The 50,772-nt window shown below is 37.9% G+C and carries 46 protein-coding genes and 1 pseudogene; 5 read left to right on the top strand and 42 right to left on the bottom strand.

The features are described from left to right. Positions 1 to 97: 97 nt before the first annotated feature. A complete protein-coding gene (locus ABDZ53_RS08585) occupies positions 98 to 292 on the top strand; it encodes a hypothetical protein (protein ID WP_343755554.1) in 195 nt (64 codons plus the stop codon). Positions 293 to 378: 86 nt separating this feature from the next. On the opposite strand, the gene ABDZ53_RS08580 is transcribed toward ABDZ53_RS08585, so the two are convergent. The 7 genes from ABDZ53_RS08580 to ABDZ53_RS08550 form a co-directional block, all read right to left on the bottom strand. Next, positions 379 to 753 (bottom strand): NUDIX hydrolase, encoded by a 375-nt coding sequence (locus ABDZ53_RS08580; protein ID WP_343755553.1) that lies wholly within the window; start codon positions 751 to 753, stop codon positions 379 to 381. A 309-nt stretch (positions 754 to 1,062) separates the two neighbouring features. After that, a complete protein-coding gene (locus tag ABDZ53_RS08575) occupies positions 1,063 to 1,596 on the bottom strand; it encodes a helix-turn-helix domain-containing protein (RefSeq protein ID WP_343755551.1) in 534 nt (177 codons plus the stop codon). A 399-nt stretch (positions 1,597 to 1,995) separates the two neighbouring features. Next, positions 1,996 to 2,361 carry a hypothetical protein gene (locus tag ABDZ53_RS08570; protein WP_343755549.1) on the bottom strand — a complete coding sequence of 122 codons (366 nt, stop codon included), beginning with the start codon at positions 2,359 to 2,361 and terminating at the stop codon, positions 1,996 to 1,998. A gap of 39 nt (positions 2,362 to 2,400) precedes the next feature. Further along, positions 2,401 to 2,685 (bottom strand): hypothetical protein, encoded by a 285-nt coding sequence (locus ABDZ53_RS08565; protein WP_343755548.1) that lies wholly within the window; start codon positions 2,683 to 2,685, stop codon positions 2,401 to 2,403. A gap of 148 nt (positions 2,686 to 2,833) precedes the next feature. Beyond that, positions 2,834 to 3,586, bottom strand: a complete 753-nt coding sequence (locus tag ABDZ53_RS08560) for a hypothetical protein (RefSeq protein WP_343755547.1) — start codon at positions 3,584 to 3,586, stop codon at positions 2,834 to 2,836. Between the two features lie 26 nt (positions 3,587 to 3,612). Beyond that, positions 3,613 to 5,076: a restriction endonuclease subunit S gene (locus ABDZ53_RS08555; protein WP_343755545.1), complete on the bottom strand. Its 1,464-nt coding sequence runs from the start codon at positions 5,074 to 5,076 to the stop codon at positions 3,613 to 3,615. Further along, a complete protein-coding gene (locus ABDZ53_RS08550) occupies positions 5,077 to 5,346 on the bottom strand; it encodes a hypothetical protein (protein ID WP_343755543.1) in 270 nt (89 codons plus the stop codon). Positions 5,347 to 5,472: 126 nt separating this feature from the next. Here ABDZ53_RS08550 and ABDZ53_RS08545 point away from each other — a divergent pair, with 126 nt between their 5' ends. Then, positions 5,473 to 5,733 carry a transposase gene (locus ABDZ53_RS08545; protein WP_343755541.1) on the top strand — a complete coding sequence of 87 codons (261 nt, stop codon included), beginning with the start codon at positions 5,473 to 5,475 and terminating at the stop codon, positions 5,731 to 5,733. Further along, the gene (locus ABDZ53_RS08540) at positions 5,730 to 6,617 is read left to right on the top strand and encodes an IS3 family transposase (RefSeq protein ID WP_343755559.1); all 888 of its coding nucleotides are present in this window, start codon (positions 5,730 to 5,732) and stop codon (positions 6,615 to 6,617) included. Before ABDZ53_RS08545 ends, ABDZ53_RS08540 begins: the two co-directional genes overlap by 4 nt. Positions 6,618 to 6,762: 145 nt before the next feature. On the opposite strand, the gene ABDZ53_RS08535 is transcribed toward ABDZ53_RS08540, so the two are convergent. From ABDZ53_RS08535 to ABDZ53_RS08500, 8 genes are all read right to left on the bottom strand, one after another. Continuing rightward, a complete protein-coding gene (locus ABDZ53_RS08535; RefSeq protein ID WP_343755539.1) occupies positions 6,763 to 6,894 on the bottom strand; it encodes a hypothetical protein in 132 nt (43 codons plus the stop codon). A gap of 80 nt (positions 6,895 to 6,974) precedes the next feature. Then, the gene (locus ABDZ53_RS08530) at positions 6,975 to 7,850 is read right to left on the bottom strand and encodes a DUF6671 family protein (protein ID WP_343755537.1); all 876 of its coding nucleotides are present in this window, start codon (positions 7,848 to 7,850) and stop codon (positions 6,975 to 6,977) included. Positions 7,851 to 7,895: 45 nt separating this feature from the next. Then, positions 7,896 to 8,201: a P-II family nitrogen regulator gene (locus tag ABDZ53_RS08525; RefSeq protein ID WP_343755535.1), complete on the bottom strand. Its 306-nt coding sequence runs from the start codon at positions 8,199 to 8,201 to the stop codon at positions 7,896 to 7,898. A gap of 12 nt (positions 8,202 to 8,213) precedes the next feature. Next, on the bottom strand, positions 8,214 to 9,209 hold the full coding sequence (locus tag ABDZ53_RS08520) for a sodium-dependent bicarbonate transport family permease (RefSeq protein WP_343755533.1): 996 nt from the start codon (positions 9,207 to 9,209) through the stop codon (positions 8,214 to 8,216). A 297-nt stretch (positions 9,210 to 9,506) separates the two neighbouring features. Then, a complete protein-coding gene (locus tag ABDZ53_RS08515; protein ID WP_343755557.1) occupies positions 9,507 to 9,869 on the bottom strand; it encodes a Na-translocating system protein MpsC family protein in 363 nt (120 codons plus the stop codon). A gap of 1,060 nt (positions 9,870 to 10,929) precedes the next feature. Beyond that, on the bottom strand, positions 10,930 to 12,312 hold the full coding sequence (gene rlmD / locus ABDZ53_RS08510) for a 23S rRNA (uracil(1939)-C(5))-methyltransferase RlmD (protein ID WP_343755531.1): 1,383 nt from the start codon (positions 12,310 to 12,312) through the stop codon (positions 10,930 to 10,932). A 94-nt stretch (positions 12,313 to 12,406) separates the two neighbouring features. Beyond that, on the bottom strand, positions 12,407 to 14,188 hold the full coding sequence (locus ABDZ53_RS08505) for an ABC transporter ATP-binding protein (protein WP_343755529.1): 1,782 nt from the start codon (positions 14,186 to 14,188) through the stop codon (positions 12,407 to 12,409). Beyond that, the gene (locus tag ABDZ53_RS08500) at positions 14,172 to 15,932 is read right to left on the bottom strand and encodes an ABC transporter ATP-binding protein (protein WP_343755527.1); all 1,761 of its coding nucleotides are present in this window, start codon (positions 15,930 to 15,932) and stop codon (positions 14,172 to 14,174) included. The genes ABDZ53_RS08505 and ABDZ53_RS08500 overlap by 17 nt, the downstream gene beginning before the upstream one ends. Positions 15,933 to 16,132: 200 nt before the next feature. On the opposite strand from ABDZ53_RS08500, the gene ABDZ53_RS08495 reads away from it, so the two are divergent. Beyond that, positions 16,133 to 16,981 (top strand): helix-turn-helix domain-containing protein, encoded by an 849-nt coding sequence (locus tag ABDZ53_RS08495; RefSeq protein WP_343755525.1) that lies wholly within the window; start codon positions 16,133 to 16,135, stop codon positions 16,979 to 16,981. 77 nt (positions 16,982 to 17,058) lie between these two features. Here ABDZ53_RS08495 and ABDZ53_RS08490 read toward each other — a convergent pair whose 3' ends face one another. The 14 genes from ABDZ53_RS08490 to ABDZ53_RS08425 all read right to left on the bottom strand — a co-directional run bounded on the left by ABDZ53_RS08490 (position 17,059) and on the right by ABDZ53_RS08425 (position 34,327). Next, positions 17,059 to 18,078, bottom strand: a complete 1,020-nt coding sequence (locus ABDZ53_RS08490; RefSeq protein WP_343755523.1) for a diacylglycerol kinase family lipid kinase — start codon at positions 18,076 to 18,078, stop codon at positions 17,059 to 17,061. A gap of 26 nt (positions 18,079 to 18,104) precedes the next feature. Then, entirely contained in the window at positions 18,105 to 19,538 is a 1,434-nt protein-coding gene (gatB, locus tag ABDZ53_RS08485) for an Asp-tRNA(Asn)/Glu-tRNA(Gln) amidotransferase subunit GatB (protein ID WP_343755521.1), read from the bottom strand. A 3-nt stretch (positions 19,539 to 19,541) separates the two neighbouring features. Continuing rightward, on the bottom strand, positions 19,542 to 21,008 hold the full coding sequence (gene gatA, locus ABDZ53_RS08480; RefSeq protein ID WP_343755518.1) for an Asp-tRNA(Asn)/Glu-tRNA(Gln) amidotransferase subunit GatA: 1,467 nt from the start codon (positions 21,006 to 21,008) through the stop codon (positions 19,542 to 19,544). Then, on the bottom strand, positions 21,008 to 21,313 hold the full coding sequence (gene gatC, locus ABDZ53_RS08475) for an Asp-tRNA(Asn)/Glu-tRNA(Gln) amidotransferase subunit GatC (protein WP_343755516.1): 306 nt from the start codon (positions 21,311 to 21,313) through the stop codon (positions 21,008 to 21,010). Before gatC ends, gatA begins: the two co-directional genes overlap by 1 nt. Before the next feature lie 32 nt (positions 21,314 to 21,345). Then, a complete protein-coding gene (locus ABDZ53_RS08470; protein ID WP_343755514.1) occupies positions 21,346 to 22,560 on the bottom strand; it encodes a CamS family sex pheromone protein in 1,215 nt (404 codons plus the stop codon). A gap of 22 nt (positions 22,561 to 22,582) precedes the next feature. Further along, positions 22,583 to 24,601, bottom strand: coding sequence for an NAD-dependent DNA ligase LigA (gene ligA, locus ABDZ53_RS08465; RefSeq protein ID WP_343755512.1), 2,019 nt, complete (start codon positions 24,599 to 24,601; stop codon positions 22,583 to 22,585). Between the two features lie 29 nt (positions 24,602 to 24,630). Next, positions 24,631 to 26,883, bottom strand: coding sequence for a DNA helicase PcrA (gene pcrA / locus ABDZ53_RS08460; RefSeq protein ID WP_425541695.1), 2,253 nt, complete (start codon positions 26,881 to 26,883; stop codon positions 24,631 to 24,633). Positions 26,884 to 27,072: 189 nt separating this feature from the next. After that, positions 27,073 to 27,720, bottom strand: coding sequence for a GntR family transcriptional regulator (locus tag ABDZ53_RS08455; RefSeq protein WP_343755508.1), 648 nt, complete (start codon positions 27,718 to 27,720; stop codon positions 27,073 to 27,075). A 15-nt stretch (positions 27,721 to 27,735) separates the two neighbouring features. Further along, complete coding sequence (locus ABDZ53_RS08450) at positions 27,736 to 28,854, bottom strand: ATP-grasp domain-containing protein (protein WP_343755506.1); 1,119 nt, start codon at positions 28,852 to 28,854, stop codon at positions 27,736 to 27,738. 1 nt (position 28,855) lies between these two features. After that, positions 28,856 to 29,452: a DUF2179 domain-containing protein gene (locus ABDZ53_RS08445; protein ID WP_343755504.1), complete on the bottom strand. Its 597-nt coding sequence runs from the start codon at positions 29,450 to 29,452 to the stop codon at positions 28,856 to 28,858. A gap of 84 nt (positions 29,453 to 29,536) precedes the next feature. Next, positions 29,537 to 30,904 (bottom strand): hemolysin family protein, encoded by a 1,368-nt coding sequence (locus ABDZ53_RS08440; protein ID WP_343755502.1) that lies wholly within the window; start codon positions 30,902 to 30,904, stop codon positions 29,537 to 29,539. Between the two features lie 120 nt (positions 30,905 to 31,024). Further along, complete coding sequence (pbp4, locus tag ABDZ53_RS08435) at positions 31,025 to 33,076, bottom strand: penicillin-binding protein PBP4(5) (RefSeq protein WP_343755501.1); 2,052 nt, start codon at positions 33,074 to 33,076, stop codon at positions 31,025 to 31,027. A 27-nt stretch (positions 33,077 to 33,103) separates the two neighbouring features. Continuing rightward, positions 33,104 to 33,790 carry a beta/alpha barrel domain-containing protein gene (locus tag ABDZ53_RS08430; protein ID WP_343755499.1) on the bottom strand — a complete coding sequence of 229 codons (687 nt, stop codon included), beginning with the start codon at positions 33,788 to 33,790 and terminating at the stop codon, positions 33,104 to 33,106. Between the two features lie 15 nt (positions 33,791 to 33,805). Next, entirely contained in the window at positions 33,806 to 34,327 is a 522-nt protein-coding gene (locus ABDZ53_RS08425; RefSeq protein ID WP_343755497.1) for a glycoside hydrolase family 73 protein, read from the bottom strand. A gap of 239 nt (positions 34,328 to 34,566) precedes the next feature. Between ABDZ53_RS08425 and ABDZ53_RS08420 the strand changes: the two genes are divergently transcribed. Next, positions 34,567 to 35,535, top strand: coding sequence for a Gfo/Idh/MocA family protein (locus ABDZ53_RS08420; RefSeq protein WP_343755495.1), 969 nt, complete (start codon positions 34,567 to 34,569; stop codon positions 35,533 to 35,535). Between the two features lie 92 nt (positions 35,536 to 35,627). On the opposite strand, the gene ABDZ53_RS08415 is transcribed toward ABDZ53_RS08420, so the two are convergent. The 13 genes and pseudogenes from ABDZ53_RS08415 to ABDZ53_RS08355 all read right to left on the bottom strand — a co-directional run bounded on the left by ABDZ53_RS08415 (position 35,628) and on the right by ABDZ53_RS08355 (position 50,535). Further along, positions 35,628 to 36,518 (bottom strand): DUF7916 family protein, encoded by an 891-nt coding sequence (locus ABDZ53_RS08415; protein ID WP_343755493.1) that lies wholly within the window; start codon positions 36,516 to 36,518, stop codon positions 35,628 to 35,630. After that, entirely contained in the window at positions 36,519 to 36,869 is a 351-nt protein-coding gene (locus tag ABDZ53_RS08410; protein ID WP_343755491.1) for a thioredoxin family protein, read from the bottom strand. Between the two features lie 278 nt (positions 36,870 to 37,147). Beyond that, positions 37,148 to 39,943: an FtsX-like permease family protein gene (locus ABDZ53_RS08405; protein WP_343755489.1), complete on the bottom strand. Its 2,796-nt coding sequence runs from the start codon at positions 39,941 to 39,943 to the stop codon at positions 37,148 to 37,150. Positions 39,944 to 39,970: 27 nt separating this feature from the next. Then, positions 39,971 to 40,099: a hypothetical protein gene (locus ABDZ53_RS08400; RefSeq protein ID WP_425541694.1), complete on the bottom strand. Its 129-nt coding sequence runs from the start codon at positions 40,097 to 40,099 to the stop codon at positions 39,971 to 39,973. 39 nt (positions 40,100 to 40,138) lie between these two features. Continuing rightward, positions 40,139 to 40,765, bottom strand: a complete 627-nt coding sequence (locus tag ABDZ53_RS08395; protein WP_343755486.1) for a transposase — start codon at positions 40,763 to 40,765, stop codon at positions 40,139 to 40,141. A 13-nt stretch (positions 40,766 to 40,778) separates the two neighbouring features. Further along, positions 40,779 to 41,639, bottom strand: a complete 861-nt coding sequence (locus tag ABDZ53_RS08390) for a transposase (RefSeq protein ID WP_343755484.1) — start codon at positions 41,637 to 41,639, stop codon at positions 40,779 to 40,781. Between the two features lie 130 nt (positions 41,640 to 41,769). Further along, positions 41,770 to 42,315, bottom strand: a pseudogene (locus tag ABDZ53_RS08385) (ABC transporter ATP-binding protein); the annotation flags it as partial. A 172-nt stretch (positions 42,316 to 42,487) separates the two neighbouring features. Next, on the bottom strand, positions 42,488 to 43,672 hold the full coding sequence (locus tag ABDZ53_RS08380; RefSeq protein ID WP_343755483.1) for a class I SAM-dependent rRNA methyltransferase: 1,185 nt from the start codon (positions 43,670 to 43,672) through the stop codon (positions 42,488 to 42,490). 158 nt (positions 43,673 to 43,830) lie between these two features. Next, a complete protein-coding gene (locus ABDZ53_RS08375; RefSeq protein WP_343755482.1) occupies positions 43,831 to 45,984 on the bottom strand; it encodes an LTA synthase family protein in 2,154 nt (717 codons plus the stop codon). Positions 45,985 to 46,081: 97 nt separating this feature from the next. Next, a complete protein-coding gene (locus ABDZ53_RS08370) occupies positions 46,082 to 47,668 on the bottom strand; it encodes an IS1634 family transposase (protein ID WP_343755480.1) in 1,587 nt (528 codons plus the stop codon). A 220-nt stretch (positions 47,669 to 47,888) separates the two neighbouring features. Then, on the bottom strand, positions 47,889 to 49,337 hold the full coding sequence (locus ABDZ53_RS08365; RefSeq protein WP_343755479.1) for an ATP-binding protein: 1,449 nt from the start codon (positions 49,335 to 49,337) through the stop codon (positions 47,889 to 47,891). Beyond that, the gene (locus tag ABDZ53_RS08360) at positions 49,315 to 50,022 is read right to left on the bottom strand and encodes a response regulator transcription factor (RefSeq protein ID WP_343755555.1); all 708 of its coding nucleotides are present in this window, start codon (positions 50,020 to 50,022) and stop codon (positions 49,315 to 49,317) included. The genes ABDZ53_RS08365 and ABDZ53_RS08360 overlap by 23 nt, the downstream gene beginning before the upstream one ends. Positions 50,023 to 50,190: 168 nt before the next feature. Then, complete coding sequence (locus ABDZ53_RS08355) at positions 50,191 to 50,535, bottom strand: single-stranded DNA-binding protein (protein ID WP_343755478.1); 345 nt, start codon at positions 50,533 to 50,535, stop codon at positions 50,191 to 50,193. Between the last annotated feature and the right edge of the window lie 237 nt (positions 50,536 to 50,772).

Genomic DNA, 50,772 nt, shown 5'->3' with positions numbered 1-50,772 from the left:
CAAGTGTTTTTTTGTTTTTTCTTGATATAACAACCATTGTAAGCAATTATTAAAAGAAAGTATTGACACTAACATTTAATCATTAGGAGGGGTTAGAATGAAGTTGAAAAAACATGTGGCATATTTATTTACATTTGTAGTGATCTGGTTGCTCGTTGTCATCATAATCTTAAATCTATCTGAGGAAACATCTTTAATCTTATTTGTTATTCTATGTAATGTTTTTTCATGGGTATTCATGTCCTACCTTGATGAAATTAAAGAAACTCGAAAAAAATCATTTAAGAAATAGTTAAATGTGTGCTTTTCAACTAAAATGTAACCTCTTCATAACCATTTCTATCGTCTTGTATATCATTACTTTTTTAAAGACTTATTCTATTTGATTTTTTTCTGTATTATACTTTGATGAGTAAACACGCCACGAATACAAGTGGATAATTCAGCTGGGAAGTTTACTTCCTCAGAATTTTGTATGTATTTTAAGCCTTTAATCTTATCAGGCTCATTTATGAAAGCTTTTCCGCTAACAGATTCAGCAAAGTAGAAGTATCCTTTCCATTCTATACTATTAAATATAAAATGCCCCTGATAGATACCAGATAGGTTTTCAATTTTTAGTCCAATTTCTTCCATCGTTTCACGTTTTGCACAGGCTTCGGGTGTTTCTCCTTCTTCTAACTTTCCACCTGGAAAATTCCAGCTCTTTTCTCTGTCTTGTATTACTAGAACAGCCCCTGCTTCATCTTTCACTATAACTCGAGTGAATATGTTCATCTCTAACCCATCTCCATCTACGTTTTGTATTTGTTAATTTGGAAATATTACTATTTAATTTAAATAAAAAGAGACTCTAGAAATGATATCCGCTCAATTTCTAGAGTTATTTTATTTATAGTCTATCGAAGAGAACGACGGTCTCAATATGACTCGGTTCTTTAAGGAATAACCTGTTCAAGTCCACTGCGGAAGTAGTTTTTCCCTAGAATGGGTATGTCGAGCCGACTAATGTGTTGAGTTGTTCTATTGCTCGCGCAAATAAATAGGACTTTCCCAGAGTTCCTATTCACATATCAAACTGGAGTTATATCTTTTTTTATATGTCATAATTATTCCTACAACAGAAGACAGAAAGGCAATAGGTGCAACCCTGACAAAAACAAATTCAAATCCATGCAGGATTGTTCCAGCAACGGCTAATTCGGGATTATTGTAATTCCAACCTAAATAAGATCCATTTATAACTGCAAGAGCAACGAAAACCATTACAATCAGTACACATACTAAGATGAGTACCCAGCGAGTAGTTTTAACTTTTGTCATACTTCTCTTTGCAAGCTGTAGGTTAATAACCTCCAGTTTTTCAGAAATTGTTTTTAAGTCATCTGTAGCTGGAGCCGTTACTGGTTCTCCAAGTAATTCACTTACAAAAGTATCCAATTCTTCCGCTAATGAAATAAGCATACTCGAATCCGGAACGGATAAACCGTTCTCCCATTTTGATACAGTCTGCCTTACCACATTCAATTTAATTGATAGCTCTTCCTGAGATAGTCCTTTCGACTTTCTCAGTTTTTTTATGTTTTCACCCAGCATAATCTTATACCTCCTTGTTTTTGATGGCTCTATTTTATAGTCAAAAGAGGTGTTGCCACAAGCAACGCATAGTAACATTCGCATGTTTAAAGGGTATTTACACTAAAAACAAAATTTCATCTCTGTGGATTAAGATATATAATCGGATTTTGAGCAGATTGATTTAATTTTATTCCTGCAATCGATATTCTAATGTAGGATGCTTCATTTTCATCATACAGAAACCCTCGATCACATCTTTCATCCACGAAAAATAATTTACTAGTACTATACTTTAGTCAACAGAACTACGGTCTCAATATGTGTGGAGATGATAGTACGTACAAGACAATTATATTGAAGCAGTACTTGCCATACTACATATTCTTCTACAGATATTATCAAATATTTCTTACAAATTTATTCACTGTCATCTCCAGGTGTATTTTCCTCTTTCTCTATTAGCTCTATAAGCTTCCTTTTCAATGACTTTGATACAGGATATTTAGCGATTTTAGCTAGAATGGTTTCTTTGGTTTCTCCACGTTTGTACAATTCTTTCACTACTGCAGAAAAGATGTGGTTAAATCCAAATTCAGCAATAGCATCTGACATAAAAGCAAGTACTCCTAAGCTAATTAAGCCTCCAATCATTCCACCCGGTCCTAGAGTAGCCAGAGATGCAGTGAAAGCAGCTGCTCCTGTTAGTCCGGTTGCTCCCATTGCCGTAAGTAATAATAAACCTGGCACTCCAAAACCAACTATCTTTGAAACTACTTTTTCCATCTCTTCATCTCCTGATAATTTTCTAAGTTGATACATTCTTTATAATGCATCTTCTAATTCTGATTCAGTATATCCAAAAGTATAATCCTCGTCCTTACCATTTGATGCCCATATTTCAGCAGCATCGTAGACACTTAATGTCTCTTCGTCTTCTACAGCATCTTCGTAATCATCTAATCCATACCGACAGTTAGTACAATACATTTCACTGTATACATATCTCTTAATCAACGGTGTTCCACAATTGGGACAAGGTGATGTTTCACCAGTGTATACATCTTTATCTTCTGAGTCCTTACTCTTGAAAATATCAAATATTCCCATTTGTCTTCCTCCTTTTATCTATACGTATTTCAACTTTATTATTGCTATTGTATGAACTAGAAACGTTACTTACTGTCTTAAAAGTCTTTTCAAAGTTTTTTATAGTAGTATTTATAATGCTAGGGGTCTACTATCTTAATGTATTTACCTAGCCTTCATCTAATGTTTTAATCATTGAGGCAATTGAACTAACTGAAATCAAACATAAAGTTGCTTTCTTTTTAGATGCTCCTCTGTCATGAGTTAGCTGATTCCCGAGGTCTACAGAAGCTCTTGCATACTTTCGAGCTTTCTCTGAACTATCTCTTAATTCATATCTTAGAAAAGCTTCCAACATACGTTTTGCATCTGTTGTACTTGTCTCTACACCATCTAAAGTAGTGTGTTTTTCAGGATCAAAAACTTGTTGAGCAATTGTTATTAGCGTCTCTCGTCCTATCATTCCTATGGCTTGAAATTGCTCCTCTGTAGAAGCGAATTCTAGTCTACTTCTCATCTCATCTATAGATCGATCAACCCTTTCCCAGCCAGTGGGTTGATACTCTTCCGTATAGTTACCGCGAACTGCAAATTTACTAAACCGCCTGTAAAGATTTGATTTTAATTTTGCTACTTCTTCATTATCTTTAAACATCGTCAACTCACAGAGTTCTTTAATTATTACAAATTGCTGTTTACCATCGAACTCTGCTAAGTTTTTATATAGTGCTGTTCGTTTATTCGGTACTACACTTCCAAATTTTCCAAAGTCTGAGCTTATTATAGGGATTCTTACATCAAAATCAACTGCATATGTGTTGCAATATTTCACTATTTGAGATCCACTCAATCCATGACTTGTATCTCCCAGAATATCAGCAGCATGGGCTATAAACGAGTTATCAATTTCATCAGTCTCCATTACAACCTCCTCAGCATTTACTTATACTACTTAACTAATCGTTGGGTATAGAACAATAGTTCTTCAATCTTTGCTACGATTCGTTTTTGTTCTGCGCTCGGGGGGAGAGGTACTACGTAACTCTTAAGCACATCTGTTGGAACCCTTTTTTGTCCTGCAGTACCTGTCATATTTTTTTCACATGTAGAAACAAAAATTGGGCTTTTAATAAACCACATAAAAAACTCTCTACAAATGTTACTGTACGATCTTAGTACATGAAGTTCTGTTGTCCCTGCACCGATTCCATTTTCAAGATTCATCATTAGAGCTGACTTTAAATTTTGAAAACATGGAGTAATCTTAGCCATTACAATATCTCCATCTTGAAAATGTGTATAGCCTTTCTTAATATCCCCCCACGGTCTAACTTCATATGCAAAATTACTTAGATATCCATCATCAATCAAAGCCATCGGTATAAACGATACTCCTAACTCATCACTAACATTATTTCTTGGATTAATTTTAAAAATATCAGTAAACCTAACCCACTTCCAACTATCGGGAATATCATATGGGATCTCATCGTCAGTAATTTCCGGAAGTTTCTTGGTTTTCTTAATCTTACCCTCCTTAATCATCTTTTTCTTCTCTTCTTGAATCTGATTGAAGAGGTCCTCAGCTGTTCCATCTTCTTCTCGTTGTTCAACGAGCTTACCTTGTACAGCATATTGCAAGATAGACTTCTGCATATCTTCCGGGAACTTTTTATTTAGCTCCTCCACTTCAGAATAGGCTGCATCGTATTTGTCTACATACGGTAGTAGTTCTTCAATCTTTACTACGATACGCTTTTGTTCTTCTAAGGGAGGAAGAGGCATAATTGAATTGACTATTTTTGTTTTAGAAATGTTAGGCTGAGCACCACCAGCTCCCATTTTAATATATACGCTCCGCTGACTCCTCAAAAAATAAAACAGAAATTTATTGTCAACAATACTATAAGGTATGCACGCACAACATGCTTGATTAGTAGTCGCTTCTATATTTAATATTCCAAGCTTACCAATCGTTGCTCCATACATTGCCATCAGTACTGAACCCATAGGATTAAGTCTGACTGCAGTTTTATTAACAGCTTCCTCAGTAATAAATTCTGGTACTTCAGTTATGTACCCGTCATTCAAATCTCCTGTTTTTAACCATGGTATCTTCCCACCATAGTATTCAGGATTTGATCTCAGAGGTGTGGCTCCTGCACTCCATGATCCAACAGCTCCTACTCGTACCCATTCCCAGTTCTCTGGAATATCAAATGGAATCTCATCATCTTTAATTTCAGAAAGAGCCTTGGACTTTTTAATCTTTCCTTCCTTAACAAGCTGTTTTTTCTCAACCTGAATCTTCTTTAATAACTCTTTCGCAGTACCTTCTTCTTCACGTTGTTCTACAAGTTTTCCCTTTATGGCAAGTTGGAGGATACTATCTTTCAGATCTTTTGCATTCATTTAATCACCTCCAAGCATAGAAGTAATCTGTTCTAAAACATTGTCAATTTCTGCATTAAGAGCTTCTCTTCTTTCCTGATACTCATGAATTAAATCCATAGGATCCAAAATCACTTCTTCTTCCTGAGCCAATCCACAAAGTTCGATATTATAATTTCTTTCTATTATTTCGTCTATAGTATACTTCTTTGCTTTTGGAAATCCGTTCACTTCGATCTCTTCTCGGTTCTCCCACCAGTTAAGTGCATCATCAAAATGCTTCAGTTTCATAGGTTTTGTCTTGGAGAAGTTCTTGTACCCTTCTGGCATATCCACACGATAAAACCAGGTGATGTTAGTATGAAATCCTGGACACGTTTTGATAGAATATAAACTATCGAAAAGGAGTGTCTATCGATGTCAAACCGAAGAACCTATGATGTCGACTATAAGAAAACGCTAGTCAGTTTGTACGAAAATGGTCATTCAGTAAAGAATTTACGTGAGGAACATGGCATAGCAGAACAAACCATTTATCGGTGGATCAAAAAATATTCCACAGATGAAAAAACCGGGTATTCTGAAGCAGATATCGAAAATATTAAAGTAGAGAATGCCCGTCTTAAGACAGACAATGATATCCTAAAAAAGGTCTTAGCCATGTTCACTCAAAAATAGACCGCGATGACTTTATTTTCGAACTCAACGCAATCAAAGACGACATCAATTTAAAGCGAACACTGGAATTGTTTGATATTCCACGCTCAAGTTTTTATGAACGTGTTAATCGCGAGGAATCGCATAGAGAGCGTGAAAATCGGCGTATCCTCAAAAAAATTGAACGCATATGGGAATCAAGTGGGCGTGTGTATGGTGCCCCGAAAATTCATGCAATCTTGGTTACTCAAGAAAACGAAGACTGCAGTCTCAAACGTGTTCAAAAACTGATGCATAAACAGGGCATTCGGTCCATTACACAAAAGAAATGGCGGCCACACAGGTCCGCTGATCCTGTGCCAGACGATTGGGTAAACTTATTAAATCAAGATTTTTCTACCACTGGATTGAACCAAATATGGGTAACGGATATTACCTACATTTGGACAGGGAAAGATGAATGGAGTTACCTCTCCACGATCCTTGATTTATATTCACGGAAAGCCATTTGGTCATTTAGCCGACAGATGACTGTAGATCTGGTCTTAGATACTTTAACCAAGGCAACCCAACGATACGGTGCGGCCGAAGGCCTTATTCTCCATTCTGATCTTGGTTCACAGTACACAAGCGAAGCGTATGAATCTGCGCTGGAAAAACAAGGGATTCGTCATAGTTTCAGTCGGAAAGGGAGTCCTCACGATAATGCCGTAATCGAATCCTTTCATTCTATCGTAAAAAAGGAAGAAGTTTATCAAAAGAATTATCCTGATTTCGATACGGCTTATAGAGAATTATTTCAATACATTGAAGCCTTCTACAATCGGAAGAGAATCCACTCGGCACTTGGGAACCGAACGCCCCTAGCCATTGAGCAAGGATACTTAGATCAAGCAGTTATTTAAGTTAGACGGAATCATAGCACGGTTAAATAGAAAAACTTTAGCTTTCCTCATGGTTTCGGTAAATGTTCTAAAAAGCGTCAGCGGTTAGAACGTTTACCGAAACCTTGAGGCCTCAAAACGGTCCATGTTTCATTAATAAATTCTCTTAAATCGTGTCCAAGATATTGACGTAATACCAGTTGTCCTCCGGCGTTGTTTCCTCCTGATTACAAGCGGACAAAGCTACTGTTGATGCCATAAGTAATGTTAAAGTAGCTAAGTATGAATTCTTTGACATGCTATCACCCTTTTCCTTTTTTTATAAGATATCATTCTCACAGTCTTTACTGCTCCGGTAAAAGTCCTAAAGAACGTTTATTACGGGTTACAGTAACTGCAGTGCCCAGGGTCTGCTTGTTCTTTTCCTAGCGGATATAACCTCTCTTCATTATAATTACATTTGCTGCACTCATAATGAAGCGAGAGCGTTAATTCTGTCGGTCTTTTACACCATCCACAAGGTAACCCTTTTTTGGAATCCGTCACACTGTACCCTGGCCAGCTGCACTGTGGACATAAGCTAAGAACATTCTTGACTAAATCTTTTGTTGCCGTTTCGATAATCTTCATCCGTTTTGGATTATATAAAGCTCTCACATCTGTTTCAATGAATATGGTTTGATCCGTTGATTTGAGTAATGCCTCATGGACTGATTCTTCTAAGTGCCGGTGTGTAGTTATTCCTTTGAAGATATCTTCTGGATCTTTAGTCCCCTCACTGACTTTAACCACCATTCCTGTTTCAGGAAATCCTGCGGATAAAGCAAATGCGTGTGCTTCTGAATGATTTCTGACCACTTTATGCTTAAAAGCTGTTTCTGTAGTCGCTGCTACCCCGCTGATTTCAATGTCATTTTCCTTATCGATCAATAAAACGATTTCTCGGTTATACGGGAGAAATGGAATCATCGGATGAGGACCAAACGATCCTTCACTTGAAATAGATAGCGTCTGACCAAACTGATTCATTGCTCCTTCAGCCTTGAGTCTAGCTGCTTCCATCTGATTTCCTGTTCGCTTTGTTTCTCCAGTAAATGTCCCAAACTGATCCGTATTAAATCCTTCAGGAACAACAATTTCAATTCCTAATTCATTTTCTAGTATCGGTGATATTACTTCTTCTTTTTTATGCATCGTTGCTAATATCGCTACACGATTTTTGAAAAGAGAGTGAATAATTTTCCTTTTATCCATTAGCTAAACTCCTTCTATATAGATATACTGGGTGTTTTTGTATAATTACTTAACTACTCGAATTTTTTCTAAATATACTATTCCGGCATACCTTGAAGACAAATATTTATTGTATATCTTTTCAGCCACTTCCACAGCTTGTTCTTCATCCTCAATTATTATTTCTATTCTTATATTTTCACCAAACCTGCTAAGCCCTCCAGATATTGACCTCATACCTCTTTGACCTTGTCCTGAGACATCGTGATAAATAGTGTAAGCTTTAATTTCTAAAGACTCTATATATTTTATTATTTTAGAAATTATTATTCTTTCAGTTATTATTATTAGTTTTTCTACCTGTTTTAACACGTTGAACCACCCCTATTTAATAAATTGAGAAATCATAATTGCTAAATGATAATAAAGTGGAATTCCAAGTATAATATTAAATGGAAAAATAATCCCTAAAGCTATGGCTAGAGCTAAAGATGGATTAGCATCAGGGAAAGTTTCTCTCATCACTGCAGGTGCAGTTATATAGGACGCACCACTGGCTAAGGCTGCCAATATTGTTGCTCCTCCAGGACTCAAGCCAATAAAAGTAGCTAAAATTATGGCGATAGTAGCGTGGATTGGTGGTAGGATAATCGCTAATAAAAATGTAATTGGTCTGACATTTTTCAATTCATATAATCTTGAACCGGTAAGTAGCCCTATATCAAGCATAAAAACTGTAAATACTCCCTTGAAAATATTATCATAAAATGGCATAAGACTTTTTGTACCTTCAACACCTGAGATAAGCCCAATTAGAAAACCACCAAAGATCATTAATGTCGATTTAGCTGTTAAAGAAATACGTAATATGTCTTTTATGGCGTATTCACTTTTATCTGTTTCTGTAGATTTCTTCTTTAAGCCCGTATAGCCCAGAATAATAGCAGTAATTAATGCTGCGGTATCCATGAAAGGGTATAAAGCAGGTACAAACTCCTCAAAATTAGCTCCTGTTTGTTGCAGAAAAACTAAAGTTGATGTAAGGGTTACACTACTACATGCCCCATAATGCCCTGCTATCGATCCGGCATTAGACGAATCAAATCCAATCTTAGACACTATAACATATACTAGAGTAGTAATTACAATACCAATAATGACCGCGGCTAAAGCATATATTATTAATCCCTGAACGCCAGTTTTACTAACTGATACGCCCCCCTTTAGTCCGATAGATATTAAAATATATAACGTTATAACTGAACCAATCGAATCCGGTATTTCCAAATCTGATTTAACAGAGACCGCAATGACCCCTAGTATAAAAAATAATATCGCTGGAGATAACATATTGTTAAAAGCAATTTCTAAAGAACTCATTTTGTCACCCTACTTTGTAATGTATTTTATAAAGCTTTTTTTTCTTATTCTTTCAACACTTTAATTACTTCACCTCTTACACAACAAGCAAGTCTACGGATTTCATTTGCCACTCAACTTATATTAGATTGTATAATCTTGGAAAAAATAAAAAAACCGACCATTTTAACAGGGGAAGTTATCACACTTATAGTTAGTGTCGATACTTCCTTGCATTAAAAATAGTCGGTTTAACTTCAACTGTTCATTTAGTTTACTCATAAATGAACTTTCTCAGTTCTCCCAGATATATATTTATCAAAGCATTATTTTTTTCTCTAAATCAGAAGTTAATTTAAATATCATAACTCTTTCACCATTTCTAGTACTAATATCTGTATGGAAAGATATAACTTCTTCACCAGTTTGTTCTGTAATAATTTCACCTAGTTTATCTCTACCTGCCTCAACTAAGTTAGCGCGGATTTTTTTTATTGACAATAAACCTTCTAGTGTTTCCGAGAGTTTATATTCTGCAGGTGTTAAGATACCCTTTAAGACAACAATCACCATGTCTCTGAGAATGTCAGTCTTAACTGTTACAGACCCTCTACCCAAAAAATCCTTTTCCCATTGAGTTAATGCTCTACTTATTTCGGTTTCTAACTGACCTTTTTTTATGGTTTTCCCCTCCTAATAAAGAAATTCCATATATTTAATTACCACACGTAGTATACTGTTTAATTTCAATGAAATTTATAAAGCCATTCGGTATTTTCATATAGACAATCAAATATTATCATAATGCTAATACATTTAACATTTATAGTGATATTGAAACCATCAAGCTTAAATATTAAAATAAATTATATATCAAACTTATTCTATTGTCAATTTGTTTTTTAACTACTAAATACATGTACTAAAAACTAAAAAAAGTACGCACCTTTTTAACATAAACACAAAGCTTGAATCCTAATATTTACAATAGGTTTCAAGCTTTTTATGCTTTGCAAGTGTCAAAGACAGGATTAGCACATAATTCTTCTATGGTAAAAATATTTGTACGCCAAATAAAGTTATGGACTAGTTTATAATATAAATTTACGACAAACTGCAATTCTTTTCATTATTTTCTATTGCAAAAGCAGTATTTTCTCTACAATCGAGCAAAATCGCTACAGATATGTACTGCTATTTTGTTGTAAGGTTAAAACATAAAAGCAAAACTCCACCCGTTTTGGCACTTACCATTCACCAGTAATTCATTAGTTCTTTTAGAACACACCCAGAATTCATTAATTTTATTATTTCTGCAAAGTAAACATTCCTGTGAAATCACCGTAAACACGCCATTTCAAAGGGTTCTATATTTATTTTGTTTCCATCAGAAAAACCATTTCCACATGTTATATCATCTCAAGCGGAAGCTAAACAAAATATCTAACCTATCTCTTCAACCTAAACAAAAATGACCGCTATCTAATCTGTCAACTCAACCCTCCCCGAATCAATACCGTTGACCTATTTCCACAAATAACAAAATAGGCTTTTCAGTCAAATCTGCTGCCAGCAATTTTTATTGCACTAAGTAGCAAAACGCTAAAAAGCCCTTTATTACGGGGTTTCTTATTATATTATTTCTCCACCCTTGACATCAATACTACACACTCTGCAGTCGTTTTCTACCAATCGTAGCTCCGCTTCTCTTGGGAAAACTTTGCATAAGACGTACATCTACTTACTTCGTAAGCAGTGTTACGGTTTCCACATGTGTCGTCTGAGGGAACATGTCTACCGGCTGAACTTTCTTCACTTCATATCCGCCTTCGTTCAGTAATTTTAAATCACGTGCTAATGTACTTGGGTTGCAGCTAACGTATACCATTTTCTCAGGTTTCATCGTTAAGACAGCTTCTATGAATTCTGGTGCCAGACCTTTTCTTGGAGGATCGACTACCACGACATCCACTTGCTTTCCTTCTTCTGACCAATCGACAATTATTTCTTCTGCCGCTCCTACTTCAAAGGATACATTCTCAATAGCGTTCAATTTGGCATTTTCTTTCGCGTTGTCAATGGCTGGCTTTACGATTTCCATTCCATAGACATGTTTGGCTTTTTGCGCCAGGGCTAAAGTCATCGTTCCAATGCCACAATACGCGTCAATAACGGTTTCTTCTCCTGTTAATTCCGCATAGTCCACTGCTGTTTGGTACAGCTTCTCTGTTTGAACAGCATTCACTTGATAAAAGGATTGATGGGAAATATTAAATGTCATGCCAAGCAAGGTATCCTGATAGCTATCTTCCCCTACAAGGACTTTTGATTCTTTTCCTAAAATAACATTGGTCTTTTTGGTATTAATATTTTGAATCAGACTGACCATATCAGGGACAGCTTGCTGAATCGCTTGGACTATCTCTTCTTGTCGATGAAACTCATCTGAATTGGTCACTAAAATAACCATTACTTCTCCAGTAAAATGCCCACGTCTCACAATAATATGACGTAACCAGCCCTTATGTTCTGTTTCATTATAGGGTTTAACATGGTATTTTCTCATGACATCTCTCACCGCAACAATCACTTGATCGATTTCAGGGTCTTGAATAATAAAATCCTCTAATGGGATTAAATCGTGACTGTTCTTTCTGAAAAATCCCGTTGTCAAGCGCCCATCTATTTTTCGGACGGGTACTTGTGCTTTATTACGATAACCGTAAGGATAATCCATTCCAATGACATCATTGACTTCTACCTCTGGAAGTTTAGCTATTTTAGATAATACTTTTTCGACTTGTTCTTTTTTAAAGGCCAATTGAGCTTCATATGTTAGATGCTGAAGAGACATGGTGCCTGTTTGGGCATATACTTTATCCACGATTTCAACGCGATGCGGACTTTCAGTTAGTATTTTCTCCAATCGACCAAAACCAAACTTCTTCCCTACTTTGATAACTTTAAATTGAATGGTTTCTCCTGTTAAAGCTCCTTCTACAAATAGAGGGTATTGATCCACTTTAACCACACCTAATCCCTCATGTGTTAAATCAACGACTTCGCCTTGTAATGATTCATTTTTTTGTACAGGGGCTTTCCATTTCTTTTTACTCTGTGCCATTTCAGTACTCCTCTTGTGTGCTTTGATTAGTTAAGTGTAGCAATAACATAAAAAAAATCAAGGAGTAGAATAGAGTCACTCCTTGATTTTCAGCTTAAATACTACTTAATAATTCAGATTGTGTTTTATAAAGAGTATAATAACGCCCTTGTTTCTCCATCAGCTCATCATGGCTTCCTGCTTCTAGTATTTTTTTGTCTCCGATATAAAAAATACGATCACTGTTTCGAATAGTAGACAGTCTATGAGCTACAATAAAGGCGGTTCGTCCTTCTAAGAGGCGGTTTAAGCCTTCTTGAAGTAATATTTCTGTTTGGGTGTCAATACTTGACGTAGCTTCGTCTAAAATCAAGACCTTAGGATTAGCTAACAAGGTACGTGCAAAAGAAATCAGTTGTCTCTGCCCTACTGATAGTGAGCTTCCTTTTTCATGAATATAGGTATGATAGCCATTTTTCAGCTCTGAGATAAAATCATGCGCTTTGACTATTTTAGCCGCTTCAATAATTTCCTCTTCTGTTGCATCCAATTGACCATAACGGATATTTTCCAAAATAGTGCCTGAGAATATAAATGTCTCTTGGAGCATTACCCCAATTTGATCACGTAATGAATTAACGGTGACATCTCGAATATCTATTCCATCTACTAATATGGCCCCTTCTCTGACATCATAAAACCGACTAATCATATTTGTAATAGTCGATTTACCAGCACCTGTCGGGCCAACTAAAGCAATCGTTTCTCCCGCTTCCACTTCAAAATTCAAATTCTCAAATATAGTCTGGTTCTCTTCATACCCAAAAGTGACATTATCAAATGTCACGTGTCCTTCTACATCCGGCATGTCAAAGGCATCTGGAGCATCTTCTATTTCAGGTTTAATATCCATCATGTTAAAAATTCTTTCGAGGTATACAGATCCGGAAACAATAGAATTATAAAAATTTCCAATGTTCACAATCGGATTCCAGAAGTTATTGACATAAGCGACAAAGGCAATGAGCACCCCAGTTGTCACATTCACCCCAAGTCCTCGAATACCTGCAAAATAAATAAAAGAAACAGTAATAATGGCAATATTCTGGACAATAGGCCCTAAAAGGAACTGCACTTTAACAGCATTCATCCAGGCATCTCTCTGCTGGTTACTCACATCTGAAAACACACTGTGGTTAAGGCTTTCTCGTGTGAAAGACTGGGTTGTCTTTATTCCTGCTATACTTTCATGAATATAAGAGTTTAATTTTGATTGCTTCTGACTTAGTTCGTCATACGCTTTACGCTGTTTGTTTTTAATAATTAAGGTAACCCATAATAATATAGGCAGTAAAATAATACTATATAAAGTCAAACGCACATCGATTGCCAACATAATTATCAGGGTAACCATGACACTAATAACATCTGAAATCACATTGATCAAACCAGACGACAAGATGTTACTTAAATTATTGATGTAATTGACGACACGAATCAGTATACTTCCATGCGGCCGTGAATCAAAGAATGAAAAAGATAATGTCTGAATATGAATAAATAAATCCGATCGCATGTCTTTTAATACATCTTGCCCGAGCAAAGTAATATGCCATAATCTATAACGCGTCGTCCACCCACTCAAAACAGTCAGGATGGCGTAGGTTATTATAATCATGACCAATAGTCTCGTATCCCCATTAGGAATAACCACATCAATCACCAAACTGGTTAAATAAGGCCCTAAAATCATTATAATATTGGCTAGAAGAATAACTAGCAGTAGAAGAATGACCTGTTTCTTATAGGGGACTAAATAGCGCCCTATGCGTTTAAAGTTTTCTTTATTATTTGGTTTTTCCTGTAATGCTTCTTCATCTCTAAAGGCTTGAGCCATCTTTATCCTCCTCTACCATGGATTGTCCGAGCTGTTCTTTGTAAATTTGGTAATAGGCTCCTCCTTTAATAAGGAGTTCCTGGTGTTTTCCTTGTTCCAATATGTTTCCTTTAGATAAAACTAAGATTTGATCGGCATGTTTAATCGATGAAATACGATTGGCGATGATGAAGGTAGTCTTTTGCTGACTGACTTCTTTCATCCCTTCTTGAATCTTAACTTCTGTTTCCATATCTACCGCAGATGTTGTATCGTCTAATATGAGAATAGATGGATCTTTTAATAAACCTCTAGCTAATGAAAGGCGTTGTTTTTGTCCGCCAGACAAGCCGCTTCCTCTTTCGCCAATATAGGTACGGTATTTTTCTGGTAACTGTTCAATAAACTGGCTGGCATCAGCTACCCTAGCTACTTTCTCAACTGTCTCAAACTGAGTGTTAGGTTCATTGAATGCAATATTATTTTGAATTGTATCTGAAAACAAAAAGACATCTTGCATAACCACCGCTATATTGGTCCGTAGTTCTATCACATTCCAGTTTCTAGCATCTTCATTATCAATTAATACTCGGCCTTCAGTAGGATCAATGAATCGAGAAATTAAATTGACTACTGTAGACTTACCAGAACCTGTTTCACCTAAAATACCGACCACTTGACCGGGTTCTACTTTAAAAGAAATGTTATTGAGAACTCGTTGATCAGGCTCGTCATCAAAAGCAAAGGAAACATTTTCAAACTCAACGGCTCCTTCGATTCTCTTATTCTTCGTTTGCTTATCTATAGGTATTTTCGGTTGAGTGGCTAGCATTTCACGAATTTTTATTGTTCCTGAATTGAAACGCTGGATATCATTCATGTAATTCCCTATATTTCGCATAGGCATATTCAACATCCAGATTACTCCGGTGAAAGCCACTAAATTCCCCACACTCATTCTACCTGTTATAGCAAACCAGCCGCCTAAACCAATAGCGATTACCGACATGAATCCTGCAAAGGTTTCTATAATAGGTAAATAACGCTTGGATATACGAGCTGAATCCATATTAGCCTGTTTAAACTGTTCATTTCGAGCATCAAATTTCTTTATTTCATAGGCTTCATTAGCAAAGGCTTTGACCACTTTGTTTCCACCAATATTTTCTTCAACCATCGAGTTTAGTCGTGAAAAACTTTCTCTAATCTCATAAAATGCATGTCGCGCTTGAGCAGATAACAACAGTGTAAACAATCCGACAAATGGTGTAACGACCAGCAAAGAAAGCATGAGACGCCATTCAATAGTCCCCATTAAAATAAGAGCAGATATAAATAAAACAACATTATCTAGGGCGTTAAAATAAGTCCATGCCACATTATGACGAATGGCATCTGTATCTCCCGTCATACGTGCCATTATATCTCCCACTCTAGTCGTGTTGAAAAAAGTTAAATCCAGTTCCTGCAACTTAGTGTATAAGTCCTCGCGTACTTGATAGAGGACATTTTGACTGATTCTCTCAAATTCTATTTGGGAAACATAGCGTAAGACTGTTCGAAGGACGACACTTCCTATCATTAACCCGAGTAATGGGAGAAGTAACTCATCCTGTCCTCCTATAATAACTTCATCTACCAGTAATCCCCCAATATAAGGAGATACGACGAATAAACCTGCGACGATGACCGTCACAATACTTGCCCAAACCCAGCCAAATAAATATGACTGAATATATTTCCAAACCCATTTAATAGAGTACATTCCTTTTTCACCTCTCCTGATTTCCTTGCTTACTTTACTCGTCTCTTTCACATAATAGAATGGATTTTATCTTCAAATAGCATGGAATAAATTGATTTTTCGATTACCTTAGTTATTTAGAAGATATCGGATGAAGTTATTGCAGTAAAAATTGTGAATAGGTATAATTTAGGAGAAGTGATAAAAAAGAAGGAGATACTATGTTACATATCCATTCAAAAACATTTAATCCAGATGTTCTGTATGTTTTTGATGCCGAAAATGTTGGCCCTCATTGCGGTAGAGAACACTCACATGACTTTTTTGAGTTGTCTATTATAATGAAAGGTGACTCATTTTATGTCATCGATGGCGAAACTGTCCATTTGTCTGAAAAAACAGTCTTATTATTTAATCCCGGAGTAGAGCACTTTGAGTTTTCGCAAGATGGTATGCGAAATATTCAAATTCATATCGGGTTGAAACACTTTAACCTGGACCGTTTCCCCAGAAACTTCCTGCCTTTTGAATCAAAGATTATACACCTTGGTCAGTATAAAGAGGACTTTTTTGAAACATGTGAGGAAATCATACTTGAGTTAAATGAACAGAAACCTGGTCATGAGCTTATTATCAAATCACTGGTCTATAAATTGATTGTTTATTTGATTCGGGATGAAGACACGGTCACAATAAACAGAGACTTGGTTTCTGATGAAGAAGAATCCGAGAAGCAATCTTTTGTTAATGATGTTCAGTTATATATTGAAAACCATTATGCTGATGATTTAACCCTCAACCATTTAGCCGAGTCCTTTTTTACGACTACGGCTACCCTTTCCAGATTATTTAAAGAACTAACGGGAGATACCCCAATCAACTACCTTATCCATTACCGCTTGGAAAAAGCCAAAGAGTATTTAGAAGCTGATCAGTCGATGACAGTCAAAGAAGTGGCTCATTCTGTAGGTTACGATGATCCATTATATTTCAGTAAACTTTTCAAGAAACATTACGGGGAATCGCCCACCTTTTACGCCAATAAAAATAGCATAAAGGAAAGCGATTAAACACAAAAACGAATGAGTCTCCCAACCATGCTGGGATCTCATTCGTTTTTTACATTGCTTTTAAAACAAGCATTCATTTATTCCACATGATCTGTTTCTTCTAACTCAGAAACTTTTTTAACAAATTCAGATTCTTTTTCTCTTCTCATTGAATCTGGTGCTTCTATCGCTAATTTCATTCTATCCAAATCAGAAACAATATCGATATGCTGCTGATGCATAATGAAATCTACTGGAGCGTCTCCCCCATATTCTCCGTCAATATTAATCATTAATTCCTGCTCATTCAAAGTTTCTGCTTTAACATGACTAGTTTTAGTATACAGAACTTTCGGATGGTTAACATGTTTGCCATCGTTAATAAGCAGGGTAATCAATCTTAAAATTTCGGCTAAGTTTGTCGTTTTGACGATGATTAAGGTAAACTTACCATCGCCGAGCACCTTGTCAGGAGCGATTTTTTCAAAGCCCCCTACTGAATTGGTTAGAGCGACAAACACTAGAGAAGCATTGCCTTCATACACCCCTTGATCATATGTCACTTTGAGAGGAACTTTTCCTATACGTGGAAGTAGTTCTGCTCCTCTAACAAAATACGCCAACGACCCAAATACAGATTTCATATTCGCTGGTACATCATACGTAAGCTCAGTTAGTGATCCTGCTGCTCCAATATTAGCAAAATACCGATTCGTTTTTTCTGTTTTTATTTCACCAATGTCCATAAAGACAGATTGATTTTTATGTATAAGCATCGCTGCTTCAACATAATCATTTCTCGGTATTTTTAAAGCTCTGGCAAAATCATTCGTTGTTCCTGCAGGAATAATGGCCAGTTTAGGACGATGTTCAAAAGGTGCCATGCCATTAATCACTTCGTTTATAGTTCCGTCTCCACCGACCGCTACTATTAAATCGAAATGATCTTTTGTACATCTCTCTGCTTCTTTCTGGGCACTTAAAGGGGAGGCTGTGGTACAAAATGTACTGGTATCATAACCCGCATTTTCATATACTTTTAATATCTCAGGTAAGTGTCGTGTAAACGTTTCTCTTCCTGATGTGGGATTATAAATAATTCTAGCTCTATTTCTCATGTACATACACTCCCTCAGTTGGCCATTTACCTTTTATCAATTTCTTGTTTTAATAATTTATTTACAACACCTGGGTTGGCTTGTCCTCTTGTTTCTTTCATTATTTGCCCGACTAAGAAACCTAAAGCTCGGCCCTTGCCGTTTTTATAATCTTCGATAGACTGCTCGTTCTGATCTAATGTTTCATTAATAATCGGTAAGAGTTTTGAAGGGTCGCTTAACTGTATCCAGCCTTTTTCTTCAACTAATGCCTTCACATCATCACTGCCATTTTGAACTAATTCTCTGAACACTTTTTTAGCTATTTTTGATGAAATGGTTCCATCTCCAATCAGGTTGATCATTTCAGCTAAAGCTTTGGGAGTCATTTGGGTGTCTGACAATTCTATTTGTTCGCTGTTCAAGTAAGCTGACACTTCTCCCATTAACCAGTTAGATGCTTGCTTAGGATCTGCTCCATGATTCACTGTTTCTTGGAAGTAATCAGACATTTCAACTGACGCAGTCAATACTTGGGCATCGTACTCCGGTAAATTGAACTCTTTTACATATCGGACTTGTCTATCCTTAGGCATTTCCGGTAAGGATTGTCTGACCTTTTCAATCCACTCATCACTTATTTCCAAGGTTGGAATATCCGGTTCCGGGAAATAACGATAATCACTTGAGCCTTCTTTGACACGCATTAAAATAGTCTGACCAGTCGTATCATCAAAACGTCTTGTTTCTTGAAGTAATTCTTCTCCTGCGATTAAAGCTTTTTCCTGTCTTTGAATCTCATAGGTTAAACCTTTTCTGACATTGTTAATGGAATTCAAGTTTTTCAGTTCTGATTTAACCCCGAATTCTTCTTGTCCAAAAGGACGGAGTGAAATATTGGCGTCACAGCGCATGGATCCTTCTTGCATTTTAACATCAGAAACTCCTGTAAACTGAATGAGTTGTCTAATAGTATCCAGGTAAGCTTGTGCTTCTTCCGGTGAACGAATGTCTGCTTCTGATACAATTTCAATAAGCGGTGTCCCTTGACGGTTCAAGTCAACATAAGAATACCCATCGTCTCCGTGAGTGGTTTTTCCTGCATCTTCTTCTAAGTGGACACGCTCAATGCGTATTTTTTTCTTTTCTCCCTCTACTTCAATCTCTATCCAGCCATCATATCCAATCGGCTGATCATATTGAGATATTTGGAAAGCTTTTGGATTATCAGGATAAAAGTAGTTTTTTCGATCAAATTTACTATGATTCGTTATCGTACAGTTTAAAGCTAAGGCTGCTTTCATTCCAAATTCAATCGCTTTTTGGTTTACCACTGGTAAAACTCCTGGGTAACCCCAATCAATTTCATTTGTATTCGTATTTGGTTCTGCTCCAAATCCGACTGGAGACGGGGAGAACATTTTTGATTCTGTTTTTAACTCAACATGGAGTTCTAAGCCAATAACGGGTTCTAAATTCATTGATTATTCTCCTCCTTCAAATGTTGGTTTCTGAGTATGGTAATCTGTCTCTCGCTCAAAAGCATAGGCGGCTCTGTAGAGTGTTTGCTCGTCAAAGTGTTTACCAATTAATTGCATACCTACAGGTAATCCATTTGAAAACCCACAAGGTATGGAAAGTGATGGAACTCCGGCCAAGTTAATCGTAACCGTTAAGACGTCAGACATATACATTTCAATGGGATCTTCGATTTTACCGCCAATGTCATAGGCAGTCGTGGTTGTGGTTGGAGCGATTAACACATCCACTTCTTCAAAGACTTTATCAAAGTCTTGCATAATCAATGTTCTCGCTTTAGCTGCCTTTTTAAAGTGAGCATCGTAAAATCCAGAACTCAACGAGAAAGTTCCTAACATAATACGGCGTTTCACTTCCAGTCCGAATCCTTCGCTTCGCGACTTGACATAAAGGTCTTCTAATGTCTCAGTCTGCTCCGCACGGTAACCATAACGGATACCATCAAATCGCTGTAAATTACTGGCCGCTTCAGAAGATGCTAAAATATAATAAGCAGGTACACCATATTCAGTATGAGGCAAGCTGACTTCCACGACTTCTGCGCCCATTTTTTTGTACAATTCCAGTGCTTCTCTGACTTTATTTACCACACCGTCTTCCTTGACTTCTTCTTTAATGTATTCTTTAGGTACCCCTATACGAAGGCCCTTCACCCCATTTTCTATTCCTTCAGTAAAGTCGGGTAGCTCTCCTCTATAAGAAGTAGAATCTTTTTCATCTTTTCCACTAATCGCATTTAAAACCAATGCGTTATCCTTCACGGTCTTCGTGAATGGTCCGACTGTATCCAAACTTGACCCATAAGCAATGAGACCATAGCGAGACACCAGACCATAAGTCGGTTTCATTCCAACAATTCCTGTAAAAGCGGCTGGTGTTCTGATTGAACCACCGGTGTCCGAACCTAAAGAAACTGGAATCTGTCCAGAAGCTACTGCAGCAGCTGACCCACCTGAAGAACCACCTGGTACTTTTTTAAGATTCCAAGGATTACGTGTGAGTTTGTATGCCGAGTTTTCAGTAGATCCCCCCATCGCAAATTCATCCATGTTTAATTTCCCTGTTGTAATCATACCATTTTGACGTACTCTTTCTACTACAGTCGCATTATAAGTAGGGATGAAGCCACTTAAAATCTTCGAGGCAGCAGTTGTTTCGACACCTTTAGTTACCAGATTGTCTTTTATACCAATCGGCAGACCACTTAACACATTATTTGGATCAATCCCTTTTTCATCTACTTGTTTAGCAGCTTCCAATGCTTCCTCTTTTCCTAATGCAAGGAAAGCGCCAATTTGATCATCCATTTTTTCAATGTTTTCGTAAACAGCTTCTGTCAATTCAACAGAGGTCAATTCTTTATTGACTAATTTCTCATGCAATACTTCTAATGTGTAATCTAAAAAGTTCACTACGCTTCGCCCTCCCCGTTATCCAGCATGGCCGGTACTTCAATATAGCCATCTTTATGATTTTTGAGGTTACTAAAGAGTTCGTCTCTGTCTGCTCCTTTGACAGCTTTGTCTTCTCGCCATATGTTTTTATGCGCTATACCGTGATAGGTCGGTTCGATACCTTCTGTATCCAAACTATCCAGTTTCTCTACCATCTCTACAATACCATCTAAATCATTTGTAAAAGAATGAATGTCTTCTTCTTCAAACTCTAATTTAGCTAACTTAGCTACTTGTCTTACTGTATCTTCGCTTATTGTCATGTTAAACACTCCTCGTATAATAAGTTTCACTATTAATTATAAATAAAAACTTCGAATTCTTCTTGGTCGTTCTCTCGATACAGGAATGACTCCATCCCATTCAAAGATTCTACTCTTATTTCTATTGGTGTTGTAGCTGGTAAATAATTAAGTGCTGCTTCATTTAAAAACTGAGTAAAGGCAATAATTTCACCTTTTCCATAAAACTGAATCATTATGTCAATTTGTAAATGCACGAGTTGTTCTTCAACATAATGAGCAACCCCTGTAACCCCACTGATATTAGGGAAAAAGTTTTCAACTTCTGATCGGAAATTGGCAAAGCTATTTCCTTCAGCACTTTGCATCCCTTCTAAAGGAAAGACCAGCCTGTCTTCATTAATCGCATTCCATTCAGAAACTGAGCTATCGCCATCTTCACTGATTCCTACGGCTATATATGTTCCTGGGGCCAAGTCATCTTGAGTGGATTGCTCATACAATGCTATCATAATAGGAACATTCTCTAGACCTTCTTTCGCTCTTAGACGAGCTATCACTTCATCACTCATCCGTTGACCTTCTTCTAACAATTCATCAGTTGAAATGGATTGTTGAAATGGGGTACCCAGTTCATCACTGTAATAATCAACAGAATTCAGAGCCAAGCCTATGCTCAACCCAGCTAATTCCAAGCCGTTTTCTGTTTGAATATAAAAGTCGTGTTCTAAAATAGAACTCAAATAGTTTGGGTTTCTTTCCTCTGGATCTAAACTGCCATTAGATGGAGGATTTAAGCCAAGACTTTCTTCAACTTCTTCGACCTCTTCAACCTCTTCTCCTTCTTCAGCCTCTTCTGGTTCTGCAGGCTCTTCGTAACGCGCTAGCCAACTATACACTTCATTTGCAGACAAGAATTGTCCTTCTTGAAGAAAATGAGTCTCCGTCGAAAAGTAGCGTTGAGAGTGTCTCATTAAATCACTCTCAAACGTTCTAATATTCACACCAGAATTGAGCTGTCTTGTAATCCCCCGGTGCTGACTTGGTGTATAGGTACCATCTTCAGATATAACCGGTCTGTAGTATTCAGAATCGACTTGTATGTCTACTGTGGATATTTCATTATCCGTGTCTTCGCCAGTTTCTTCTCCAACTTCTGACTCTCCCAGGTCCGGCTGATTAGGATCAACAGGTTCAGGGAAAAAGTCACATGCAGTTAGGAAGAGTATACCGGTTAATAAACTAATTAGCAGTATTTTTCTTTTCACTCTCTGCCACACTTCTTTCTATTCATTCATTTAACTCCTCTAGTACATTTGCTTCAGACAATATAGGAATGTCTAGTTCTTGGGCTTTTGTTAATTTGCTGCCGGCTTCTTCGCCTGCAATTAAATAATCTGTCTTCTTAGAGACACTTCCTGTAACTTTTGCCCCTAAACTTTCCAGTCTCTCTTTCAGTTCTGTTCGTTTAAAGTGTTCCAATTTTCCAGTAATGACTACTGTTTTATCCGTAAAGAAGGAATCCACTTGCTCTATCTGTTCTTTTTTAATTCCTGTGTAAGTCATATTGACCTGAGCTTGTTTCAATTTTTCAATTAGTTCATCGACTTCTTCCAGTTCAAAAAACGCATGGATGCTTTCAGCGATTTTTTCTCCAATCCCTTCGATTGATTGAATGGACTCTAGGGAAGCTTCCTTAACATTTTCCAAGGTTTCATATTCTTCTGCTAAGAGTCTAGCTGCTTTGGCACCTACGTGTCGGATACCTAAGCCAAATAGTAATCTCTCTAGAGAATTCTCTTTAGATGCTTCGATAGCCTGGATTAGATTGTCTGAAGATTTGTCTCCCATTTTTTCGAGATTCATTAATTCTTCTTTTGATAAATAATACAAATCAGCTGAATCATTAATCAATTTGTTTTCAAATAACTGATTGATAATCCGTTCTCCTAAACCATCAATATTCATGGCATTTCTAGAGACAAAATGCGTCGCTTTTTCTTTTGCCTGAGCACTGCATTTAGGATTCATACATCTTAATGCCACTTCATCATCTAAATGCATCAGTTCACTGTTACACGCCGGACAATGCGTTGGATACTCGTAGGGTTTACTTTCTTTCGGTCGGTGTTCTAAATCGACTCTCACTACTTCTGGAATAATATCCCCCGCTTTTCTAACAACCACTGTATCAAATAAGCGAATATCTTTTTCCTTCATCAAATCCACGTTGTGCAGGCTGGCACGCTGAACCGTTGTGCCTGCTAATTGCACCGGATCCATTATAGCTGTAGGTGTCACTACTCCGGTACGTCCCACTGTCCATTCTATTTGACGAATAGTGGTTTTAGATTCTTCAGCTGGAAACTTGTATGCGATGGCCCATCTTGGAGCTTTAACCGTGTAACCTGCTTTTTCTTGATTAGCTATTTCATTGACCTTGATGACAATCCCATCAATTTCATAAGGAAGACTATTCCGTCTGGCTTCATATTCCTCTACAAATGCCCAGACTTCGTCGATTGTTGCAAAGACTTTTCTTTCCGGATTAGTTTTTAAACCTAATCGATCCAGTAACTGTAGAGCTTCATCTTGACTTTCGATGGCCTTATCAGCGATTTGAGGCAGGGAGTAAAGAAATATACTCAAGTTTCTAGAAGCTGTTACTTGGGGATCCAAATTTCTCAATGTTCCTGCTGCAGCATTCCGTGGATTAGCAAATATAGCCTCTCCTTGTTCTTCCCTTTGCTGGTTTAATGCGACAAAAGAAGACTTCGGCATATAAATCTCTCCACGGACTTCTAAAGTAACAGGTTCTTTCAGTCTTAAGGGAATAGCTTTAATGGTACGAACATTCGCCGTCACATTTTCACCGACTGTCCCGTCTCCCCGTGTTACAGCTTGAACCAGCTTGCCTTCTTCATATTTTAGAGAAACAGCCAGTCCATCTATTTTCAGTTCACAATGATACATATAATCATTGTCTAGTCTTTGTGAAACCCGACGGTCAAAAGCTTCCAACTCTTCTTTGGAAAAAGCATTATCCAAGCTCAACATCGGTGAGTCATGTCTGACTTTTTCAAACCCTTCTAAAAGAGCTCCTCCCACACGTTGAGTAGGAGAATTATTTTGAATCAGTGTAGGATACAACTCTTCTAAATCCACCAGTTCTCTGTACAATTTATCGTACTCTTCATCTGGAATAGTTGGTTGGTCTAAAACATAATATTCATGGCTATACTTGTCCAATAAAGTCACTAATTCATCCACGCGCTCTTTAGCTTGTTCAAAAGTTCGTTCTTCAGCCATTTTATTAACCCTTTCTGATAATCATTATTTTATATCTTTTCAATGGGAGCAAAGCTTGCCAAGAGAGGTTTAATGCCTTGACCCGGAAAAGCAATATCCAGCTGCATATTGTCTCCTTCACCGCTTACTTTAACGATTGTTCCTACTCCCCAAGCTTTATGCTGTACTTTTTCTCCCACTTTCCAAGCTAACTTCTCAGCTCCTGTATTCCCTGTAGGATGATTAATGATGGTTTTCTTTCTGTTTCGATTCGTTCTATTTGAAAAAGGATCATTGGCGCTTGTTCCAAATCCCTTATGCATGCCACTTGCAAAAGGCGTCAGAGAGTTGGATTCTTGTTGTTCAAGATTCTCTTCATCAATTTCCTTTAAGAAACGAGACGGTTGATTCATCTGCATTCGACCGTATAATTGTCTGGATGCAGCATTTGATAAGAAGAGTTTTTCTTCTGCCCGAGTAATCCCAACATACGCCAGACGTCTTTCTTCTTCCATTTCTTCTTCTCCACTGTCTATACGAGACAATGGAAACAGTCCTTCTTCCATTCCAATTAAAAAGACGACAGGAAATTCTAGTCCTTTTGCAGAATGAAGGGTCATAAGTGTCAGTTCACTCGTTGGTTCTTCTTCCAGGTTATCAATATCGGATATGAGTGATAAATCGGTTAAGAATGCTAATAAACTTTTGTCTTCTTGTTCTTCTTTATCAAATTGTTGAGTAACCGTTAGAAATTCTTGGATATTCTCTACTCTCGTCTCAGCTTCCAATGTTTTTTCCTTTTTAAGCGTCGGTAAGTAATCTGACTTTTCAAGCACTTCTTCTGTTAGCTCAGTTATTGTTAGAAACTCCGCCATTTTAATGAAGTTTTGTATCATTAAGGCAAAGGCTTCGACTTTTTTTGCTGCACGAGGGGATATATTAATATTATTTGCATTTAAGGCAGCCTCATATAAACTCCAACCCATTTCTTCTGCCGCTGCTTCTAATTTACCTACAGTACTGAGCCCGATGCCACGCTTGGGTTCATTCACAACTCGAATGAAGCTCATATTATCTCTGGGATTAGCAATGAGAGTCAGATAAGCGAGAACATCTTTAATTTCTTTCCGATCGTAGAATTTGTGTCCGCCTACCATTTTATAAGGGATGTTCGTTTTTATAAGTGTTTCTTCAATGACACGGGATTGAGCATTGGTACGGTACAACACGGCGAAGTCTCCGTATTGCTTAGTCGGATCATTTTCCATTTCTTTCTGAATTTGCTGAACGACATACCGAGATTCTTCGTGTTCATTAGCTGCTCGGTAATAAACAATCTTCTCTCCTCTGTCGTTATCCGTCCATAGATTTTTATCTTTACGATTCAAGTTATAAGAAATCACATCATTAGCTGCTTTTAATATATTTTTAGTCGAGCGATAATTCTGTTCTAAAAATACAACCTTAGCATCAGGGTAATCTCGTTCAAAGTTTAGTATGTTTTCCATATCAGCTCCACGCCAGCCGTAGATACTTTGGTCTGCATCACCCACTACACAAATATTACGCAATCTAGCCGCTAGTAATTGCACTAGCTTGTACTGGGCATGGTTAGTATCTTGGTATTCATCCACATGAACATATTGAAATTTACTTTGATAAAACTGAAGAACCTCTTCATGCTCTTGAAACAGACGAACAGTGAGTAAGATTAAGTCATCAAAGTCTACAGCTTCTGACTGTCTCAATTCTCTCTGGTACTGGTCATAACAATCGGCCACTATTTTACTGAAATAGTCTGCCGCTTGATTACGGTACTCTCTTTCTGTTTCTAGTCTATTTTTCGCGTTACTTATCTCGGCTAAAATAGCCCGCGGATTATACTTTTTGGGATCGATGTTCAGTCGTTTTAATATTCTTTTCATTAATGTGTTCTGTTCGCCAGGATCGACTATAGTGAATGAAGAACTGTATCCAATTTTATCTATTTCTCGTCTGAGTATACGAACACACATAGAGTGAAAGGTCGATACCCACACATCTTCTCCACCGTCTTTTACTAAAGTGGCCACACGTGTCTTCATTTCCGACGCCGCTTTATTCGTAAATGTAATAGCCAGTATATTCCAGGGATTGACACCTTTTTCCTGTATTAAATAAGAAATACGGTGAGTCAGTACTCTTGTTTTTCCTGAACCGGCTCCAGCCATAATTAACAGAGGGCCTTCAGTGTGTACCACTGCCTCTTTTTGTTTGGGATTCATCCCTCTTAATATATCTTCTCGAAGAACCACTTTATTCATCCTTTCAGCTGTTCATACATTGTTTTATTATACAGAAAATGAGTAAGTCTTTCCATAGATGGCTCAAATAGAATACGGAAAATTCACTACTCATTCAATTATACCTCTCATTCATTTGAATGAATTGACAGCAGAAAAAAGTCCTATGTAAGATTGCATACATAGGACAGATATATAACAGATGAGTAATCAGTCTACTCCCTGAATGAGGTTGATAAGTAATTGATTGAGTAAGATACGCACTTCTCGTCTCGCATAGGTATAATTGCCTTTTCCTATATAGTCAACTAAGTTTGCATAGTGAGTAAGTTTAATCGGTCTGCTTTTGTCTAATAAGACAGTGGCGGACACACTACTCTCATATAAACTATTTAAAGTTTGAATGATGGTCTGATTCATATAGTCATTTTCATGATAGGTGAGTACAGTTTTCCAAAACTCAATCTCTGATTTTTCAAACGTATCGTTTGTATCTGAGTGAGAAGCCTGCATCGCTTTTAAATAATCCTCTATTGGTTTCTCAGACACCTTTGTTTCCCCTTGCTCAAGGGAATATAAGACGTGTTGCAATAGGACTTCTAAAAAATATATGCGGTCTTTTTGTTCTTTTAACCCAAGAGGACGCTTATTAACATAAACTCCTTTATTTGGCTTAAAATAAACAAGATTTTCTTTTTCCAATCGCTCTAATGCTTTTCTTATTGGCGTTCGACTGATTCCTAACTCCTCAGCTACAACCAGTTCTTTTATTTGCATACCTTCAAGCCATATTTGGTTGATAATCTGTTGTTTTATAAAAGAATAGGCCAGATTTTCGATTTTCCTTCTCTTAGTCATGTGGGTTCCCTCATACTAATTGTATAAATCTGATAACAATGAGAGAGTCTCTTTGACATCAGATGTAGGAATAGTCAGATGACCCATTTCCGTTGTCACTGTCTCGCCGTTATTTTCATAAAAGTTGAAATGCCAGTGTGGCTTGATTTGCGCTTGGGTGAAGGTCTCCTTCTCTTCGTCTTTAGTTATAGACTGCATGACCATGGGTTGATTCAGTTCTTCATTCCATTCAATAGGCCAGCCTGTGACAGCTTTAATATGTGCATCATATTGAGAGAGGTTATACATATTAGACGTGTAGTGAAATGCTCTATGGGGATGAGCAACTATCTCATTAACATATAATGCCCCACTATCCGTCGCAAAGGCTTCAACAGCCATAACCCCTTTAAAATTGATTTGTTCAGCAATCACTTTTCCAATTCGAAGCATTTCCTTTTCCATCTCAGGACTTATCCTAGCAGGAGCAATGGATTGGTAAAACTCATCATTTTTATATTTCATCTCTGTAACTGGAAAAAATGAAACCGCTCCGTTCTTATCTTTCACAATTGACACACACAGTTCTTTGTCAAATGGAACCCACGCTTCTAAGACACACGTGCCATGTTTAAGAAAAGTTTCCGCTGATTCAATCTCTTCTTCTCCGTATAATATTTTGTGTTTCTTAAATCGTTCGTTTGTATTATTCGCTTTAAGCACACATGGAAAGCCAATACTTGTCACGGCTTCTTTGATATCATCAATCGTAACGATTGTTGCGAAAGGAGCAATGTTAACACGTACAGAATCTAAAAAAGCCTTCTGCAGCATTTTATCTTGTGAGGCTGACAACAGTTCCTCCCCTTGAGGCACAGGTACGGCGCGCTTCATTTCATTGACAAATCGTGAAGGGAATGCTTCCGTTTCGTACATCACCACATCACTTTGCATAGCTAAATCCATAAAGGCCTGTTCATTTTCCAGCTCAGCTCTCAAATGCCAGTCTGAAATACTGCTCGCCAGACAATAAGGATCTGGGTCGAGTATCCCTACTTTGTATCCTAATTTTTTGGCAGAGAAAGCTAGCAAACGAGCTACGCTTCCTCCTCCCACTATTCCTATTGTGCTTCCAGGTTGTATCCAGTTAGCCATGTCATTCACTCCAGTTTTCTCGCACTTCTTCTTTAAATGGACTTTTTATAGGGTGTTTCCTTACTTCTTTTTTATTTTTTCTCATTTTCTTAGTCCAAAAGCCACCGTTTATAAATTTCGGTTCATAGGACACAACAAAGGCTCTTGGTTCAATTTCATTAATGAGTCTATACAAACTTCTTTCGTTTGAACGAGAGGTCAGTATTTCCAGGACATAACGGTTGCCTTCTCTTCCATGCGCTTTAGATATGGTCACTCCGTATCCTTTTCCTCTCAGTCCTTCTGCTACTTCCCACCCATTCTCCGGGAGTATAGCTGTAGCTAGAATATGGCCTAACGCCAGTCTGTCTTCGATTTTCATTCCTGTATATATTCCGACTCCAAAGCCTATGGCATAAACGATAATATTTATAGCATTATCGAGATTGTCTAGAACTAAGCCTAAACCGATGACATAAATCGCTGTTTCCACCATAGCTATAAGCGGTGCGACCGATTGATAGCCTTTCATCGTGAGCAACATGCGCAATGTACTCAGAGTCACGTATACCACATTAATGATAAATATTGTTACGAGTATTCCCCAGTTAAAAACCAATGATATCCCTTGCCTTTCTTTTAATACTGAATGAAAAAGAACGGCTGAGACATGACCCTGTCTCAGCCTATTTCGAGTACAGGACTACTCCTTACTCATCTCGTAATGTTCAGTTCGTTCTTCTTCATTATTTGTTTCTTCTTTTTCTATTTTTACAATGATAGACAGAATACGGGTGCCGTCCATCTTGCCTACAGTCAAACTTAAATCACCCGTATAAACAACTGCATGCTCTTCTTCACTTGGTATGCTTTCATATTCTGTTATAAAATACCCTGCTATAGTGTCCACATCTTCAGAGTTCAAATCAGTTTTGAAGTAATCATTGAACTTGTCTAAAGGCGTTGCACCATCTACACTATATAGAAATTCTTCAATTTCTTCAATTAATTTGTTTGATTGATCGTATTCGTCATCAATTTCTCCAACAATTTCTTCCAATAAATCCTCCAGAGTGACTAAACCAACTACGCCACCAAATTCATCATTTAAAATAGCCATTTGATTTTGTGTTCGTTTCATCTGAAATATTAAATCATCGATATATATGGTCTCCGGCACAAAAAGGGGTTCGTTACTGATTTCTTTCAAATCAATGGAATACAAGGGAACATCTTTGGAGGCTTTTAATAAATTCTTTACATGCACGATTCCCACTATATTATCTTTGTCTTCATAATATAATGGTACTCTCGAGTGCGGTGTTTCCAGCATCGCTTTAATGTTTTCCTCATTTGGATCGTCATAATCCAGCATAAAAGCATCGGTTCTAGGAACCATAACTTCTCTAGCTATTTTATTGTCTAAAGACAAAACACCTTTTAACATGGCAAATTCTTCTAAGTCGATGACTTCATGCTGATGACTGTGTTCTAAAAATGAGCGGAACTCATCACGAGTGATGGTCTCATTATCTGAATCAAAATCAATAGGTAAGACACGTTTTAGTCCAACTAAACTTTTTTGTACCAGCCACACGATTGGAAGTGAAAAGTATCGAAGCAGAACCACTAGACTCGCTAGTTTCATAGCTGCTTTATTCGGAGTTTTTGCGGCAATTGCTTTGGGTAATTTATCTCCAAATAATAAAAGCAAATAAGTTAAAACGAGAGTGCTTAATGCAAGTAACACAAGCCACTCCGAAGAAAAAACAGATTCACTCAGCTGATCTGCAATGCGCGAAACGAATACAAATGATACGCCACTTGTGAGCAAAGCTGTTAATGATAAGCCTACTTGTATGGTCGTCAAAAAATCATCGGCATGATCTAAAATTCTTAACACACGTTTTGCTTTTTTACTTCCTTCAATGGATTCTTCTACCATTAATGTAGGGTTAATCGATACGATAGCCATTTCAGCAGCTGCTAAAATGCCGTGAACAACAATTAAACTAATAATCAATAATATAGGCCCAATTAAGGGCTGAATACTCCCAGGGTCACTGTTCATAAGTTATCTCCTTCAAAATTGTAATGTTTTTATTAAAACATAGTTACTATATCATATTAGAAATAGCTGTACAATCTAATATCAGCGATTATTATGCCGTTTCTATGACTTTTCCTGTTGCTATAATTCATTTTTAACAGTTGTTAAAAATGGTAGGAATTGATCAATTACATCGCCACCCCGTTGACCTTCTAAATGGGCTATGAATGAATAGTCATATCCTTCTGCATCAAAGACATAGAGCAAACCATTGGTTTCATTTCCTTCTTCTCCGGCGACTTCAGAGGTTCCTGTTTTTGCTCCCACAGCGTAAGGTAGAGCACTTAACTTGTTAGCTGTACCGTTCGACTGGTTGACTGTCTCAAGCAAAAGGCTTTCTACTGTAGTGGCTGTCTCCGCAGAAATAAGGGAAGTTGGCTCACTTGTATTACTGTCTCTTATAAGATTAGGCTGAACAAGGGCCCCCTCATTTAAGACTGGTGAATAAAAGACGAGCTGGTGAATAGCATTCATCAATATTTCACCTTGACCGTACGCGGTGTCAGCTAATAAGACATCCGTGTCAATAGTGTTTTCGTTTGAGAATTGAGCTGCTGACATCTCAAATGGCCAGTCTAACGGTTCTCCAAATGGAAACACAGATAAGGCCTCTTCAAAAGCATCGGCTCCCATTTCTAAAGCTTCCATTGCAAAGAATATGTTATCCGATAATACCAGAGCCGTTTCTAAATCTACTTCAGATACTGTGTCATTTACTCTCGTAATCTGATGGTCTCCAAAGTCTGGAGTCTCGGGTGACCATTGCAATCCTTCTATAGTATGGACTTTATCCGGTGTCGTCACTCCATTTTCCAAAAATACCATAGCAGAAAGGATTTTGAACGTGGATCCTGGTACATACCTCGCTGCATAGCGGTTTAGGAAGGGACTGTCTTCATCATTTAAATAGGTATCATAATCTGTTTGAGATATTCCTCGAACAAACAATTGAGGGTCATAAGATGGAGAATTGGCTAAAGCTAGAAAATCTCCCGTTCGCGGGTGCATCATAGCTGCTGTACCAGGTTCGTCCTCAAAAGTCTGATACAAAGCTTCTTGAATCACACTGTCAATGGTTAGATAAAGGGATTCTCCGTCTTCTTTTTCTCTTTCAAGAATGGTTTCTTTTGTGTCACCCTCAGAGTCAACGATAGCTATTTCTCCTCCAAGATTGCCCTTTAATTGAGATTCATATATCGATTCAAGTCCAGCTTTTCCTATAAACTGTCCAGACCTTAACTCTGCATCATTTTCAATATCTTCAGCAGTCACTTCTCCTACGTAACCAATTAAGTGAGCAGCTGCTTCCCTTAGCGGATATACACGTTCAACCGTTTTCTGGTATAAAACGCCTGGGACTTCAGGCGTCTCGTCTACAACCTGAAATGGAACGAAACTCTCTTCTGTCACCCATCCTTGGCTGAGCAAACCCTCAAGCCGCTCTACAGAAATAGCGTATGTGTCACTAATGGTCTGCAACCGATTAGCTCTCTCTTCCCCTTCGCCTAATGCCCGTGGATAGAGACCGGCCTCCCAAGCTTCTCCTTCTCCAGCTAACATGTTCCCATTTCTATCATAGATTGACCCTCTTTTAGGCTGAGTGTAAGACAGTCTTATAGTGTCTCCTTCTTCCATATTAGGAAATAGAAGAGAATAATCCCACTCTACTAAATTCTCGGTCTCTGTTTCATATATGGATGTCTGAAAATTTAAACCGGATAAAGGGCCTAAGGCTGTTTCCATATTCACTGAATAAATGAGATCATAGGTATCTGTTTGCTCGACGTAAGACAAAGCTTGGTTAGTAATAACGATATCCGTTGCTCCTATCCCACTATAAACAGTTGCATACCGTTCAATCAATTCTTCTTCGGTGTATCCTCTTTCTTCAATTGATTCAGGAGTAAAGTGAGCAATCAGAGCATCAAAATCGCCATCTGAAAAAGAAGTTAGATACTCTTGCGTCATGGCTTCTACTTCTTCTCTTCTTTTTATGGCTAATTGTTCTTCTTGATAGTTTCGATACCACAAATAGCCCCCAATAGCTGAAAGGCTGAGCACAACCACACCTAAAACTATCCATATGACAGGTATTCGATTTTTTCGTTTGTACCCTTTCTTATTCGTCTTCAACTCAACAGCTCCTTTAAAATAATCAGATTATTCATTGAATCGTTCTTTTTCTAATTCTCTATAATCCATCATTTTCCGGCTAAACAATTCTCCATTTGACGGTGGAGTGTAGGTTATGGCATTAGCTCCTGCTTCGATGGTCTCCATGATACTTTCATTTGTTGGGCCACCTGTTGCAATAATCGGTAAATCCGGATATTTCTCTCTATATTTACGGACTATTTTACTTGTTTCACCAGCCCCTGAAATATTAATAATATCTACACCTGCTTTTATTTTAGTTTCAATATCAGAATACTCAGAGACAACCGTTAATATTATTGGAATATCAATCATTTCGTTAATTTTTTCAATGGTGTCGACAGGAGTCGGAGAGTTAATAACCACAGCTCTACATCCGTGTGATTCAGCAAAAAGAGCCATATTAGCAGACCGAATGCCCTGAGTTTTTCCTCCAGCTATACCGGCCATAACAGGTATGGTGGATACATCTGTAATGGCTTTAATAATAGCAGGATGGGGAGTAAATGGATAGACAGCCATTATTCCGTCTGCATCATTGTTCATAATTAAAGCGATATCAGTTGTAAATAAAAAGGCTTTGAATCGCTTTCCGTTAATAACTATTCCACTGGATTTTCTAATTATCTCAGGTACAGCAACGTAGCCTTTATATAAATCTGTTTGTACATGTGGGTATTTTCTCTTTGTCATTCAGACACCTCTTTACTATTCATCATATTTTTCTAAGCCGTATGTCTCGACTATGTTAATTATTTTTTCCGGATAATCGGGATCAGTCGCATAACCGGCCTTTTGTAAGGCATAAGCTGCTTCTGAAGGAGTTTGCGCTTCAATCACAGGGTGGTAGAGTTCAGGATTCCAGTCTGTTCCGTAGGCTAGCAGCTTCGCATAGTCTTCTACAGAAGCTTTTAAAGAGGGATAACTTCTAAAGGATGCATGGATTTCCTTCCACTCGTCTTCATACTCCAATGTGGCATATTTTCTGTGTTCACTGTTTCCTTTTATTCCAAAATAATTATTTTCTTGTCGTGACAGACTGCTTTTACCCCAATTCGATTCTAATATAGCCTGTGCAATCGTCACACTGGGCAAAATGCCATACTCTTCTTTTAAAGGGACGGCATGGCGAGCCACTTCTTCTATAAATTCCGCATTGGATTCTATCTTTACTTCCTCTGCTCTCTCTTCTATTTTGGAACTTAAAACAAATAATGTTCCTAGAAACACTATAAAAAGTAATCCGGCTTTTTTTAAAAGAGAGTACCCTTTTTGTCTTATATTTTTTCGCTTTGCCAGAGTAATCCCTCCTATCCATTAGGTGTGTCTCAACCTGTCCTTACTTTAATTTTTATTCTACCATAAGTTATTCTGTCTCGATAGAGACTAACCGTATTTATATAGTCTGTGTTACCTGTTCGTTTTTGGTATACTACGAAGTAAATACATGAATGAAAGTTGGGTAAAAAATGACAAAAATTAAATGGGGCATTATCGGTCTCGGCAGCATCGCTCATCATTTCGCTTCTACCTTCCACTCTGAACAGGCTGAATTAGTGGCTGTTGCTTCTCGAACAACACAAAAAGCATTTGAGTTTGCTCAAAAATACGCGGTACCTAAAGCATATGGCAGCTATGAACAGCTCGCCTTTGATCCAGATATTGACATTGTTTACTTAGCTACACCAAATAATTTACACAAAGAAAACATGCTGATGCTTTTAAAGGCTGGAAAACATGTTCTTTGCGAAAAAGCCATAACTTTGACAAAAAAAGAACTAGATGAGGTCCTTGAACTTGCTTCGAAAAAAGAGCTGATTGTAGCCGAAGCCATGACGATTTACCATATGCCACTAATGAAAACAATTAAAGAAAAAGTAACTGGCGGAGAATACGGTGAGTTAAAAATGGTTCATGCCCTTTTTGGTAGCTTAAAAGAAGCCGATCCAAGTAATCGGTTCTTTAATCCAGAGTTAGGAGGAGGAGCGCTGTTCGACATTGGTGTATACGCTCTTGCTTTTGCACGCTACTTCTTATCCAGTCAGCCTACCCAGCGTCAGACAATGGGAACCCTATTTAATACTGGAGTGGATGAAAAAAGCAGTATACTATTACAGAATGAGCAAGGAGAAATAAGTACTGTTTCCATTGCTTTCCGTTCTAAAATGCCAAAACAAGGGCTCATAATTTGTGAACAGGCTTTTATAACCATCGACGATTACCCAAGAGCGGATAGAGCCACGGTGACCTATTCAGATGGAAGTATCGAAACCATTGAAGCAGGCGATACAAATCAGGCTTTGAACTATGAAGTTGAAAACCTGTCTCGAACACTTCTGACAGGAGATGATTTCACTTCTCTTCAATTAACTAAAGATGTTGTCGACCTGATGGATTGGGCAGCTAAAGAATGGGGAATGGATTGGCTTCCTGAATAAAACCACTTTATTTAAAGGGCTGTATTTATCGAAGGATACAGCCCTTTAAACATATTCTCAAATTAATATGATCCTACTTTAATCTGTAATGGCTATCGATTAACTGAATCAGCCATACGTCTTAAAGTATGACGGTTGCCTCTGATGGTTTTAGATAATTCGATAATGTTTTCGTAAGGAGCAATCCCTGCGTATCCCGCATCTCCTATATGATGAATATCAAAGCCAATCATTTTGCTCATTAATCCTATTTGACGGATGGTGGCAGAATCCGCACTTTCCTGACTCGTTCCAATAGAAGCCATAGTCAAGACGCCTGACTTCTTCGCCAGTCGAACAATGTGTTTACTGGTCTCTTCATTCACACCTGGAACGGTCCCTACTGCAGGCATAAGGATAACATCCACTCCTGCTTCTATTAGTTCTTCAGCCACATTAACTGACATCACTTCTTCCGCTACACCCGACTGGTGCATTTTACCTGCCATCACTAAACCACTAAACTGGACTTTTGCTAATTGAACCGCATGAATCAACTCATTATTTGTCACTCCTGTTTTAGGGTTTCCTGTTAAACAGACAAAATCAAAGCCAAGCTCCTCAGCTCTTTGAAAGGTGTCCGTTGAAGCGACTCGTCCTTTAGAAATAGACAAACGACTTTCATTAAAATCGGCATCTACATCTATGGGTTCCAAATTCACACCAATCGGACGACCAAGCATCTCTTTCAATCTTTGAATCGGTTGATCGGTTTTATCCAGACCATTGATATATAACTCATACACATCCAGAGCATTTAATAGGATTAAATCAGCCCCTGCTGCTCGTGCTACTTCACTATTTGTCAATCCGTCCGCCGCTGCCCCCGTTACGATATTTTCAGAAAGCACTGTTCTGCCTTCACTGGCAAGAATAGATTGTTTTAATTCCTTTGAGTTCATTTGTTTAAAATCACTGGCATAGCAATCCAAAATACGCTTCATTTACCTTTCCTCCTCTTCCGATTGTAAGGCATAGACTATTTTCGTCAATTGAGTATCTAGTTCACGTTTTTCAATGAATCGAGCTTTACGAAGAATTTCTTTGCCATTTAGAAATAGCAAGATGACAGGAACAGTAAAAATGGTCCATTCCCCTGACACCTCTGGAAATCTTTCGCTATCTATTTGCATGGGTACAATGGATTCAAACTGCTCTATCACCGGTTTTATTTGAGGCATAACGGCATGACAGACGGAGCATGTTTCTCCATATACATAAACTAAAGCCAATGTCTCCTTTTCTATATGTTCTCTGACTTCGTCTAAATGACGAGCTTCAGTAAATCCATCCATTCACTCACCTTCTTTCTTTCATTCTTCATATGTGAGTCTATTTTACCAAAATAAAGCAGGGAATCGAGTATTCACCTGCTTTATTCATTAATCTTGTGTTTTGAGAGCTTCTACCATGTCAATCCGCTTTAATTTGAAGTGCATGACAAGCATGACTAAGCTGGAGAATAAAAACATGAGTAAGAAGGTATACAGAAAACTAAGGGAATTTATTTCTCGTGAAAAACGCAAAATATCAAGCTCAGCTGTCTGCAAGACAAATCGATGCAAGAATAATCCTAAATAAAACCAGCAAGGATTCCCATAATAGTCAACACAAAGTTTTCCCGGTATACATACATCGTTACCTCTTTGTCAAAGAAACCTAATACTTTGATGGTTGATAATTCTCTAATACGTTCAGACACATTAATATTGGTTAGGTTATATAACACAACAAAGGCGAGAGAGGCGGCAGAAACAGTGAGAACGATTGTCACGACATCTAAACTATCCATACTATCCTGGAAAGCACTCTCTACTTCCGTAACAAAACTGACGCCTTGAACGGCCTCTTCATCCGTTAGAATTTGGCCTAACTCATCGTCATCTACCTCTTCTTCATCATACTTGAGTAGTCGGGTATTTAAGACAAGATCTTGACCTGTTTGAGTCTCATATAACTGAGGAGAAAGATAAATATAGTGTTGAGTATAGTGTTCTACAATTTCGGCTACTTCCACTTCAAAGTTTTCCGTATCATTCAAGTCAATTTCGATAGTATCTCCCTCAGACACATCGAGTAATTCAGATAATTTATCTGTAATGATTGCCTGATCCACGGGTAACTCGTGGATGCGTTCTTCATCATCCAAATCTCTTAGAACGACAAAGTCCTCCATGTGTTCAGTATCGGATGGAACGAGCAAGTTAATATTCTGTCCTTCCCCTCCTGTATGAGCTTCTCCTGTTTCCATTCTTGCCTGCATGGTGTCATCCAACTCAGGGATATCAGAAAGTGTTTGTTCCAATGATTCTACTTGAGCTTCAGAGGCATTGGTGTTTTCAGATACAATAGCTTGATACAAATTAATCTCACCAAACTGAATGTCTCCAATGTCTGATATCGAATCTGACAAACCAAAACCAGTTAGAAGTAAAGCCGTGCCTCCAGCTATACCAAATATGGTCATGAGCATGCGACGTTTATATCGGAAGAGATTTCGCGATGCCACTTTTTGAGTGAATGAGAATCGATTCCAAATAAAGGGCATATACTCTAAGAAAATACGTTTACCTTTTTTAGGTGCTTTTGGTCTAAGCAATGTGGCCGCATTACTTCTAAGGGATAGGCGAACAGATATAAATGTCGATAAACTTGTGGCAAGTAAGGCACCTATTGTTGCTATTATGGCGTAACTCCAGTAGAACTGAGTATTCGCTGATGGTAAATTATACAATGAACTGTAAGCATCCATAATGACTGTAGGGAATAACCAGTATCCCAAGAATAGACCAATCACACTTCCAGTAAAGGTCGCTACGAAAGCATAGACCAAGTATTTCATGGCAATGGGAAAGTTGCTGTACCCTAAGGCTTTTAAAGTTCCAATTTGATTACGCTCTTCATCAACCATTCTTGTCATCGTCGTTAAGGATATTAAAGCAGCTAATAAAAAGAAGAAGACTGGGAATATGCGTGCGATATTATTTATACGTTGGGCATTATCTTCAAACTCACTATAACCTGGGAAAGAGGATCTATCTTCCACAAAATATTCTGGTTCTTCCAAATCTGCTAATTCCGTTTCTGCTTCCTCTAAATCTTGCAATCCTTCTTCTATCTCTTCTTCAGCAGCGATTCTTTCTTCTTCAAATTCAGCTTTTGCTTCTGCTAGTTCCTGTTCAGCCTCTTCTAATTCCACACGGACTGCTTCTAATTCATTTCTTCCAGCTTCTATTTCAGCATTCAATTCTGCTTCTGCTTGGTTTAATTGTTGCAATCCCGCTTCTATTTCCTGTGCTTGAGCTTCTATTTCTGCTGATGCTGCTGGATCCTCAATGGGTGCTGCTTCCAATTGCTGTCTTGCCTCGTTTACATCGACCAGTGCAGCTTCCAATGCACTTTTTTGATTAGCGATTTCCTGCCTAGCTGAAGCTTCCTGATTGCTTAATTCTTCCAATCCTTCTTCGTACTGATTATAGCCCTCTTCCATATCTTCTCGGGCTTCAGTTAACTGAGCTTCAGCATCTGATAACTCTTGTTGAGCCTCTTCTATTTCTTGGTAGCCTTCTTGGATTTCATCATCAATCTCTTGATATAATGCGTCATAACGCTCAGAAGGTCTATCGGCAAGTAAGGCTTCTATTTCATTTGAAAGCTCTGAAACAGCGGCTTCATACTCCTCAGAGTAGGCCTCTAATTCTTCGGACTCATCTAGCCGAATAAAGGCATCTGTATACACTTCCAAATCAAAATCCTCTTCGAGAATAACTCCAAAACCAGATAAAGTCCCTGTACCAATCTGTGTATTCCCTCTGTTGACCCGTTCAATAAACATAGGATGATTGACAAATCCTGTTACTTCAAAGGTCGTTTGGTTAAAATTTTCTTCAAATGCATCAGGTGTTCCAGTATCAATTTCTATGGTATCCCCAATAGCATATTCTTCAACAAAATTAGCAGTATTGTCTAAAGCTATTTCACCGGTGGTTTCTGGTAACCTTCCTTCTACCACCACGTATTCATTTATTTCCGAATCACTTGCAGGATTCATGCTGAATAAACGAGCAGTCATAGCTGTTTCTTCAAAAACAACATCTGAACGATAGAGAGACTCAACTGATGCATTCTCTACTGAGGATAGAAGTTCTCTATCCTCTTCTTCTAATCCCATCGTTGAAAAAACATGTGCGTCGGCTAAGTGCTGGTCTTGATAATAGTCATCAGCTGTTTGAACCATAACGGGACCTGTCGCACTTAAACCAGCATAAAAAGCGACCCCTATTAATATAATCGCAAAAATAGAGAGAAACCGTGTCTTAGTTCGAAGAATTTCTCTCATAATATCTTTCCAATGTGCTTTATACTTCACTAGAACACCTCTTTTCTATATATCATCTTACCATTCGATATTTTTTACAGTCTCTGGGTTCTCATTGATCATAACATCTCTCACTTTGGCGTTATTAATATCAATGACTCGATTAGCCATTGGTGCAATGGCTCTATTATGTGTGATTACAACCACAGTTGCTCCAAATTCTTCTTTAGGTTTATTAAGTAGTGTCTACTGAACAAACGATAATTTTTCAAAAGAGCTGGCTTCGGACTGATAAAAAAGTTCTATTGGAGCTAAAAAGACCTCTCGAAAAATGGCGCAAAGAAAGTCCCTTTGAATTTTGGACAGATTCAAAGAAACGATCGATAAAGCGATCGATGTTAAGGTTGTCGTAGCTAACCGTGTGCGAATCAAGCCCAAGCCATGGCATCTTTTGGCAAGGCTGAATTCTCGTTCGATTTGGATGCGGTCACGATTATCTTGACTTTCCACTTGTTTATCCACTGTTTGATCTTTTTTTGGTCTTCCTAACTTCGGACCGGAAAGACGGATAGTATGCTTCTTACAAAACGCTCGGTTCTCACGCGTTCGGTAAATTTGATCTACCAGAACACGCTCCGGATAATGACCCGTACGCTCTTTATACCGTTCTACCGCTGGGATTAAATCTACAGATTCATTAAATGCTTCAAACGACAGCCGTTCAATACGAAGGAACCCAGCCGCTTGGCTGATGTCTACCTTCGCTCCAAACTCAGTGGGTGTTTTGGCTTTTCCACGCACGATAGGACGAAGATAGGGTTGACTGAAACTGACAATCCGATTCGGAACACTGTGGGTTTTGTTTTGATACATGTAGTCCTGTTGTTCAAAGATACGTTGGATGATATAGAAGCGGATGGCCTGTTCTTCCGTTAATACAGCGCCCTGTTCTTGAAGGTGTTCTATGTAACGGATATCTCGCTTCACATAGCCTAATTGCTTCCGGATGGCGGCACGAATGATTTTTTTCGATTTTTTTCGATTTCTTTTTCTTCTTAGCGATTCTCAAGTAATCTTTGCGGGCTTTGCGGCGATACATACGTGGCTTAGGTGATCCATACGTTTCACACAGGTCGTCCACGATTTTTTCTGCATGAAGGCGGGCGTCATTCAATAAGACGATATCTTGGGGAAACTTGATATAAGAAGGCGCACACGTGGCATCAATCATTAAGGTGCCTTTGTTTGAAGGCGTCTCGTCTTCTCCTTGAGTCTTTTGTTGGCTCTCAGAGTCACCATCCGAAAGAGTATCACTTTGATTACCGTCGTCATCATCATCGTTTTCTTCGTGGAAGGCCAGGAGGCGTTCGTTGATATGAGCCAATTTCTCTGCGGTTAATCGCTTGCGGAAATGAACCAAACTCGAGGAATCGAATGGCTTTTCATCTTGATAACCAGGCAGACCAATGAAGTACTGCAGGTAGGGATTTTCTTGAATTTGAAGAACCAATTCTTCATCAGAATAGTCGTATTCCTTCTGAATCAACAGGGAACCAAACGCCATGCGGAAAGGTTTGGCAACATTGCCTTTTTCACTTTTGAATAATGAGGCATATTCTTCTTCCAGCTCTTCCCAAGGTAGGAGGCTCGCTTTTTGAACCCAACGGTTCTCTGGATTCATGGTGAGACCTAATGGTTGGTTAAAGCCATCAAATGTCAGTTGCGTGTGTGGACGTTTTTTGTACATATTCATCGCCTTCCCTATGTAAAAGTGCACGGTTTTATCACTAAATGATTAAAAAGCCTTGCACTTAGGATACCAAAAAACAGAAGTAAATGTTGGAATGACATTGTTTTATAATTGTTCAGTATACACTAAGTAATTCGAGTACTTTTTTCCCTGTTTCATAATCCAAAGCCCCCGTTGGTTCATCGCAAAGTAAGAGTTTCGGTTGCTTAGCGAGTGCTCTTGCTATGGCTACTCTTTGCTGTTCCCCACCTGAAAGCTGAGCCGGGAAGTTATCCATTCTATCTTCTAAACCCACACTTCTCAACACTTCTTCTGCATCCAGCGCATTAGGAGATATTTCGGCTGCTAGTTCAACATTTTCTTTTGCTGTCAGGTTGGGAACTAAATTGTAGCTTTGAAAAATAAAGCCCACATCGTTTCTTCTATATTCTGTTAGCTGTTTTTCATTAAAGCCAACAATATCCGTTCCATCAATAATCACTTTGCCTTCATCGGCAGAGTCCATTCCACCGAGGATGTTCAATAAGGTCGTTTTCCCGGCCCCACTCGGTCCAACGATGACGGCAAACTCATTTTTTTCAATGTCAAAAGTGATCCCGTCATTCGCTAAAACGACAGTCTCACCAGACTGATACCTCTTTACTTCATCCTTAACTGTTATATAAGCTGTCATATCCATCTTTCCTTTCCAAAATCTGCTCTTCTAGTTTAGCATATACGGCTTTCTTAGCGCAGTTTATTCACACTTCTATATAAAGATTTCATTAAATAATCATATTTTCTTCTCCTTCCACTAGTGTAGCCCATAAAAATAAAAAAGACAGCTTAAGCTGCCTTCTCTATACTTATGATGTTTTTTCCAAAACAAAAACCTTCAAATAATTTGAATCTGGATAATTTGGGTTAACAATGTAATCCTCAGGAAGAGAATATTCATCCATTAAGTAAGCATCCACCTGTTCCTCATCGAATGCTTGACTAACCTTATCATAAAAATCATCCCTGCTTACATTCCAGGAATTGGTTGAAGCAATTAATATGCCATTTGGTGCTAAGACTTCAATCGCTTCTCTTAGAAGCTCAGTATAATTTTCCTCAACACTGAACGTTCTCTTTTTAGTTCGAGCAAATGTTGGAGGATCAAGGATTATCATATCAAATCTAAGCTGATGCTTTTGAGCATAATCTAAGTAATCAAATATATCCATCACGCGTATTTCATGTTTACTTGGATCTAATCCATTGATTTCAAATTGTTCAGTTGTTCTTTCTTTGCTTCTATTAGCCACGTCCACATTTACTGTTTTCGTTGCACCACCCATAGCCGCTGCCACAGAGAACGCTCCTGTATAGCTAAAGGCATTAAGAACTTTTCTGCCCAATCCCCAACTTTCCATTATTTGTCGTCTCACATGACGCTGATCCAGGAAGAGGCCTGTCATCCATCCTTCATTCAAATACACGTTATAACGAATGCCGTTTTCTAAAATAACAAGCGGTCCATCTACTTTTTCACCTTCGACAAACTGACTCTTCACTTTTGCACCTGGATAATTTGACTTTTCATAGATTCCTTTATAATCAGGGACAGCCACTCGAAAAGCTCTCAGAATCTGTTCTCTATGGGAATAGAGCCCTTTATTGTACCACGAAAAAACATAGAAGCCATCATAGTAGTCAATCGTTAATCCACCAAGACCGTCTCCTTCAGAGTTAAAGAAACGAAAGGCCGTTGTTGTTTTATCCGCAAAAAAAGAACTCCGTTTATCTCTCGCTATTCTAAATAACCGATCGTAAAATCTTTCATCAATCTTTTCTTCTCTATCTAAAGATAAAACCCATCCGGCTCTTTTATTTTCAATTCCTAAATACCCTATACCGATGAATTTATTAGAGGTATCAACCAACTTAACAAGGTCTCCTTCCCTTGCTCCCCCTTTATTTTTGTCTTTGAAATCATAATCTTCTAGAGCTGGGTATCCTTTTTTAATACGACTAGCAGCCAAACTTTTAACTTGTAGTGTAATCATTGTATGCTCCTTTTAAGTTTATTTATCTGTTTTCTGTTCACTTATTATTAGATACAGTATAGCATACTCATGAGATGCTTTTAATCATCTAACCTTCTCACTCATGACAATGGAAAAGAAGAGAATGGCCGAAAGTGTAGGACCATTCTCTTCACTCATTATTTAAGATGCATAATGTTTGATTCAGCTTCTATCGTTTCTTGCTTTTGCTGTTCTTCTATTAATTGCTCTTCCAGTAACTCAGGTGCATTAGTCTGGTATAGCTGGCTTGTGGAGATGTCATTATTCAACCCGATGAGGCTTGTATGACGATTCGGATCATTTTCAAGCTCAGGTAGTTGGTTGGCATATAAATAGCCATTCGGTTCAGTCATACCAAGGGAGTTTGATTTATAAAAACGCAATAAATCTTTTGATACAATCTCATCAGAATAACTCAGTACTTCTCTTGCAGAATTTTTTAGTTCATCTAATTCGAGTCGCTCTTCATCAGAAAAGTCTTCTGTCAAGTCTTCACCTGTTTCTGTGTTATAAATATGTTGGCCAATAAAGGAATACTCTGGTGTTATGACTCTTCCATTTCTTAAAACAACTTGTTCAGTAAATTCTTCTGATAGAATATCCTGGCCCATAAATAAATACTCTGAAGTCTCCAAACCGAGTAAGTGCATGAGTGTAGGCAGCACATCCACTTGGCCACTATACTTATCAGAGATGAATCCATTATTGACTCCTGGGATATGCATGATAAGAGGTACACGCTGCATGTGAGTGTTGTGGTACTCTCCCCAATCTTCACTCTCCACTCCCACTAATTCTGCTAAGTGTGGATTACGCATGTTAGATACTCCATAGTGGTCACCATAAAGAACAAAGATTGTATCGTCATATAATCCTGTTTCTTTTAAATAGGTAAAGAACTCTTCAATCGCCTGATCCGCATAATTGGCTGTAGCGAAATACTGATTAATTGTTTCATCAGCTGTTTGAGCTAGCGGAAATCCTGCATTCTGCTCATCGAGAGGATAAGGGAAATGATGAGTGACCGTTATAAATTTAGAATAAAAAGGCTGCGGCAGCTGCTCTAAATACTCTACCGAATCATGAAAGAACAATTTATCCTTTAAGCCATACTCTAATGATCGATCACCTGACACGTCATAAAACTCTGCATCAAAGAAGTAATCATATCCAAATCGCTGATAGGTGTCTGTCCGATTCCAGAAAGAGCCGACATTCCCATGAAAAGCTGCTGTTGTATAGCCTTCTTTATCTAAAATATTCGGAGTTGCATGAAAGGTATTGGTTGAACCCAATGTTTGAAAGACACTTCCCTGTGGCAACCCGAATAAAGAATTTTCCACTAGGACTTCTGCATCCGCAGACTTTCCTTGTCCTGTCTGATGAAAGAAGTTCTCAAAACTATAGGAATCTTCATGATTAAACAAACTATTTATAAAAGGCATCACTTCATGCTTTTGCCCGTTTTCATCCTCTAATTCAAAATCAATCAGAAACTGCTGAACACTTTCCAATGCGATTACTATCACATTCCTGTCTTTAGCCACTCCAAAAAAATCTGGATTCGGCTCAACATGATTGTCTCTTGAATAGGTGACAATCTTTCTTAAGTCCGATTCATTAGCTTTCGCTCTAATCTGATTATTCTCCACCGTTTGAAAAATATCATAGCCGGTAAAGAAATTAATCCCTAAATATTTGACAATATAGTTTCGGTCAAATGTTCGAGTTAATAATTGTGGACGGTCTATTTCTGCCAAACCTAGATTAATGAAAAAGGTAAGAATGCCTAAAGCCGTTATTCCTCGAACACTTCTTTTCCTCAAGGCACCCTCTTTTAAAGACAGATTGTTTATTTTTTTACTTATTATAAGATAGGTTAAAGCAATGAAATCTATCCAGTAGATAAAGTCCCATGCTCTTACCATTGCTAGTGTGGAAGTGATTAATGCTCCAGACACATTATTTGAGCCTACTATTATATTAGATGTAAGAAAATCAGTAAATTCCCTATAATATAAAATGTTTGAATATAAGAGCAAACTTAAAATAAAGAGTATACCCAACAAAAGGAAGTGAAAATATCTTTCTTTTTTTACATAAAGAGACAGAGAGAAAAGAATTAGCGCAATAGCTAAAGGATTTATAAATAAAAGAAAGTGTTGATAAAGGCCCGTTACACCTAAATCAAATTCTACCAGATAGGATACATATGTTTTTAACCAGAAGCTAAAAACAGTTAGAATGAATAATCCCATTCTTTTATTTATTTTTGATTTTAATTTTGACATTTAAATGCCTCCTAGATTTTACCTAAAACAAATGATGCTTAATCATACAGCAAAATGCTCATTTACTCAATTGATTGTATCCTAGATTCCCAAAAAATTATAACGTGGTCGGGGGCACAACACCTAAGGTGTTATATAATTGCGACTGCTTCTTCGTAATCTCACCCACTCGTACTGCACTGCCTGGATTTTCAAATGCCTCAATGACATCCAATTCGTCCAGTAATTCCTGCATCGTATAATTTTTATACAGCCCTTTTTCGGACATCTGCTTTTTGATGTACGATAAATAGATCAATGCAATAAACTGCACGAATAATTTTCCTTCAAGCGAACTTTCTGATGAAACGGCTGTGCGCCGTAAATTCAACCGTTCTTTAAGATTTCCAAAGGCTTTCTCAACGATGTCTTTGTTACGGTACAAATCTAAAGCGGCGATGGGATCCTTGATTTCATTGCTGATGAGGGCAAAGAATCCGTAGTCTTTTTCCGCTTGGGTAATGGCTTTTTGTTTTGGGGTTACCTTTGTCCCGCGTTTTGGTGTTGAAGTGATTTCGAAGTATTTAGCGTACTGCTTTTCGTGTTCTGCTTTGCGGTTCCCGGAAACTAGTTCTGCTTCGAGCCGATCAAGAAGCGCATTGAAACGGTTCTCGTGCTCCAGTGCTTTTTCACCGCTAAAATAAAGATGCAGGTACATCCGCCGTTTCCCTTCAATCACATCGCCTTTGTACGGGCGTTTCTGTGAATACTCCCAGTCTATCGTTGCAGTATGGCTGTAAAGTTGGTAGCTGGCATTGTAATTAGCGCGTGTGCGGATGTTATCTCGAACCTTGTTCAGTTCTTCCTGCACGTATTTCAGGGATACTTTTGTGGCCATCAAAAATTTCAAATGATTTTGGTACAAGGCATCGATATTTTCCTTGCTGTAAAACCCTCGGTCCATTACGAGTTTGACCTTGCTAAAACCAAGATTGCCTAGATCGGCAAGCAAGTGCTTCACTGTTTTGACATCGCTTATATTGCCTGCTAACTTGCGGTAGTAAAACGGTAAGCCAGATTCTTCACCAAACAACAAAGCAAGATTGATCTGCGCAAGCGGATCGTGGTCCTTGTTGATACCGTATTTGACTTGCTTAAGAGACTCTGAATAGGAGGAAACACTGGTAGTATCATAAGCCCAATATTCATTCTCCGTCCGTCGCTTAGCCTGCAGGCTGAAAAAACGATTTTTAGCTTCTTCCGTAACCGAGGCAAACAGATCGCTGCTTCTTTGCGAGGGAATACAGCTGCCGTAAGGATGGGAATGGGTGCGATCCCACTTTGGAAAACGAAGCATCGTATTGCGATCTTCCAAAATCAAGAAGTAGGCAATCGAGAGTATCTGCTTATAGCTTTCAGGAAAGCAAGCTTTTAGATCGGCTGTAACACCAAGCAGTTCTCCGATTTTGTCAAACAGATAGGTCGCTCCGTAGAAGCTTCGTTTCATGACGGTGGATGGTACCGGCCCTTGCTTTGCCGGCGGCATAGCCAATCGCTTAGAGGGAACCAGGTTCCCAGCTTCGTCCAGTTTTCCTATGCAGACACGCTTGCTGCGCGACTGCTTCTTTTCTTTATCCCAATAGTTGGTTGATTCGTAAACATAGGTAGTGCCGTTCTTTTTGTTGGTTACATATACTAAACTCATAAAATCACGCCTTTCAACGTTATAATTATAACGTGGAAAGTGCGGAAATTCAATAGGAATAGCCAGAAATTTCCTTTTATATCAATGTTTTTTGCATTCCTCGTTATAATTTACACGGGAATAAAGGTTGTATATTATTTACTCCATTTTTACAAATCAATTATCTACAGAAAAAACCTATACGCCTTCATGGGATGACTCCCGCGTATAGGTTAATCGTTTATTCGAATGGTATATTGTCTGAATCAGGGAAATACAAATGGAAGGCTGTCCCTTTATTCAACTCACTTTCAACTTCTACTGTTCCTTTATGCAGAGCAATTAATTGTTGCACAATAGCTAAACCTAGTCCGGATTCCCCGTAGGTCGTACTGACTCTTGAAACATCTGCTTTATAATAGCGGTCCCATATAAACTGTATTTCCTCCTTGGTCATTCCTATGCCGGAGTCTATGACACTTATTTGAGTCCCGTGTTCTTTCTTGCTAGCTCTGATGATAATTAATCCTTCATCTGTAAACTGCATCGCATTTTTTATTAGGTTGACTAATATTTGTTTCAATCGATCATAATCAGCATAGACTCTTAAAGCATTCATATCTTCTACAATAAGCTGATTCGAAGATTCTTTCACGAGTTCATTCATTTGTTCATTTATTTCATCCATTATTTCTTCTAAAGGTATAAAATGTTTGTTTAGGATAATTCTATTTGATCGAATGTTTTCATAATCCATATTTTCATTCACTAATCGAATTAAACGACGTGTTTCTTTTCTCATCAGTTGAATACTTCTTAGTCTTTGCTTTTCAGGAATCACGTCGTATTCTAGCCCTTCTAGTAGACCATTTATAGTGGTTAAAGGGGTTCGCATTTCATGAGCTGCATCCTGCATAAACGTTTTTCTTCTTTCTTCTTGCTTCGCTACTTCTTCCTGAGATTCTTTTAAGACAGTGACCATTCGGTTAAAGTCTCGAGATAACTGATCAATTTCATCTCTTTCTTTATGCTGTAACTGAATAGTATACTCGCCTTCCGCTACTTGGTGAGCCGCTTTCCGCAGGCGATTAACCCGCTTCACTTGATAGTATGCAAAGATAATACTCATCAATATAGCGAGAATAGTTGAGAGTAAAAAAGCATTAAATAAATTGGAGCGCAAAACATCCATTTGTCTGTCAATTTGACTCACTGGTGAACTGACGGTAATGAAACCCGCATAGGTTTCATCTGATTGCTGGAAAAACGGCAAATAAACGAACGCTGTTTCTCTGGGATTTCCCAGCATATCTTCCTGTTCTGTTGTCAGGGCTAATCTCTGTCCCGATTCTAGTTGCTCAATATGTTCCGGAACGACACGCGCTTCTATATCAGGGGGGAGTTCCGGATACCTTAGAGTCCCTTCTACATCAAACACATAAAAGGAAACACCTTGCTTCAGCAACACATTCTGAATGGTTTCCAGTTGCTCTGATGCTAAATTCTCTTCTACTATAGATTCAGCATACCCAAATAGCCGATTTTCTGTTTCTTGTATAGCTGTATTTCTCCCGAAGTGAACCAAGGATACTACTGAAACAATCATTAATATTGTAATGACAGTTAGAAATCCCAATATTTGTTGGAAGAAATACGGGAATTTCATCTTAGTCGATTTTTCCTGTATCATCGAATTTATATCCTACTCCCCAGACCGTTTGAATCACTTGTGGTCCATTGACTAATAGTTTTTGTCTCAATTTTTTAATATGAGCATCTACGGTTCGTTCATCTCCAAAATACTCATAATCCCATACTAATTGCAACAATTGCTCTCTTGAAAAAACACGCCTTGGGCTATTAGCTAACGTGTAAAGCAAATCAAATTCTTTAGGTGTTAAATTTTCAAGCGGCTTTTGATACAGTATGACTTCTCTTGTCCCTCTATCCATCTTTAAATGCTCTGTTTCAATCTCATATTCAGTATCCTCTGATGAATCAGTCTGACCAAGGGTACGTCTCATAAGGGATTTTATTCTGGCAACTAAAGTTAAAGGACTAAAGGGCTTCGTTACATAATCATCTGCCCCTATTTCAAATCCAATGACTTCATCACTTTCAGAATCTTTGGCTGTTAACATAAGAATGGGCATACTTTCGCTTTCTTTTCTTATTTCTCTGCAGATTGTTATCCCATCCATATCCGGCAACATGATGTCCAATATGACCATGTCAAACGTTTCTGGATTATCTTTATATGTTTCCAAGCCTTTTTTGCCATTATGCACAAACGTTATTTCCCAATCTTCTTTAATAAAAAACATTTCAATCATTTCACAAACAGATTCATTGTCTTCAATCATTAATATATGCATTTTCATCCTTCTTTCTCTTACCTACTCCATGCTATCTGTATTATACATACCATAGTTGAATTTTCTGTGTAAATCAATCCATAAAACAAATAATTCTGTGGATAAATAAGAGATAATGGCTTTTAAAAAAACACGAACCCCCTACAAGAAAGGATTCGTGTTTTATAGTCAGTGTGTTTGAATAACATGTTCAGGGGTTTTTCTTTGAATAAATTCTATTTCTTCTACTAGCATTTCTACGACGTATCGGGTTTGGTTCTGTTCATTTAAGTAGGAACGCGATTGCATTTTCCCATTTAATGCAACGAGATCGCCTTTATTACAATACTCTTCTAAAAGTTCGGCTCTCTTGCCCCAGGCAACAAAGGGAATAAAGTCCGCTTCACTTGTGTTCGTGTCTTTTTTGAAGGTTTTCCGTACAGCTAGCGTGTTGTTTGTTACAAAACGCCCTTCACCGACTTCTCTTAACTCTATATTTTTCGTGATTCTGCCGACTAATGAGATTGAATTCATTGTTTTCCTCTTTTCATAATAGATAGTAGAAAGATTTCTTTCCCTACTATTAATACTGTTCAAAAAAATGGAAAGTCATGAAAACAGTAGACGATTATTCCTATTTTAATTTAAACAGACACATTTTTGTCACTTTCAATCATCGAAAAAAAGACCCCACCCAAAGGGAGACTGCTGAAAAACCCCTATTCTACCTATGATTTCAATAGATAGAATAGGGGGTTTTTAGTATAATAT

The organism is Alkalibacterium iburiense (assembly GCF_039521845.1).
Lineage (GTDB): Bacteria > Bacillota > Bacilli > Lactobacillales > Carnobacteriaceae_A > Alkalibacterium > Alkalibacterium iburiense.
This window is presented reverse-complemented; position numbering and strand designations above follow the sequence as displayed.

Bases quoted from the DNA above. Each gene is read 5' to 3' on its own strand.
- ABDZ53_RS08535 (WP_343755539.1), bottom strand. From the start codon at position 6,894: ATGTCAAAGAATTCATACTTAGCTACTTTAACATTACTTATGGCATCA.
- ligA (WP_343755512.1), bottom strand. From the start codon at position 24,601: ATGGCTGAAGAACGAACTTTTGAACAAGCTAAAGAGCGCGTGGATGAA.
- ABDZ53_RS08490 (WP_343755523.1), bottom strand. From the start codon at position 18,078: ATGAGAAATAGAGCTAGAATTATTTATAATCCCACATCAGGAAGAGAA.
- rlmD (WP_343755531.1), bottom strand. From the start codon at position 12,312: ATGGCACAGAGTAAAAAGAAATGGAAAGCCCCTGTACAAAAAAATGAA.
- gatB (WP_343755521.1), bottom strand. From the start codon at position 19,538: ATGAATTTAGAACCCGTTATTGGCTTAGAACTCCATGTTGAGTTAAAA.
- gatC (WP_343755516.1), bottom strand. From the start codon at position 21,313: ATGACAATAAGCGAAGATACAGTAAGACAAGTAGCTAAGTTAGCTAAA.
- ABDZ53_RS08575 (WP_343755551.1), bottom strand. From the start codon at position 1,596: ATGCTGGGTGAAAACATAAAAAAACTGAGAAAGTCGAAAGGACTATCT.
- ABDZ53_RS08565 (WP_343755548.1), bottom strand. From the start codon at position 2,685: ATGGGAATATTTGATATTTTCAAGAGTAAGGACTCAGAAGATAAAGAT.
- ABDZ53_RS08495 (WP_343755525.1), top strand. From the start codon at position 16,133: ATGTTACATATCCATTCAAAAACATTTAATCCAGATGTTCTGTATGTT.
- ABDZ53_RS08370 (WP_343755480.1), bottom strand. From the start codon at position 47,668: ATGAGTTTAGTATATGTAACCAACAAAAAGAACGGCACTACCTATGTT.
- ABDZ53_RS08455 (WP_343755508.1), bottom strand. From the start codon at position 27,720: ATGACTAAGAGAAGGAAAATCGAAAATCTGGCCTATTCTTTTATAAAA.
- ABDZ53_RS08505 (WP_343755529.1), bottom strand. From the start codon at position 14,188: ATGGCTCAAGCCTTTAGAGATGAAGAAGCATTACAGGAAAAACCAAAT.
- ABDZ53_RS08375 (WP_343755482.1), bottom strand. From the start codon at position 45,984: ATGTCAAAATTAAAATCAAAAATAAATAAAAGAATGGGATTATTCATT.
- ABDZ53_RS08520 (WP_343755533.1), bottom strand. From the start codon at position 9,209: ATGAGTTCTTTAGAAATTGCTTTTAACAATATGTTATCTCCAGCGATA.
- ABDZ53_RS08530 (WP_343755537.1), bottom strand. From the start codon at position 7,850: ATGGATAAAAGGAAAATTATTCACTCTCTTTTCAAAAATCGTGTAGCG.
- ABDZ53_RS08415 (WP_343755493.1), bottom strand. From the start codon at position 36,518: ATGAAGCGTATTTTGGATTGCTATGCCAGTGATTTTAAACAAATGAAC.
- ABDZ53_RS08585 (WP_343755554.1), top strand. From the start codon at position 98: ATGAAGTTGAAAAAACATGTGGCATATTTATTTACATTTGTAGTGATC.
- ABDZ53_RS08430 (WP_343755499.1), bottom strand. From the start codon at position 33,790: ATGACAAAGAGAAAATACCCACATGTACAAACAGATTTATATAAAGGC.
- ABDZ53_RS08500 (WP_343755527.1), bottom strand. From the start codon at position 15,932: ATGTACTCTATTAAATGGGTTTGGAAATATATTCAGTCATATTTATTT.
- pcrA (WP_425541695.1), bottom strand. From the start codon at position 26,883: ATGAATAAAGTGGTTCTTCGAGAAGATATATTAAGAGGGATGAATCCC.
- ABDZ53_RS08365 (WP_343755479.1), bottom strand. From the start codon at position 49,337: ATGATACAGGAAAAATCGACTAAGATGAAATTCCCGTATTTCTTCCAA.
- ABDZ53_RS08410 (WP_343755491.1), bottom strand. From the start codon at position 36,869: ATGGATGGATTTACTGAAGCTCGTCATTTAGACGAAGTCAGAGAACAT.
- ABDZ53_RS08355 (WP_343755478.1), bottom strand. From the start codon at position 50,535: ATGAATTCAATCTCATTAGTCGGCAGAATCACGAAAAATATAGAGTTA.
- ABDZ53_RS08555 (WP_343755545.1), bottom strand. From the start codon at position 5,076: ATGAATGCAAAAGATCTGAAAGATAGTATCCTCCAACTTGCCATAAAG.
- ABDZ53_RS08390 (WP_343755484.1), bottom strand. From the start codon at position 41,639: ATGTACAAAAAACGTCCACACACGCAACTGACATTTGATGGCTTTAAC.
- ABDZ53_RS08380 (WP_343755483.1), bottom strand. From the start codon at position 43,672: ATGATTACACTACAAGTTAAAAGTTTGGCTGCTAGTCGTATTAAAAAA.
- ABDZ53_RS08570 (WP_343755549.1), bottom strand. From the start codon at position 2,361: ATGGAAAAAGTAGTTTCAAAGATAGTTGGTTTTGGAGTGCCAGGTTTA.
- ABDZ53_RS08395 (WP_343755486.1), bottom strand. From the start codon at position 40,765: ATGTATCAAAACAAAACCCACAGTGTTCCGAATCGGATTGTCAGTTTC.
- ABDZ53_RS08545 (WP_343755541.1), top strand. From the start codon at position 5,473: ATGTCAAACCGAAGAACCTATGATGTCGACTATAAGAAAACGCTAGTC.
- ABDZ53_RS08560 (WP_343755547.1), bottom strand. From the start codon at position 3,586: ATGGAGACTGATGAAATTGATAACTCGTTTATAGCCCATGCTGCTGAT.
- ABDZ53_RS08420 (WP_343755495.1), top strand. From the start codon at position 34,567: ATGACAAAAATTAAATGGGGCATTATCGGTCTCGGCAGCATCGCTCAT.
- ABDZ53_RS08450 (WP_343755506.1), bottom strand. From the start codon at position 28,854: ATGGCTAACTGGATACAACCTGGAAGCACAATAGGAATAGTGGGAGGA.
- ABDZ53_RS08550 (WP_343755543.1), bottom strand. From the start codon at position 5,346: ATGAAACTGAAGCATTTTGATGATGCACTTAACTGGTGGGAGAACCGA.
- ABDZ53_RS08440 (WP_343755502.1), bottom strand. From the start codon at position 30,904: ATGAACAGTGACCCTGGGAGTATTCAGCCCTTAATTGGGCCTATATTA.
- ABDZ53_RS08360 (WP_343755555.1), bottom strand. From the start codon at position 50,022: ATGCATATATTAATGATTGAAGACAATGAATCTGTTTGTGAAATGATT.